Source organism: Ignavibacteriota bacterium, assembly GCA_016707525.1.
Lineage (GTDB): Bacteria > Bacteroidota > Ignavibacteria > UBA10030 > UBA6906 > JAGDMK01.
In genome coordinates this window covers 173,015-230,685 of sequence record JADJHP010000003.1, presented here as the reverse complement: position 1 = coordinate 230,685, position 57,671 = coordinate 173,015, and the positions used below count along the sequence as shown (strand labels likewise).

The 57,671-nt window shown below is 61.2% G+C and carries 42 protein-coding genes (1 of these 42 cut by a window edge); 27 read left to right on the top strand and 15 right to left on the bottom strand.

Annotated features, from left to right (window positions below):
• Positions 1-8 precede the first annotated feature (8 nt).
• Together IPI01_07105 and IPI01_07100 are read right to left on the bottom strand one after the other, a co-directional pair.
• Entirely contained in the window at positions 9-392 is a 384-nt protein-coding gene (locus tag IPI01_07105; protein MBK7257560.1) for a sensor histidine kinase, read from the bottom strand.
• Entirely contained in the window at positions 382-1,704 is a 1,323-nt protein-coding gene (locus tag IPI01_07100) for a PAS domain S-box protein (GenBank protein MBK7257559.1), read from the bottom strand. Before IPI01_07100 ends, IPI01_07105 begins: the two co-directional genes overlap by 11 nt.
• 205 nt (positions 1,705-1,909) lie before the next feature.
• On the opposite strand from IPI01_07100, the gene IPI01_07095 reads away from it, so the two are divergent.
• The 8 genes from IPI01_07095 to IPI01_07060 all read left to right on the top strand — a co-directional run bounded on the left by IPI01_07095 (position 1,910) and on the right by IPI01_07060 (position 12,420).
• Entirely contained in the window at positions 1,910-5,083 is a 3,174-nt protein-coding gene (locus IPI01_07095) for a DUF5107 domain-containing protein (protein MBK7257558.1), read from the top strand.
• A gap of 532 nt (positions 5,084-5,615) precedes the next feature.
• Positions 5,616-5,849: a hypothetical protein gene (locus IPI01_07090; protein MBK7257557.1), complete on the top strand. Its 234-nt coding sequence runs from the start codon at positions 5,616-5,618 to the stop codon at positions 5,847-5,849.
• A 95-nt stretch (positions 5,850-5,944) separates the two neighbouring features.
• Positions 5,945-6,835: a hypothetical protein gene (locus tag IPI01_07085; GenBank protein MBK7257556.1), complete on the top strand. Its 891-nt coding sequence runs from the start codon at positions 5,945-5,947 to the stop codon at positions 6,833-6,835.
• Positions 6,835-7,422: a cytochrome c3 family protein gene (locus IPI01_07080; protein ID MBK7257555.1), complete on the top strand. Its 588-nt coding sequence runs from the start codon at positions 6,835-6,837 to the stop codon at positions 7,420-7,422. The genes IPI01_07085 and IPI01_07080 overlap by 1 nt, the downstream gene beginning before the upstream one ends.
• Positions 7,423-7,434: 12 nt before the next feature.
• Positions 7,435-9,567 carry a molybdopterin-dependent oxidoreductase gene (locus IPI01_07075; protein MBK7257554.1) on the top strand — a complete coding sequence of 711 codons (2,133 nt, stop codon included), beginning with the start codon at positions 7,435-7,437 and terminating at the stop codon, positions 9,565-9,567.
• A gap of 1 nt (position 9,568) precedes the next feature.
• A complete protein-coding gene (locus tag IPI01_07070; protein MBK7257553.1) occupies positions 9,569-10,318 on the top strand; it encodes a 4Fe-4S dicluster domain-containing protein in 750 nt (249 codons plus the stop codon).
• Between the two features lie 23 nt (positions 10,319-10,341).
• Positions 10,342-11,583: a polysulfide reductase NrfD gene (nrfD, locus tag IPI01_07065; protein MBK7257552.1), complete on the top strand. Its 1,242-nt coding sequence runs from the start codon at positions 10,342-10,344 to the stop codon at positions 11,581-11,583.
• Positions 11,584-11,586: 3 nt separating this feature from the next.
• The gene (locus IPI01_07060; GenBank protein ID MBK7257551.1) at positions 11,587-12,420 is read left to right on the top strand and encodes a hypothetical protein; all 834 of its coding nucleotides are present in this window, start codon (positions 11,587-11,589) and stop codon (positions 12,418-12,420) included.
• A 56-nt stretch (positions 12,421-12,476) separates the two neighbouring features.
• Here the strand turns inward: IPI01_07060 and IPI01_07055 are convergent, their stop codons facing one another.
• The 6 genes from IPI01_07055 to IPI01_07030 all read right to left on the bottom strand — a co-directional run bounded on the left by IPI01_07055 (position 12,477) and on the right by IPI01_07030 (position 18,265).
• The gene (locus IPI01_07055; protein MBK7257550.1) at positions 12,477-13,841 is read right to left on the bottom strand and encodes a sigma-54-dependent Fis family transcriptional regulator; all 1,365 of its coding nucleotides are present in this window, start codon (positions 13,839-13,841) and stop codon (positions 12,477-12,479) included.
• A gap of 5 nt (positions 13,842-13,846) precedes the next feature.
• Complete coding sequence (locus IPI01_07050; GenBank protein MBK7257549.1) at positions 13,847-14,419, bottom strand: archaemetzincin family Zn-dependent metalloprotease; 573 nt, start codon at positions 14,417-14,419, stop codon at positions 13,847-13,849.
• On the bottom strand, positions 14,416-15,558 hold the full coding sequence (locus IPI01_07045) for a HAMP domain-containing protein (protein MBK7257548.1): 1,143 nt from the start codon (positions 15,556-15,558) through the stop codon (positions 14,416-14,418). The genes IPI01_07050 and IPI01_07045 overlap by 4 nt, the downstream gene beginning before the upstream one ends.
• On the bottom strand, positions 15,545-16,045 hold the full coding sequence (locus IPI01_07040) for a hypothetical protein (GenBank protein ID MBK7257547.1): 501 nt from the start codon (positions 16,043-16,045) through the stop codon (positions 15,545-15,547). The genes IPI01_07045 and IPI01_07040 overlap by 14 nt, the downstream gene beginning before the upstream one ends.
• 10 nt (positions 16,046-16,055) lie before the next feature.
• Positions 16,056-17,903, bottom strand: a complete 1,848-nt coding sequence (locus tag IPI01_07035; protein MBK7257546.1) for a PAS domain S-box protein — start codon at positions 17,901-17,903, stop codon at positions 16,056-16,058.
• Positions 17,904-18,064: 161 nt separating this feature from the next.
• A complete protein-coding gene (locus tag IPI01_07030) occupies positions 18,065-18,265 on the bottom strand; it encodes a cold-shock protein (GenBank protein ID MBK7257545.1) in 201 nt (66 codons plus the stop codon).
• A gap of 386 nt (positions 18,266-18,651) precedes the next feature.
• Here IPI01_07030 and IPI01_07025 point away from each other — a divergent pair, with 386 nt between their 5' ends.
• From IPI01_07025 to IPI01_06950, 16 genes are all read left to right on the top strand, one after another.
• Positions 18,652-20,106 carry a serine hydrolase gene (locus tag IPI01_07025; GenBank protein ID MBK7257544.1) on the top strand — a complete coding sequence of 485 codons (1,455 nt, stop codon included), beginning with the start codon at positions 18,652-18,654 and terminating at the stop codon, positions 20,104-20,106.
• A 151-nt stretch (positions 20,107-20,257) separates the two neighbouring features.
• A complete protein-coding gene (locus tag IPI01_07020) occupies positions 20,258-21,907 on the top strand; it encodes a C69 family dipeptidase (GenBank protein MBK7257543.1) in 1,650 nt (549 codons plus the stop codon).
• A 4-nt stretch (positions 21,908-21,911) separates the two neighbouring features.
• Positions 21,912-23,063, top strand: coding sequence for an N-acetylglucosamine-6-phosphate deacetylase (gene nagA, locus IPI01_07015; protein MBK7257542.1), 1,152 nt, complete (start codon positions 21,912-21,914; stop codon positions 23,061-23,063).
• 216 nt (positions 23,064-23,279) lie between these two features.
• Entirely contained in the window at positions 23,280-25,349 is a 2,070-nt protein-coding gene (locus IPI01_07010; protein MBK7257541.1) for a T9SS type A sorting domain-containing protein, read from the top strand.
• Positions 25,350-25,746: 397 nt separating this feature from the next.
• Positions 25,747-28,650, top strand: coding sequence for an MCP four helix bundle domain-containing protein (locus IPI01_07005; protein MBK7257540.1), 2,904 nt, complete (start codon positions 25,747-25,749; stop codon positions 28,648-28,650).
• A 53-nt stretch (positions 28,651-28,703) separates the two neighbouring features.
• Entirely contained in the window at positions 28,704-29,198 is a 495-nt protein-coding gene (locus IPI01_07000; GenBank protein ID MBK7257539.1) for a chemotaxis protein CheW, read from the top strand.
• A 184-nt stretch (positions 29,199-29,382) separates the two neighbouring features.
• Positions 29,383-30,522, top strand: a complete 1,140-nt coding sequence (locus tag IPI01_06995; protein MBK7257538.1) for a hypothetical protein — start codon at positions 29,383-29,385, stop codon at positions 30,520-30,522.
• Between the two features lie 21 nt (positions 30,523-30,543).
• Positions 30,544-30,960, top strand: coding sequence for a hypothetical protein (locus IPI01_06990; protein ID MBK7257537.1), 417 nt, complete (start codon positions 30,544-30,546; stop codon positions 30,958-30,960).
• A gap of 27 nt (positions 30,961-30,987) precedes the next feature.
• Positions 30,988-32,754, top strand: a complete 1,767-nt coding sequence (locus IPI01_06985) for a PAS domain-containing protein (protein ID MBK7257536.1) — start codon at positions 30,988-30,990, stop codon at positions 32,752-32,754.
• Positions 32,751-33,143 carry a response regulator gene (locus IPI01_06980; GenBank protein ID MBK7257535.1) on the top strand — a complete coding sequence of 131 codons (393 nt, stop codon included), beginning with the start codon at positions 32,751-32,753 and terminating at the stop codon, positions 33,141-33,143. Before IPI01_06985 ends, IPI01_06980 begins: the two co-directional genes overlap by 4 nt.
• A gap of 367 nt (positions 33,144-33,510) precedes the next feature.
• On the top strand, positions 33,511-35,271 hold the full coding sequence (locus tag IPI01_06975) for a hypothetical protein (protein ID MBK7257534.1): 1,761 nt from the start codon (positions 33,511-33,513) through the stop codon (positions 35,269-35,271).
• Between the two features lie 223 nt (positions 35,272-35,494).
• Positions 35,495-37,957, top strand: a complete 2,463-nt coding sequence (locus IPI01_06970) for a glycosyl hydrolase (protein ID MBK7257533.1) — start codon at positions 35,495-35,497, stop codon at positions 37,955-37,957.
• Between the two features lie 99 nt (positions 37,958-38,056).
• A complete protein-coding gene (locus IPI01_06965; GenBank protein ID MBK7257532.1) occupies positions 38,057-38,539 on the top strand; it encodes a hypothetical protein in 483 nt (160 codons plus the stop codon).
• A gap of 44 nt (positions 38,540-38,583) precedes the next feature.
• Positions 38,584-40,788 (top strand): family 20 glycosylhydrolase, encoded by a 2,205-nt coding sequence (locus IPI01_06960; protein ID MBK7257531.1) that lies wholly within the window; start codon positions 38,584-38,586, stop codon positions 40,786-40,788.
• A gap of 176 nt (positions 40,789-40,964) precedes the next feature.
• The gene (locus IPI01_06955) at positions 40,965-43,637 is read left to right on the top strand and encodes a sensor histidine kinase KdpD (protein MBK7257530.1); all 2,673 of its coding nucleotides are present in this window, start codon (positions 40,965-40,967) and stop codon (positions 43,635-43,637) included.
• Complete coding sequence (locus IPI01_06950) at positions 43,634-44,326, top strand: response regulator (GenBank protein ID MBK7257529.1); 693 nt, start codon at positions 43,634-43,636, stop codon at positions 44,324-44,326. Before IPI01_06955 ends, IPI01_06950 begins: the two co-directional genes overlap by 4 nt.
• Positions 44,327-44,398: 72 nt before the next feature.
• Here IPI01_06950 and kdpB read toward each other — a convergent pair whose 3' ends face one another.
• The 6 genes from kdpB to IPI01_06920 form a co-directional block, all read right to left on the bottom strand.
• Positions 44,399-46,495: a potassium-transporting ATPase subunit KdpB gene (kdpB, locus tag IPI01_06945; protein ID MBK7257528.1), complete on the bottom strand. Its 2,097-nt coding sequence runs from the start codon at positions 46,493-46,495 to the stop codon at positions 44,399-44,401.
• A 32-nt stretch (positions 46,496-46,527) separates the two neighbouring features.
• Entirely contained in the window at positions 46,528-48,264 is a 1,737-nt protein-coding gene (gene kdpA, locus IPI01_06940; GenBank protein MBK7257527.1) for a potassium-transporting ATPase subunit KdpA, read from the bottom strand.
• Positions 48,261-48,353: a K(+)-transporting ATPase subunit F gene (gene kdpF / locus IPI01_06935; GenBank protein ID MBK7257526.1), complete on the bottom strand. Its 93-nt coding sequence runs from the start codon at positions 48,351-48,353 to the stop codon at positions 48,261-48,263. The genes kdpA and kdpF overlap by 4 nt, the downstream gene beginning before the upstream one ends.
• Before the next feature lie 106 nt (positions 48,354-48,459).
• Positions 48,460-49,053 (bottom strand): potassium-transporting ATPase subunit KdpC, encoded by a 594-nt coding sequence (kdpC, locus tag IPI01_06930; protein MBK7257525.1) that lies wholly within the window; start codon positions 49,051-49,053, stop codon positions 48,460-48,462.
• A gap of 232 nt (positions 49,054-49,285) precedes the next feature.
• Positions 49,286-49,699: a zf-HC2 domain-containing protein gene (locus IPI01_06925; protein MBK7257524.1), complete on the bottom strand. Its 414-nt coding sequence runs from the start codon at positions 49,697-49,699 to the stop codon at positions 49,286-49,288.
• Positions 49,696-50,196, bottom strand: coding sequence for an RNA polymerase sigma factor (locus IPI01_06920; GenBank protein MBK7257523.1), 501 nt, complete (start codon positions 50,194-50,196; stop codon positions 49,696-49,698). Before IPI01_06920 ends, IPI01_06925 begins: the two co-directional genes overlap by 4 nt.
• Before the next feature lie 191 nt (positions 50,197-50,387).
• Here IPI01_06920 and IPI01_06915 point away from each other — a divergent pair, with 191 nt between their 5' ends.
• The gene (locus tag IPI01_06915; protein MBK7257522.1) at positions 50,388-51,257 is read left to right on the top strand and encodes an endonuclease/exonuclease/phosphatase family protein; all 870 of its coding nucleotides are present in this window, start codon (positions 50,388-50,390) and stop codon (positions 51,255-51,257) included.
• Here IPI01_06915 and IPI01_06910 read toward each other — a convergent pair.
• Positions 51,244-52,152, bottom strand: coding sequence for a cation transporter (locus tag IPI01_06910; protein MBK7257521.1), 909 nt, complete (start codon positions 52,150-52,152; stop codon positions 51,244-51,246). The genes IPI01_06915 and IPI01_06910 overlap by 14 nt on opposite strands.
• Before the next feature lie 314 nt (positions 52,153-52,466).
• Between IPI01_06910 and IPI01_06905 the strand changes: the two genes are divergently transcribed.
• Both IPI01_06905 and IPI01_06900 read left to right on the top strand, forming a co-directional pair.
• Positions 52,467-56,474 (top strand): chitobiase/beta-hexosaminidase C-terminal domain-containing protein, encoded by a 4,008-nt coding sequence (locus IPI01_06905; GenBank protein ID MBK7257520.1) that lies wholly within the window; start codon positions 52,467-52,469, stop codon positions 56,472-56,474.
• Between the two features lie 223 nt (positions 56,475-56,697).
• Positions 56,698-57,671 carry the 5' portion of a c-type cytochrome gene (locus IPI01_06900; GenBank protein MBK7257519.1) on the top strand. It continues 1 nt past the right edge of the window, so only the first 974 of its 975 coding nucleotides appear in the window; it begins with the start codon at positions 56,698-56,700; only part of the stop codon is in view: it crosses the right edge, with 2 bases visible at positions 57,670-57,671.

Below are 57,671 nucleotides of genomic sequence, written 5' to 3'. Positions count from 1 at the left end.
TCAGGGGTTCATTGCCCGGAAGGGAAGCGAAGCTGAACTCTGGTCCCGGGCCCAGGGAGGATGCTGATCGCGCCATCAAGCTGGACCGCCAGTCCGTGGATGACGGTCATGCCCATCGTCCGCATCTCCGCGAACTTCAGATTGGGCGGCATCCCGATGCCGTTGTCCTCCACGGTAAGCTCTACCCGTCCGGCGCTATCCCGTCGCACCGAGACCGTGATCCGGCCATCGCGTATGTGGGGGGGGAAGGCATGCTTCAGGGAATTGGTCAGAAGTTCGTTCACGATGAGCCCGGCAGGGATCGCCTTTTCGATATCCAGACGGATCGCATCACCGGTCACGTGCGTGGCGACCTTCCCATTGCCGGATGAACGGAGAAGCTCATGGGTCATGGTCGTGAGATAGTCCGGGAAATCGATGTCCGACACATGCGGGGGAGCGATACAGCTTTTCATGCACGAGTGCCATGGACCGGATGCGTTGCTGACTTTCCTTGAGGAGAGCCCGGGCCTGCGGGTCGTTGTACGAATCCGCCTGGAGGTTCAGGAGGCTGCTGATCACCTGCAGGTTGTTCTTCACGCGGTGGTGCACTTCGCGGAGGAGCACGTCCTTGTCGCGCAACGACATTTCGAGCTGCTCCCGGTATGCACGGCGGAGGGAGACATCGCGCGAAACCCCGAGGAGTCCGAGGGGTTGGCCGTGGTCACCGAAGATGACACGTGTCGTTACTTCGGTCCACACCGTGGACCCATCCTTGCGGGGTTGTTCGACCTCGAGATACACGGGTTCGGAATTCTTGCCCGCCAGCGCATCCCGTACCACTCCCCGGATCGCCCGGTGCACGATGGCATGGGATGCAGGAGTGATCGCGTCTTCGATCGAGGTCTGCAATCCTTCTTCCGGCGTGATCCCGCGCAGCTGGAGGATGGAGGGCGAGACGTACGTGAAGCGTCCTTGCAGGTCTGTTGTCCAGATGACATCAATGGCGTTGTCCGCGAGCAGCTTGTACCGCTGTTCACTTTCGTGTATCTGCCGTTGCGCGGCGTTGTACTCGGTCACGTCATGGATCACGCCGGTCACGAGCTGGGCGGACCTGTCATACATCGCCACGGAGTGGATATCGCGGATGCTTCCGTCACTCGGCCTGCGGATCTTGAATTGGATATCGTACGGTGCCTGCCCGGCGAGAAGATCGGCAAGAGCTTTGTCGAGGGCCGGCCTGTATTCCGGCAAGGGGACGCTCTGCACCAATGGAATGGACCAGGTGCTGTGCTCGAGGCCGTAGATCGCTGCTGCCCCCTGCGATCCGTGAAAACTCTTATCCCGCAGGTCCAATTCCCAACTGCCGAATGACGCGATGGACTCGGCTTTCTCCAATCGCACCCGGTCAGCTGCGAGGTGGGCGTTGGCGGACTCGAGAGAGTCCAGGTAGCGGCGGAGCCTGAACCGCATGACCGTCATCGAGATGATCCCGATGAGCCAGAGCCCGAAATATCCCGGGACCTCCGTTGCCAGGAACTCCCAATGAGGGTACGCAGACCTCGACGACCGGGCAAAGGCTTCGTAGTAATGAAGATAATCGACGTACACGGCGATCGAGACAGCGGTCGTCCATACGGCCATGCTGACCACGATCGAGATAAGAAAGTCGGGGGGGCGTTTCGGCGCGCGGCCGGAAGCGGTATTGTTGTCCGTCGCTGTCACTGCATCACTTGGGCAGGCTGGATCCACATGGTTCGGAGGACTGTTCCGGTCACGCAATGATACACAGAGTCCATTGGAAAAGCAATCACCCGGACGGACTGGAGAATACCCTGGAGAATGCCCTCCTTGAGTCTCTCGCCCTTTCTTCTATCTTATCTCCCAGCAGCCTTAACGGCAACGATCAACCCTTCCATGTGTGGGTACCATGACTCTCTCCCGAACCCTGAAAGTGTCCGTTGTGGCCATCCTGGCCACATTTCTCCCCCTCTCCGCCCAGGTGCAGCAAGCAACGGTCACGGAAACCGAACAGTCGTTCCGAACATATCCCTACTCCGATCCCGATCCCGTCGGGCATCCGGGCGCGATCTATCCGTACTTCCGCTTTCAGGGGTACACCGCGTCCCCGGTCACCCGTACCTGGAATGTTATCACGCTCGAGAATCAATACATACGCGTCCTTGTTGCTCCACAGATGGGCGGAAAGATCCTCGGCGCGTATGAAAAGGGGTCAGGGCTCCCCTTTCTCTACTTCAACAATGTGATCAAATTCAGAGAGATCGCGATGCGCGGCCCGTGGACCTCGGGCGGGGTGGAGTTCAATTTCGGCGACCTCGGTCATGCCCCCACGACGGCCTCACCCGTGGACTATCTGACCCGTTCGAATCCGGATGGAAGCGTGAGTTGTGTCGTCGGTACCATGGACCTCGCATCCCGGACGGAATGGCGGGTGGAGATACGTCTTCCTGCGGATCGTGCATATGTGGAGACCCGGTCGTTCTGGTACAACCCCACCGATCTTTCCACGAGCCGCTATCACTGGATGAATGGTGCAGCGGATGCCGGCGAGGATCTCGAGTTCATCTACCCGGGCAGTGCGTTCATCGGCCACGACGGAGAGGTGGGTGCCTGGCCTTTCGACCCGCAGGGCAGGGACATCACAAAGTACAGGAACAACAACTTCGGCTCGTACAAATCCTACCATGTGCTCGGAAAGAACACGGACTTCTTCGGCGCCAGGTGGGGTTCGAAGGATCTCGGGGTGCTGCACTGGTCGCACTACACGGACAAGCCGGGAAAGAAGATCTGGATCTGGGGTCTTTCGCGGGAAGGGGAGATCTGGCGCAACTTGCTGACGGACCCCGATCTTGGCAACGGCCAGTATGTGGAGATCCAGTCGGGCCTGCACTTCAATCAGCCGACCACGAAGAGCTATCTCACGCCGTTCAAACATATGGCGTTCCTCCCTTCAACGGCCGAGCAGTTCACCGAATGCTGGATGCCCTTCCGGGGGTTGCAGAATGTGGTCGCTGCGAATCAGGAAGGTGCCCTGGATGTGCGGCGCGCCGACGGCCGTCTCCAGATCGGATTCTGCCCGTTTGGCCCCGTCAACGATTCGCTGATGGTCCGTGCCGATGGCAAGGTCATCGGCGCCTACGCGCTGCACCTCCGCCCACTGCAGGCCGTCACGTATGATATTGCATTGTCCGGGGCAGTGCGCGCCTATGAGGTCAACGTCGGGACACGGATCGCGTATGCAAGCGACGGCGAACTGGCATACCCTCTGGAACGTCCATTGCAGCCCCCGGCCTTCGACTGGACGAGTGCCTACGGGCTTTCTGTGGACGCCCGGGAGCGCATGCGTGCGCGCGACTACGATGGAGCGTATGCATGCTTCGAACGGTCACTCAAGGCCGATCCCACGCATCTTCCATCGCTGAGTGGTGCCGCCGAGCTTGCGCTCCGACGCTTTGATACTGCTGCTGCATTGGGATACGCGCGCCGTGCGCTGGCGATCGATGCCTATGATGCGGAGGCGAATTATGCCTACGGACTCGTGCAACGGTTGCGTGGCAGGTATGCGGATGCGGAGGATGGATGTGGGTTCGCCGCCCGCTCGGCTGCTTTGCGCCCCGCGGCATCGGTACAGCTGGCGGAGATGGCCTTCATCCGCGGCATCATGAAAGAAGCAGAGGAGTATGCCCGGCAAGCGTTGACTGCGGACGCAACGTGCGTGCGTGCATTGCGTGTCCTTGCTGTGCTGTACCGCATAACGGGAGACACCATGGCTGCCGATCGGGCACGCGCTTCGATCGGGTCCCTGGATCCGCTGAACCATTTCGTTCGCTGGGAATCCTATCGGGCCTCTCCCGACGCCCGCCATCTCAGGGCATTCAAGGATGGGCTCCGGGGTGAGTTCCCTCATGAATCGTGTCAGGAGATCGCGGCCACATATATCGGCCTGGGAGCGCATGGCGAAGCGATCGCCGTCCTCAGGGAATCGCCGTCCCATCCTCTGGTGCAGCTCTGGACGGCATATCTCCTTGCGCAGACCGGCCGGCCGGACGATGCCCGCGTCATGCTCGATGCTGCTCTGAAGGAGAGCGCCGCCTTCGTGTTCCCATTCCGGTCCGAAAGCGAACCTGTGCTTGCATGGGCGGCTACGGTCACCCCGCATTGGAAGATCCGGTACTACCGTGCCCTGCTGTACTGGAGCCGGGGGCGGCGCGACCTTGCGCAGCAGGAGTTCGCTGCATGTGGGGCCCGGCCTGACCTCCCGGCGTTCTATCTTACACGTGCATCCTTCGCAGGGAAGGGCGTTGCGGATGCCGGGGCGGATCTTCGCCGGGCCGTGGAGCTTGGCGGGGGCGATTGGCGGACGCATCTGGCACTCACGGAGTTCTACGGGACGAACGGCAGGATCGCGGAAGCACGAAAGGTGGCCGGCGTGGGCGCCGCGTTGTTCCCTGCGAGTTATGCGCTTCAGTTGGCATCGGCACGGGCGATGATCATGACCGGCGAACACGCCGGCGCGAGGGCGATCCTCGATACACTTGCCATCCTGCCGTTCGAAGGAGCGCGATATGGACGGGAGGCCTATCGCTTCGTCTATGTGATGTCGGCCCTCGATGCCCTGAAACGTGGGAACCCCGGAGAAGCGCACATGCTTCTCGCGAAGGCCCGCGAGTGGCCGGAACGTCTGGGTGCAGGGAAGCCGTACGATACCGACGACCGCGTGGAAGATCTGATCGATGCTGTGGCCTGCGACCGCTCCGGCGACGTCCGGGGAGCACAGGAGTACCGGCGCAAGATCATCGCATACTCTCAGGAGCATGCCGGGATGGACCGGGTGCAGCACGTTATCGGGATCGTGACGATGCGAAAGGAAGGGAAGGAAGAAGCGGCCCGCGCCCTTCTTCGTTCCTGGCCGCCACCGGCTCCGCAGAACGCTGTTCAGGCGTGGGCCCGGTTCTTCCTCGATGGTAAAGGAAAAGAAGCACGTGCGCTTGAAGCGACCGCTCCGCCGGAGATGGACCGCTGGTCGGGCGATGCCGAGTACCGGCTCGTGCGCAGCACACTTGATGCACTCGGCATACCCTGAGGGAATATCCGGATCATGGTTTGCGGGGTTCGAGGATGATGAGACGGAAGAGGAGTACCTCTTTTTCGACGCCTTCCAAGCGGACTTCGATCGAGCCGGCGTAGCTGCCGGGAGTGATATCCGGCGGGACATCGACTCCGATCCACAACGGTCCGTCCGATGACCCCGATGGGCGTCACGCACGTCAGGCCGACGATCGTGAGGAATCGCAAAAAGAGCTGCATAGTGCCGTCTTCGTTCAGGAATGGCGTGAGGATTGCCTGGAGGGGACGCAATATAGGGGCTCCGGCAGAATATCGCAACGCTCGCGGCCGGACCCCTTGATTATTTCTCTCCGGTGTGGGAATTCCCGACAACGCGTGTGGGGATTGCCTACACTCTGATCTCTGTGCGCAGGGAGATGGAGAGTCGTTTGTTGCTAATCGATTGAAATCTGCTGACTTGCCCCGATTGTCCCGATCCGGCACGCTCCTTGCAACCTATGTCACCGAATTGAGGTAATTCCCATCTCCCATGCTGAAAGGAAACGTCCATGTTCGATTTCTCTGATCCCCGCGGGTGGCAGAACATCACCAACATGTTGCTGCTGGCAGTTGCAGTCGTAGCCGCCGTGTACGTTGCTATTGGCGCCTATAAGCAGGCACGGTCGAAGTCGGGCAAGGCCGCAGGCTCGTACGGTCATGAAGATCCCCACACGCTGGTGCTTCCGGACCTCGGCATCACGATGGCCGATGGCGGCGAGAAGATCGAAAAGAAGAACGGCTGAGCACAGGGACCTGAAAGCCAGAGGCCAACGCCATGCGCTGTCCATTCCTGCGTGAAGCCCAGGTACAATCCTGTCGGGCATCGAGTGTTCGTAAGATGATCGCTCAAGTGCCCGGCCAGTCCGCTCCCGAGCGGTGCACGTCGGAGGCATATCGCGACTGCTCCGCGGCCAAACCGTTGCTCGAGGATGATGCGCCGATCGGACACTGTCCGTTCCTTCATGATTCCCTGGTGCAGTACTGCGGTGCGGCATCCCTGACGAAGTATATCCCGTACAGTGAAGCGGTCCTTTCTCATTGCGGCACGGAGAGCCACAGATACTGTGAGCTCTTTCTCGCGTTCGCCCACCCCGGTCCGATGCCGGAAGTCCATGATCCGGCGGACACCACCGGAGAAGAGGTGGTGGAGGGCGTGCTGGTGAGGAAAGACCTGTTGTATGCTGCGAATCATATGTGGGCGGAGGTCAGCGAGGATGGCACGGTCCACATCGGTGTGGATGCGTTCCTGGCGGGCTTGTTGGGCTCGATCGACCGGATCACGTTCGTTACGGCGCAAGGGATCCAGCGTCCGACCGCGGTCTTCACCGTGAACGGTACCGATGTCCATCTTGTCTTTCCCGTGAAGATGCAGATCACAGGCGTCAATACCGCTCTGCGCACGTACCCATCGCGCCTCTTCAGTGATCCGTATACGCACGGATGGTTGTTCGAGGGGACGGATCTCGATGTGGCGAACGACACTGCAGCAGCCGATGCAGCCTCGCGGCTGATCACCGGAAGGGATGCGGTGCGGTGGATGACAGAAGAAGTGAGGCGTGTCGCGGAGTTCGTGCATCGCCTTTCGCGTGCAAGCGCGCCGGTGGGGATGGTCCTGATGGCTGATGGCGGAAACGCACAGCCCGGGGTCGCCCGCTTATTCTCGCGCGATCAACTGCTCCAATTGTTCAACGAGTTCTTCTCGCCGCTGGCGGGATGGAGGAAGTCGTAGTGAAATATCGCGGTGTCATAGTGTTCCTGAGTGGGGCCATCGCAGCACTTGTCGTGGGCTGGTTCCTGTTCCCCCTTGCGCTCTACCGGAGCGAGGCGCAGCCCATGAACTTCAACCATGATATCCATACCCGGGAGGAGACGGGGATGTCGTGCGACATGTGCCACGAATTCGCGCCGGATGGCCGCTTCAAAGGCATACCGGTCATCGCCAAGTGCGCCGAGTGCCACTCGACGGCGATAGGCGCCTCGGCGAACGAGAAACGGCTGGTGGATGATTTCATCACCCCGAACCGTGAGATCCCGTGGAAGGTGTACTCGCGTCAGCCGGACAATGCGTACTTCTCCCACGCGACCCATGTGACCCAGGGGAAGATCGAATGTCCGGTGTGTCATGGCCCGCATGGCGTCGATTCGACGCTCCGTCCGTACCAGGTGAACCGCATCAGCGGCTACAGCCGCGATGTCTGGGGGCCGAATATCTCCGGGATCCCCTCGGAACCCTGGCAGGGGATGAAAATGGATCGCTGCGTCCGGTGTCATGCTGAACAGGACCGGGTGGACGGCTGTGTTGCATGTCATAAGTGAATGAGAGAAACAATGAAATTGACTCGCAGAGATATTCTCCGGTTCGCAGGCGGTTCGATCCTCGGCACCATGTGCACCCCGCTGCCGTGGAAGCTTCTTGATGACTCCTCGATCTGGACACAAAACTGGTCGCTGACGCCCACGCTGCCCCGCGGGGCGATGACGACGCGATCCACATTCTGCACCCTGTGCCCGGCCGGATGTGCCGTCGGGGCGCGGTGCGTCAACAGTGTACCGTTTGCCTTTGATGCGGTGCCCGGCCATCCCCTTGGCGGGGGCGCGTTGTGTCCTGTCGGATTGGCTGCGCATCATATGCCGTATCATTCGCTCCGTCTTGATGGCCCGCAACAGTTCTCAGGGAAGGGTGCGGACAGTCACCTGACCGCGATCGCACTGCAGGACGCGATCGCGCAAATTCGGGCAGCCCTTGCTTCTGCTTCGGCATCGGGTGCGACCGTTGCCGTGCTCGACCAGCGCCCGGGCAGGGCGATCTCGGCATTGTACCAGAGATTCCTCGCCGCGTATCCTTCGCATGCATACATCACCGCGCCCGCAGGCACGGATGAGACCATCACGTCGCTTGCGGCGCTCAGCAATGGGACGATGCCGGATGCGGGCTTCGACCTCGAGCACACGCGGACGGTCCTGAGCTTTGGTGCCCCGGTGCTGGACGGTTGGGGACAGCCCGGCCGCACACAGGCCGTGTTCGTCGACCGTGCCGCGAAGGGCGTGAAGCTGATCCAGATCGAGAGTCATCGCTCCCGCACAGCGGCGGGTGCAGACCTGTGGCTGCCGATCCGCCCCGGCACAGAAGCCGCCGTCGCGCTGAGCATCGCGAATGTGATCGTGAGAGAGTCCCTCTACGCTCCCGGCGCTGAGCGTTCCTTCGCAGACTTCGCAGCGTATCGCGAGCTCGTCATGCGCTATCATCCGCACCCGGTGTCCGCTCTTGCGGGCGTTGCACCCGATGCGATCGTGCAGGCCGCGCGTGCGTTCGCCCATGGCCCATCCATCGCCCTCTCCGGCGGCGAAGCCGCTGCCGGCTCTCTCCCGCAGGCGGCACGGTCGATCATCGCAGGCCTGAACCTGCTGTGCGGCACTGTGGGCCGCGAAGGTGGGATCGTGTACCGCGACGAAGCCGCAACTCCGGTTGTTCCGGCAACGCGGCTCCAGGATGTTCCCGACCGATCCATCCGCGTGCTGATCATGGACGCAGCTGAGTCCGGTGAGGCATTCCCGGCGGGGCTGCTCGAGAAGAAACTTGTTCCGGATACCTCTGTGGTGGTGCTCCTCGGGCCGACGCTCACGGTCCGGTCGTCCATGGCCGACTATCTCATTCCCGCATCGGGTGCACTGGAAGGGTGGGAAGAACTGCCATCGGTTCCCGGAGCTCCAGTCACGTCGTATGCGGTGGTCTCGCCGCTTCTTCCGGGGCGGACCAACGTGACCGATCCGGTTGCGTTCCTCACCGCTGTGTCCGGTTCGTTCGATGCAGGGGTCAAGGATACACAGGAACTTCTCCGCCGCAGGGCGGACGAACTCCACGCAGCGAAGCGCGGCACCATCGTGAGTGCGGATGGCGCGGTGCGGACAGCGGTGGCATCTATGGCCAGCGGCGGCGAGGTCTGGGACGCGCTGGTCGCAGGCGGCTGCTGGCTCGGAGAATCTCCTGCCGTGAAGCCCGGCGCAGTACGCTTTGCATTGCTTCCCGCGGATGCCGAAGCAGGTGTCGCGGAATCCACGCGGCCGATCACATCGGACAGCAGGAATGTCGTCCTCGAACCGTTCGGGATGCGCGGTGCCCTGAGTACCGGCGCCATCTCGCCGATCATGAGCAAGATCTTCCAGGAGTCGAACCTCCGGGCCGCAGGCGGGTCGTTGCTGCTCAACCCCGCGACGGCGTCTGCGATCGGGGTGGCGGACCGGAGCATGGTGACGGTGAAGACGGCCCGGGGAAGTGCGAAGGCCCGGGTGTACGTGGATGCTTCGGTGATGCCGGGCGTGGCCCGCGCCGCAGTGGGGCCGCTTCCGAATCAGACCCCGGTATCGGAGGAACTCGGCATGACGGCAGTGCTCGAGCTCTGCACGCTCCGGCCGGATGGCACGTGGCGCTATACTGACGCAACGATCGAAAAGGTGTCGTAACATGGAACACGCATCAATGTTGAAATCGCGGTATGGTATGGTTATCGACCTCGATCGGTGCAACGGATGTGGCAACTGCATGATCGCCTGCGCTGTCGAGAACAATGTGGCACCCGCCGAACAGAAAGCGAATGAGCGTACCGGCGTCACCTGGCTCCGCGTGGCGACGATGGTCAATGATGCATCGTTCCCGGAGACCGATCAGGTGTTCGTCCCCGTGATGTGTCAGCAGTGCGAACACGAGACCCCGTGTGTCAGCGTCTGTCCGCAGAATGCCGTGGACCTTGACCCGGAGACGGGCATCGTGGGGCAGGTGCCACAGCGCTGCCTCGGCTGCCGCTACTGCATGACGGCCTGTCCGTACCATGCACGATACTTCAACTGGTGGGATCCGAGCTGGCCGGCCGGTATGGAACGGTCGATGAATCCGGATGTGGCCCCCCGGATGCGCGGTATCGTGGAGAAGTGCAACTTCTGCCACGGCCGGCTGCATCAGGCGCGGACCAAGGCGGCTGCCGAGGGACGGCGGGAGATCGACCCAGCAGAGTACATCCCCGCGTGCGTTGCGGCATGTCCGGCAAAGGCGATCACGTTCGGCGATCTTGAAGACAAGACCAGCGAGGTGGCGAAGCTCTCCGAACACCCGCACAGCTTCCGGTTCCTCGCCCGGCTGGGCACGGGATCGAAGGTCTCCTATCACTCCTCGAAGGAGTGGGTGCGGAACCGGGCCGCATCGTTGAAATCCGTCTGACCACGAAACAAGGAACACGTAGCATGGATCAGCAACTCATACCGCGCGGATTGCAGCGGACAAGCTTCGGACACTTCCTGGCATGGCTCGCCCCCTGGGTGCTGCTGTTCGGCGTCGGTGTCTATGCCATCTATCTCTGTCTGGCCCAGGGGCTGTTTCATACGAACATGGACAACCGGTTCGCGTTCGGCCTCTGGATCTATCTCGACCTCACCGTCATCGCGCTCGGTGCCGGCGCGTTCTTCACAGGGTTCCTGCTCTACATCCTGCGTCGCGAGGAACTCCGTGCGGTGATCAACAGCGCCGTGGTGCTCGGACTCATCTGTTATAGTGGTGCGGTGTTCGTTCTGATGGTGGACGTCGGACAACCGATGCGTGCATGGTTCACGTTCTGGCATCCGAATACGCATTCCATGCTGGCCGAGGTCACGTTCTGTCTCACCTGCTACCTCACCGTTCTCCTCATCGAGTACGTGCCGGTCGTTCTGAAGAACAGGAAACTCCGTCAGATCCCCCGGTTCCTGGTGTTTGAATTCCAGTTGCACAAGGTCATGCCGGTACTCGCAGGGATCGGGACGTTCCTGTCCTTCTTCCATCAGGGGTCGCTCGGCGGATTGTATGGCGTGTTGCACGGGCGGCCGTTCGCCTTCCGTGAGACATTGGGTCTGTGGCCGTCAACCTTCTATCTGTTCGTCATCTCGGCGGCGGCCGCAGGCCCGAGCTTCGTGCTCGTGACCACATGGCTGGTCCAGCGGATCAGCGGCAAGACCGTGGTCAAACCGGAGGTCTTCCGGCTGCTGGGCAAGATCTCGGGCATCATGCTGATCATCTATATCCTGCTCAAGGCCATCGATACCTACGTGTGGATGAACTTCACCTCGCCGGCGGTCGGTTTCAGCGCATTCTCGTTCTACAATGCCGGCTCGTTCGGTTCATGGATCCTCTTCGCCGAGATCGTGGTCTTCGGACTGGTCCCCGCGATCCTCCTGCTGAACGGAAACCTGCGCAAACGCCCGGCGGTCCTGGTGACCGCGGCCTTCATGGTCTGCACCGGGATCATGCTCAACCGGTTCGTGATGACGATCCAGACCCTTGCACTGCCGACGTTGCCGTTCGATGCGGTGTTGTCGTACATGCCCAGCTGGCAGGAAGTGGCAACGTTCCTCGCTGTGGTCGCCTATGGAATGCTTCTGTATTCGATATCGTTCCGGTATATGACGTTATTCCCCCAGGAAAAAGACATCAGCCAATCATCGTGGAGGTGAAGCGTGTTCCCGTGGATCTATGGTTTTCATTGGACGCCGATGCATATCGCGTTCCTCACCATCTTCGGCTGCGTCATCGTGGTCGTGGCAGCGACAGTGATCATCGCCATACGCCGCACCCGGCGCACGCTGAGCGGTACTTCCCTTGAGAAGATGCAGTGGATGTCCGAGTTCGAGGACCTGCCGTTGTTCGCGCGTGCGTGCAGGCACCAGATGACCGGTGAGACTCCCAGCCGCACATGCCATCAGGAATTCGATTGTCGCACGTGCTCGGCCCATTCCCAGTTCCTCGCGAAGACGGCACCGGAACTCGCTCCGGCAACGGCAGATCAGGCGGTGTACGGCCTCGCCATGCCGCTCGACCGGTACTATCACCGCGGGCATACGTGGGTGCAGCCGGCAGAGAACGGCTGCTACACGGTGGGCCTCGATGATCTGGCACTGCGCATGATCGGGAAACCGGAGCAGGTGGAATTGCCCGCTGTCGGCACCGTGATCTCCGCACAGGGGACCGGCTGGTTGATGAAGAAAGGGAAGGCCTCGCTACGCGTCCTTGCGCCGATGGATGGCGTGGTGGTGGAGCAGGGGACGGGAGATGCCGGCTGGTATCTCAAGATCCGGCCGAAGGACGAGAAGGCGAACCTCACGCATCTGCTGCGCGGGTCGGAGGTCCGGCCCTGGATCGTCCGCGAGATCGAACGGTTGGAACTTGCCCTTTCACCGAACGGCGTTGGATTCAGCCTCGCCGACGGCGGGGAGCTCGTGGATGAAATGTCGGAGCAAGCCCCCGAGATCGATTGGGACGGTGTGGGGGGAACGATCCTTCTTCAAGCCTGACGCGAAGGCGAAATTATCCATTATCCATGGATCATGGATAATGGATAATTTGTTTTTCACGGGCGCGGGATGTTGTACTTCTTCAGCCGGTCATACAACGTGGAGCGGTCGATCCCGAGGATGCCTGCCGTCTCGGTGATGTTCCCCCGGGTCCGCTGCAATGTCGCACTGATGATCCGGTTCTCGGCCTCTTCCAGCGTCATATTCGGCGGGATCGTCCATTCGTCCACGGACACCGTGGGCCTGGCCCCGATGAACGCACAATCCTCTTCGGTCAGCAGCTTCGATTTCGCGGTCACCATTGCCCGCTCGATGGCATTCTCGAGCTCCCGCACATTGCCGGGCCACTCATAATTCATCAGGATGCGCAAGGCCCCATCGGTGACACCGGTGATCTCCTTTCCGAGTTCATGCGAGAGGCGCTCGATGAATGTCTCTGCCAGGAGCGGGATGTCCTCCCGGCGGTCCCGCAGGGGAGGCAGGTTGATGCTGATGACGTTCAGGCGGTAGTAGAGATCATCCCGGAACTTCCCTTCGCGCACCGCCCGTTCCAGATCGACGTGTGTCGCGGCGATGACGCGGACATCCACTTCGATCTCTTCCGTTCCGCCCACACGGTAGAACCGACGTTCCTGCAGCACCCGCAGGAGGTCCATCTGCAGCTTGGGTGAGATGTCGCCGATCTCATCCAGGAAGATCGTCCCCCCGTGTGCCATCTCGAACTTCCCCTTCCGCTGGGCTGCGGCCCCGGTGAACGAGCCCTTCTCATGTCCGAAGAGTTCCGATTCCAGGAGTGTCTCTGCCAGGGCGGCGCAGGAGACCCCAACGAACGGCTTTCCTGTGCGTTCGCCGGAGAAATGGACCGCGCGGGCGATCATCTCCTTGCCCGTGCCGCTTTCGCCGCGGATCAGAACAGTGCTGCGCAGGCTGGCCACGTCGCGGACCAGGTCGAAGATCCCGAGCATCGCCGGGCTCCTGCTCACCACGTCGTGGAAACTGTACTGTTTCGTGAGTTTCTTCCGCAGGATCGAGTTCTCCCGCTGGAGGTTCTTCACCTTGATGATGCGGCCGACGAGCAGAGAGATCTCCTCGGGGTTGCACGGCTTCACGATGTATTCCTGTGCCCCCTCTTTCATCGCCGTGATCGCCGTATCCACCGTGGCATAGGCCGTGACGATGATGATGGACGCCTCCGGATGGACCTTCCGGATCTCCATCATGGTCTCGATGCCGTCGATCCCCCCGGGCATCTTCATATCGATGAAGTAGATCGCGTAGTCGCGTTGCCGGGCCATGTCGATGGCGATGGTGCCCGACATGGCGGTGTCCACCGTGTACCCATCCTCGCGCAGCCATGCGGCCAGCGATTCGCGCATCACTTCTTCATCATCCACCACGAGTATGTGCCAGTGTGTCGTCATATGCGTTATCCTGCCGCGCCCGGAGGGTCATCTCCGGCGCGCAAATGATCGAGATGTTCGTTGAAGACCGCTGCACACGCTGTGCAGAGGACGTGCCCTTTGGTATCGACGTGGTGCACGTTGTTGGATAAAGACATCGGACACCGGACATCGGTGCAGTGCGTGAGTCCGAAGGTGTGTCCGATCTCGTGGACCGCTTCCTTGATGGCCCGCGCCTGCAGCAGCTCCGGATCAGGCGGAAAGCCATAGAATTGCTGTTGCAGCCGTGCAAGGGAGATCACGGCGACCCGCCCGTTCAATTGTGCCTGCCCGAGAACGAAGCTGAGCATGGGGATGAACAGGTCCTTTGCTGTCACTCCCAGGATCCTGATCATCGAAGGCTGGACCCGGTCCAGCAGAGACCGGAGTACCAGGACCGAACTGTATTGTCCCCGCCGCTCATCGAAGGCGAAGGCGGGCTCTGGTGCGGGTGGCAGCATGGACACCGGATGGCGGAAGGTGCGGCGCACTTCATCCGCGATCGCAGTCAGGAGCGGCGGATCGACCGTACCGATCGCGATCATCCCGATGGCATTCATCCGGCAGCGGTCTGCTTGTTCGGGACCTCTTCGGACCCGATGGGAAGAACGACCCGGAACGTGGTCCCGACGTCGGGTTTCGATTCGACATCGATGTCGCCATTGTGGTCCTTCACGATGCCGTACACCACGGCGAGCCCCAACCCCACACCTTTCCCTTCTCCCTTGGTCGTGAAGAACGGCGTGAACAATTTCTCGATGTGCTCCGGCCGGATCCCCTCGCCTGTGTCATGGATCTCGAGGACAAGGTCCGTGCCCGACGGCGCAACCGCACTGGAAACGGTGACCTTTGCTGCGGGACGCCCCTGCGTCGCTTCGGCACCGTTCATGATCAGGTTGATCAGGACCTGCTGCATCTGGGATGCGTCGCAATGGATGAGGGGAAGGGCCTCGTCGAGCCGGAGGTCCATCTCCACGTTCATGAGCTTCAGCTTGTGTCCGATCAGGTTCACGGTGGTACTGACGATCGCATTGAAGTTCACGTTCGTCCGCTGGTGCGGCTTGGATCGACGCGAGAATGCCAGCAGGTCCTGGACGATACGGCCGACCCGCGCCGTCTCGGTGACCACCTGTCCGAGATACTTCCGGAATTCCGGCACGCGCTCGGCGGGGATGCCGTTCTCTCCGACGATGCGCTGCATGAGCATCGACAGATTCAGCACCCCCGACAGGGGGTTGTTGATCTCATGCGCCACGCTCGCGGAGAGCTGTCCGAGCGAGGCCAGCCGGTCGGAGTGCAACAGCTTCTGATGCGCCACTTTAAGCTGTTCGGTGCGCTGCCCGACCTTGGTCTCCAGGTTCTGCGCGAACTGGTTCTGCTGGTCGATGGATTCTTTCAGCCGGAGCCGCATCACATCGAAGGCATTCGCGAGTTCCCCGAGCTCCTCGCTGGAATTGATCTGCACCGGACGGTCCAACTGCATCTTGCTCACTGCACGCGTTCCTTCGATCAGGCGGTGGATCGGGGCATGGACGAACCGGCGCGTGAAGACGATGATGAAGGTGGAGAGCAGAATGGAGAGGGCAACGGAAATGAGGATCACCCTCGATCTCGTGCCGGCGATCTCCTCATCCACGGTGGTGAGATCCAGGGAGACGTCGATGACGCCGAGGACGCTCATCCCCTCAGGGATGAGCATGGCAGTCTGCGTTACTGCAGGCGGGTTCATTGTAGACGGGGGTGACGATACCCAGGGTGCGCTTCCCGTCCGTCGTGTGGAATTCCCGCGCCCGCGAAGGGACATCGACCTTCACCAGCGGGCGGTTCGTAGCGTGACACATGAAACAGGCTTCGGCGAATTTGTCGACGCTGCCGGTATCCCCGGCCACCGTCGAGAACATCACCCGCCCTTCCTTATTATAGATGCGGATCCGCTTGATGCCCTGTTTGAGGGCGATCGTCTGCATGATCTCGTACGCCGACTCCCGCTGATCAGCGAGCATGGCGTGCCAGGTGGCACTGGCGATGCTGCCGGAGAGCTGGTCCGCCCCGGTGATCATCGTGGCGAGGAGCTGGTTCTCCTGCGTCTTCATATGGACGTATCCCGACGCCAGTCCTGCGAGCAGGACGAATGCGACGAGGGGGATCATCAACTGGAGGGCGAGTTTACGGGGGAAGGGGAGCATGGGACGGCCCTCAGGCTGCCGGTATCGTGATCACGTACCGCGTGCCGTTGTTCGTCGAGATCTCAATATCGCCGTGGAGCTGCTGGGTAAGACTGGCGATCAGATTCATGCCCAGCGTCCGCGTCGCGTGGATATCGAACCCCGGCGGCAGACCGATCCCGTTGTCCGAGAATGTCAGTGCGTAGGTGCCGTGGTCCCCGGGGAACATGGTCAGGGTGATCTCGCCCGAACGGTCACCCGGGAAAGCGTGCTTCAGCGTGTTCGAAAGAAGTTCGTTCACGATCAGGCCGCAGACGATCGATGCATCGGCAGAGAGGACGACGTCGCGGACATCCACCTGGAGGGTGATGTTCCGGTTGACGGCGTAGGAGCGGAACAGGGAGTTCGCCAGGCCCTGGAGGTACTCGCGCATGTCGATGCGTGCGAGCGAGCTCGACCGATAGAGCCGCTCATGGATCATGGTCATCGACCGGATCCGGTGCTGGTTCTCCAGGAAAAGTTCACGTGTCGCCTGGTCCGCGATCGATTCGCTCTGCAGCGACAGGAGGCTGGAAATGGTCTGCAGGTTGTTCTTGACGCGATGGTAGACCTCGCGGACGAGAAGTTCCTTCTCTTTCAGGGAGGCGGAGAGTTTCTCTTCTGCCCGCTTGCGCTCGGTGATATCCTCGCCCAGACTGGCGATGCCGGTGACGGTGCCTTCAGCGTTGTGGACGACGGTCGAGTTCCATGCGACGAGCCTGCGGCCGCCCGCTTTCGTGATCAGTTCACCTTCGAAGTGGGCGGGGACGCCTCCGGTGCGCACCGCCTCACGGTATGCCTGGCGCGTCATGCCGGCCGGAGGCACCACGACGTCGAGAAGGTCCATGGCCAGCAGTTCATCGATGGCCCAGCCGGTGAGACCCATGGTGTAGTCATTGGCGAACGTGATCCGCGCGTCGTGGTTGACGGTCAGGGCGACCAGCTGGACATTTTCCAGGAGGTTGCGGAACCGCTGTTCGGATTCGCGGAGTTCGCGTGTGCGCTTCGCCACCTCCCGCCGGGTGGAGAACACCCAGGCAAGGGTGATGACCACGAGGGCGGCGCTGATGATCAGCGCGTACAGATAGTCGGTGGTCCTGGTCCGGCGCTCCCGGATATCTTCCGGATACCGTGGGTAGATCTCATATCCCGTGTTCAATGCGCCGCCCCGCACATACTGTCCGAGTACCCCGGTGACGGAGACCACGTCGCGCTCGCCGATCCGGGCGAGATCGATCCCGGGCTTGTGACGGATGGCGAGAAAGACCACGATGCTATCCGCATCGTTGGTCTGCTCACGGACCGTGAGGTACGATCCGTAGTCGTCGCTCCAGGAACGCGTCACGACGCCATGGACGCGCACAAGCATGCCTTCGTACTTCTCTGCAGGGGCCTCCGGGATGGGGAGTTCAACGGGGCGGGCCATGGGGCGATGGACTTTGAGCACGCGGTAGGTCGCCCGGACGATCCGCGTCACGCCTTCGTACACAGCGATCTCGCCCGTGACGATCAGGCTGTCGCCTTCTTCGATCGGCGGCCCGGGGTCGTTGTTGTAGAGTTCGATCCCACCGGTGTTGTCCTGCAGGAAGATCGAAAGGCGGCTGGTGTGCATCACATCGCTGTTCGAGTTCGCCCGCCCCCCGATCGTGACACGCTGGCCGAGCCGGTCCGGAGTGAAATCCCCGTTCGCATCGATCCGTGCTTCACCAATGGAGAGGACCACCTGGGTCGTGTCCTGACAACGGGAGGTACCGGGAAAGAGCCAGACGGCGAGGAGGATGAGGGCGAGGCGGAGGGAATGGGGACCGTTCATAGTATGGTGGAGCTGGCACAGTGTCATACGACGGTCGTTCCTTCACTCATGCGCATGTATCGATTCCGGATATCAATGTACCAAACGGCGTGTGGACATTCAACCCCCGGCGTGGGAAGGGGAGGGGGAGAAAAAGAAAACGCCGGCTGAAGATCAGCCGGCGTTCGCTACGGACAGAGTCGCACGAATTACAGCTTCGTGACGCCCTTGGCCTGGAGGCCCTTCGGACCCTGCGTAACTTCGAAGCCCACCTTATCGCCTTCGTTCAGGGTCTTGTACCCCTCACCGACGATTTCGCGGAAATGGACGAAAACGTCTTCGCCAGTTTCACGAGTGATGAACCCGAAGCCTTTGGCTCCGTTGAACCATTTCACTGTTCCCTTTTCCATGGAACAGATCCTTTCTGTTGCTGAACGTCCGCAACCGGCGGACTCGGTCATGCACGTCCCGATGTGTGCTTTAAACGTGAAATCGCAACCATTCACACCACCATGGTTGCGATCTCTCTTGTTCTGCAACGGGTTCGGATTGCGAACGCCAGCGAACCGTGCCCCGCGATACCTGCGGGACAGCTAAAAGCCCGACAACGGTGTACGTTGATTGGTGACATAGGATATATATTTCAGAAGTAAAAAGCAAGTGCTTTTTCGCTAAGAAGTATGTTTTCCCTTTTTTCGGCGCAACCCTGGCCTGGAATCGGCCGTATAATCCTTGGGGCACGTGCCGCCCCTACCTGAAAATCCCCGAAATCCGCCACATTGCGTTGGATCCCCTTATGAAACGCCTGCTCTTTCTGATGTGTCTGCTGTCCGCGTCAACCCTGTTCGCGCAAGACCTGACGACACGCCTTGATGAATTCCTCGGCCAGTATGTCACCAACCGCGGGTTCCAGGGAACGGTCGTCGTCGCTGAAAATGGTACACTGCTGTACGCCCGCGGGTTCGGCCTCGCCGACCCCGCGCGCGGATTGCAGAACGGTCCGCAGGTTCAGTACCACATTGCCTCCGTCACCAAGACCTTCACCGCCGCAATGATCATGAAGCTCGTTGAGCAGGGGAAGATCGGTGTGCATGATCCCATCACGAAATACCTCCCTGCGTACCGCCGCGACACGGGCGACCGGGTCACGATCCATCACTTGCTCACGCACACTTCCGGGATCCCGGAATTTGCGACGACAGAGGCCCGCCGCGCGCACGGGTTGGAGCCCGTGCCGCCGATGGACCAGTTGATCGAGAAGTACTGCAGCGAGCCGCTTGCATTCGAACCGGGATCGAAGTTCGCCTATTCGAACACCGGGTTCGTCCTTCTGGGAGCCATCATTCAGAAAGTGACAAGCCAGACCTTTGACCAGGCACTCCACACGCTCATCCTCGATCCTGCGGGCATGAAGAATTCCGGACTCGACTGCAGCGGGCTGTCCCTCCCCGCGCGCGCAGCAGGTTTTGACGCCGGCTTCGGGGATACGCTTCCACCGTGCGAGGTGTTCAATATCGATTGGATCGGAGCTGCCGGCGGCATGTACGCTACCGCCGAGGACATGGTCGCGTGGGATCATGCGCTTTCTGATCCCGCCGTCCTCTCGCGCAATGCCCTGCGCCTGATGCAGACCCCCTACGTCAAGATGAAGGCCGATGGTCCTTCCTATGGGTATGGCGCCGTCCTGGATCGCCGCGTGAGGAACAGAAAAGGGGACAGCCTCCTGGTGGTCTATCATCAGGGCGGCATGCCCGGGGTCTCTTCGCTGTTCGGTCGCGTCCCCGCTACGAAGCAGATGGTCTTCGTCGTGAGCAATGTCTCCGGCGCACCGGTCGTCGCCATGAGTGACGGCCTGTTCGCACTGGTCAATGGTTCTCCGGCTCCATCGATCAAGCCATCGCTGGCGCGTGGACTCTTCAAAGCGATCAGCACGAAGGGCTCGTTGGAAGGTGTGCGCGACATTGAGAGCGAGCACCGCGCCTCCCCCGGCCGGTACGATGTCTTTGAAAATGAACTGAGCATCCTCGGACATCAGTATCTGCGCGAGAAAAAGCACGACGAGGCAGCTGCCGTCTTCGGGTACGCTCTGCGCCTGTTCCCGAAGAGCGCCGGGGCGTTCAATAATATGGGCGAGTGTGCCGTTGCGCTGGACCAGAAGGAAAAAGCCATCGGCTTCTATAAGAAGTCCCTCGAACTCAACCCGGTGGGCACTACCGCTCGCGAAGCGCTTCAAAAGCTCGGCGTGAACTAGGACCCTCCGTTACGGTCCGCTCTCCATGATGCCCCGCCCCGCCAACCGATGCGCGGGGCGGGGCATCGCGTTCCATGGCTCTCCCTCCTCCGGGCGCCTTGTAACTTCCGCCACCTCCTCCTATATTGAGGATATGTCCATCCCACGTTCCATGAAGGAAACTGCTATGTCCACCGCACTGCGCCGCGTTGCGCTCCTCCTGACCGCTGTCACCATGTCCGTCCCCCTGATGTCCCTTGCGTGCACCAACATCCTGGTGACGCGCGGTGCGTCGAAGGACGGATCGACGTTGATCACGTATGCGGCGGATTCTCACACCCGCTACGGGCAGCTGTATTTCCATGCCGCCACCGACCATCCCGAGGGGACGATGGTGGATGTCCATGATTACGGCTCGGGGGCATGGCTCGGCAAGGTGCGTCAGGCCCGCCACACCTATTCGGTGGTCGGATTCACGAATGAGCACCAGGTCTCGATCGGTGAGACCACGTTCGGTGGCAGGCCGGAGCTCGTGGATACGTTGGGCATCATCGACTACGGGACCCTCATGTTCATGGCGATGCAACGTTCCCGCACGGCGCGCGAGGCGATCCATACGATCGGCCAATTGGTCGCGGAGTACGGCTACCGCAGCTCCGGAGAATCCTTCTCGATCGCCGATCCGAATGAAGTCTGGATCATGGAGTTGATCGGCAAGGGGCCGGGGAACAAGGGGGCGGTGTGGGTTGCCATGCGGATCCCCGACGGCTCCATCTCCGGCCATGCGAACCACCCGCGCATCATGGCGTTCCCCCTGAGGGATACCGTGAATTGCTACTATGCCCCCGACGTGATCTCATTCGCACGGGGCAAGGGCTACTTCACCGGTAAGGACAGTGAGTTCAGTTTTTCGGATACCTATGCTCCTCTTGATTTCTCCGCGGCGCGGTTCTGCGAGGCCCGTATCTGGTCCGTGTTCAACCGCGTCAATGCGTCGATGGGTGCATACCTGAACTACGCCAAAGGCGAGGACCTGTCGAAGCGTATGCCGCTCTGGATCACCCCCGACAGGAAACTCGACGTTCATGACCTGATGGAACTCATGCGTGACTATTACGGCGGCACGGACCTCGACATGACGAAGGATGTGGGGGCCGGTCCGTTCGGTTGTCCGTACCGCTGGCGGCCGATGACGTGGAGTGTGGATTCGATGAACTATCTGAATGAGCGCGCGATCTCCACACAGCATACCGGATTCTCCTTCGTGGCCCAGGCACGTTCGTGGCTTCCGGATCACATCGGAGGCATCCTCTGGTTCGGCGTGGATGATACGTACCACACCGTGTACACGCCCATGTATTGCAGCATCACCTCGACCCCTCCAGCATTCCGGGAAGGGAATGGCTCGATGATGGAATGGTCCGACGATGCGGCATTCTGGATCTTCAATCAGGTCTCGAACTTCTCCTATACACGCTTCAACGTGATCAGTCCCGAGGTCCGTGCGCGGCAGGCAGAACTTGAGAACGGGTATCTCGTGCAGGTCCCCGGCGTTGACCGGGCTGCGTTGGAGCTTTCGAAGACCAGCAAGGAGGTGGCCATCGCGTATCTGACGGAATACTCGACGAACGCGGGACAGGCGACCTTTGGCGCGTGGAAGAAGTTGTACCGGGATCTGTTCGTCAAGTTCATGGATGGCAATATCAAGACGAAGGTCCCGGGGAGGCAGAACCCCGCGGTGTCGCAACCGGGTTACAGCGACGCATGGAAGAGGATGGTCGTGCGTGAAGCCGGGGAGAAACTGAAGATGCCGAAGCACTAGCTCCATGGCACGCTCCCTGTACATCCACGATTGCCGGCTTGCATCGGCCCCCGGGCGACCGACTGCCGTGCTCATTGAAGGTGCGAAGATCACCGCGGTCGGGATCCAGGATGTGCCCGGAGCAGATCGGCTCGATGCAGGCGGACGCTTGCTGTCGCCGGGATTCATCGATGTGCATATCCAGGGCGCAGGCGGGGCGGATGTCCTTGACGGCACCCCGGAAGCGCTTGCGACCATGTCCGCGACACTGGCCCGGCTTGGCACCACCGGCTTTCTTGCGACGACGGTTGCGCGGCCGGGTACCGGCCATGATCATTTGCGCATTGCGCGGGAGTACATGAAGACCGGCCCGCGGGGCGCAGAGTTGCTCGGCGTGCATCTGGAAGGGCCATTCATCAATATCACAAAGAAGGGTGGGATCTCACCGGAAGGGATCTACGCGTACTCTCAGGATGCCCTTGCCGATCTCCTTGCGGCGGCCGGGGAGAGCCTGCGGATGATGACGATCGCTCCGGAGCTCCCTGGAGCGATCGAGTGCATCCATCGGCTCGTGGACCGTGGCATCATCGCGGCGTTCGCGCACTCGCAGGCAGGCTATGATGACCTCCGCCGCGGCTGCGAAGCGGGCATCACGCATGTCACACATATCTTCAATGCGATGATCGGCCTTCATCACCGTGAACCGGGCCCCATCGCGGCGATCTTTGAACACCCATCGATCACCGCGCAGATCATCAGCGACGGTCATCATGTGCATCCGGCCATCGTACGCCTTTTGAGGTCGGCCATCGGGACTGCCCGTTGCGTGTGCATCACGGACGGGGTCCAGGGGATGGGCCTGCCCGACGGCAGATACAGGTACTGTGGCCGTGAGTACGAGTCGCGTGAGGGTGTGGCGCGCTATCTCGATGGCACCCTTATCGGGACGACGATGGGACTCGGGGAGATCGCACGCCGATTCCGCGCATTCACGGGGTGCTCCACCGCAGAAGCATTGGATACCGTGACCATTGTCCCCGCCCGGCTTCTCGGAATCGATGCTGCCAAAGGGTCCATCGCGCCGGGAAAGGATGCCGATCTGGTTCTCCTGAACCAGGACCTGTCGGTCCATGCGACCCTGGTGTCCGGTCGTGTTGTGCATACGGAAGCCGTGTAGGACCCGGCAGAGGGGATCCTGAGAGGCACCATCCGGAATTGCCTCTTCAACAGCGATTGCGTATCATTCGAAAGCATCGTTCACCCGGCGCCGGATGTGAGTTGGTCACGCAGGGGAGAAGCACGCCATTGTACCATGCCACGCAAGCCGTTGGTGCGTCCGGCCCGCCGCTGTTCTCACTCCAGTTCTCATTTTGATCCCCGAGGAGGAATCCCCATGCAACAGCGTTTCCGCGTGCTTGTCACTGTCCTCATCCTGGTCACCCAGCCCCTGTTCGCCGAGTGGACACAAACCCTTGGTCCGGAGGGTGGATCCGTGTATGGAGTGGTGACCGATGGCTCGAGACTCTTCGCCTACCTGGAGGGTGGAGGGATCCAGCGCTCGACGAATGATGGAGTGCGATGGTATGCTGCGAATAGCGGACTCCCAACGCCGAACATCTTCAGTATGGAGGCCGAAGGCTCGACGGTCTTCGCAGGAACATCGACATATGGGTTGTACGTCTCTACCGACGGGGGCGATTCATGGGTTGCCCGGAACACGGGGATGGGAAATGTCAGCGTCACCGACATCCTCATCCGTGGTGGACGGATGTACGCTGCCACCTCGAGTGGTTTCTTCATTTCAACGAATGGAGGTGGAGCCTGGACCGCCTCCAATGCAGGTATCACCAACCTTGCCCTCCGCACCCTGGCGTCGAAGGATGGGCTTCTGTTCGCCGGTGGCGGTGGCGGCAACGTGTACGTCTCTGCCGACAGCGGTGGGTCCTGGACACCGGCGGTTTCCGGGATCACAACGACACTCGCTATTCAGACACTCTACGTTGATGATGTGCGGCTCTTCGCAGGCGCGGGCAATGCGATGTATGTGTCAACGAACAACGGCACGTCATGGTCACCGGTCTCGACCTCTGCCATCGGTACAAATGTGAACACATTCTTACGGGATGGTGCGTTGCTCTTCATGGGAACCACCGCGGGGCTCGGACGCTCCACGGACAATGGGGCCACGTGGGTTGCGGCTTCCACGGGCCTTGTCAACAAAGCCGTCTATGGTATCCTGAAGAAAGGTACCGTACTCTACGTTGCAACGTTCGGCCATGGCGTCTCCATGAGCACGGACGCCGGCGGCACGTGGGTCAGCATGGTGGTTGGCATGATCAACTCCCGTGTCATGACACTGTTCGCGAATGGTGCCACGCTCCTTGCATGCAGCGATGGGGCGGGGATCCAGATGTCAACGAACGCAGGACGGGATTGGACGCTGTCGAATACCGGGCTGACCTATGCGTTCTCCCGCGGGATGACGAAGGTGGGGTCCATGATGTTTGCCGGTTCGACGGATGGGATCTATCGGCTCCCCTTGCTCGCCTCCTCCTGGTCACGGGTCAAGCCGAACGTGAACGTGAAGGCTATGGAGAGCAGTGCCGGGAAGATCTGGGTGGGGACGGCCACGGGGATGTTCTTCTCCGCCGACACGGGGACCTCATGGTCGGGACCGCTCTCGGCGACCAATGGCAAGCAGATACAGTGCATTCGCGTGACCGGCACCCATATCTTTGGCGGCAGCTCTGCGTCGGGGATCTATCGGGCAGCTCTCGGTGATACCGCCTGGGTGCAGGTCAACACGGGACTCACGGATCTGAATATCCGCGGACTTGCGCTCATCGGAACGACCCTTTTTGCAGGGACGTCCGATCATGGCGTCTTTGCCTCGACGGACAACGGTGAAACCTGGACAGCGAGAAGTACGGGCTTGTCAAGTCTGTACATCCGTGCGCTGTACGCGCACGGGTCTGCCCTGTTCGCTGGAACGGCGACGGGAGGCGTCTTCGTCACGACCGATGACGGTGGCCAATGGACGGGAGTGAATCAGGGGCTGGCGCCGAAGGAGATCCCCGCGCTCTCGGTCGCGGATGGGATCCTGTATGCTGCAGGCTACAACTCTGGTGTCTGGAAGCGACCGGTCAGCGAGATCATCACCGGCGTGCCCGGATCGGAGCAGGACGCTGTTCCGGTGCATGCATCGCTTCTTCAGAACTATCCCAATCCGTTCAACCCGTCCACGACGATCACATTCCGTGTCCTTGCATCGCAGCCGGTGGACCTCCGGTTGACGGTGATCGATCCCCTGGGCCGGGAGGTTGCGGAGTTGGCGAGAGGAGTACATCGATCCGGAACTCATCATGTCGAGTTCACGCCGATGGGGTTGGCGACCGGGGTGTATTTCTGCCGGCTGGTTTTTGGCGGGCAGACCTCGACCCAGGCCATGCTATATGTGAAGTGAGTTCCTGATCGGCCTGTGGCGGTCGTCGGCCTCGCGGCCGCCGGTGCCCCTGAATCAGCCATGAGCCTCTCACGCGGATCGCGCCGGGAGGCTCGTGTGTTTTCAACACGCCGCTCTCTTTTTGTTGCTTTCTCACACCGATTCTGACGATCCGACCGAAATTCCTCGCCGTGGCGCTCCTATTAGCCATTCATGCCCAGTATTACGCATGATTTTTTGCGAATCGGGCAGAATGAGTATCCATCAGCCCAATTCACAGGTTTTTGTGCATCATCCTGTCTGTCACAGGTGGCACGCACATTGTATTACTCCAGGCGAAGAAGAGCAGACCAGAGGCAACGAAGGGGGTGCGTTTCCGGAAATCTGCAGATATCCATCCCACATCCGGAGGAGACCCATGAACTGGTTCCTCAATCTCAAAGTCGGTACCAAACTTCTTTCCGCATTCCTCCTGGTTGCGCTGATCGCCGGGTTCGTCGGGTATCAAGGCATCGTCAGTCTTCGTGCTGCAGATGACAGTGATACCTTGCTCTACGAACGCAACACCGTACCCATGGATCACATCGCAAAGATCGGAGTGTCCTTTCAACGACTGCGCGTGAATGCGTTGACGATGCTCGCCGCAAAGACCCCGGCTGAACGTGCGGACCAGGCAAGGCGCATCGATGAACGGAGAGCCGAGATCGTGGCGACGGTGGCCACATTGGACAAGGCGATCGCATCGGATGATGTGCGCAAAGCATTTGATGAGTTCGGCGCCACACGAAAAGAATTCGTGCCATTGCTCAACGAGTTCATGGATCTCGCCCGGTCGGGACGAACGGACCAGGCATTTGCGCTTTGGAAGGGAAACATGGACAAGGCCCGTGCCCGTGAGCAGGCGGCGATCGAGGCCTTAAGTACACTCCTCGTGCAACGGGCCAAAGCCCGGTCCGATCAGAACACGGTCGAAGCAAATGCCGCGGTCACGATGATGCTTATCGTCGTAGGCATCGCCATGGTCGTTGCCATCGGCCTCGGCATCTTCATCGCGCGGATCATCACCAGGCCCCTCAATCGTGGCGTGGAAATGATGCAGGAGATGGGGAAGGGACATCTGGGAACCCGCCTCACGATGGAGACGAAGGACGAAGTCGGTGTCCTTGCCAGAGCCATGGATGCGTTCGCGGACGACCTCCAGTCCAATGTGATCGCGACGATGCAGAAGATCGCGAAAGGCGATCTGAGTACGAATGTAAATGCCAAGGATGACCGCGACGAGATCTCCCCTGCGTTGAAGCAGATGACCGAGGCTCTGCGCGGCCTGGTCGCCGAGGCAGGGATGTTGTCGAAGGCGGCGGTCGAGGGCAAGCTCGCCACCCGCGGCAATGCGGAGAAGTTCCAGGGAAGCTATCGCGAGATCGTGCAGGGTGTGAACGCTACGCTCGATTCGGTCATCGGCCCGCTGAACGTGGCCGCGGAGTACGTGGACCGCATCTCGAAGGGCGACATCCCGGCGAAGATCACGGACACGTACAACGGTGATTTCAACGAGATCAAGAACAACCTGAACCAGGCCATCGGTGCGGTGAACGCCCTTGTGGCCGATGCGGTCATGCTGTCCAGGGCCGCGGTCGAAGGCAAGCTCGCCACCCGCGCCGACGCATCGAAGCACGGCGGCGATTTCCGGAAGATCGTCCAGGGCGTGAACGACACGCTCGACTCCGTCATCGGTCCGTTGAATGTGGCCGCGGAGTACGTGGACCGGATCTCCAAGGGCGACATCCCGGCGAAGATCACGGACAACTACAACGGCGACTTCAACGAGATCAAGAACAACCTGAATCAGGCGATCAACGCCGTGAGCATGCTGGTCACGGATGCGCATATGCTGTCGCGTGCCGCGGTGGAGGGCAAACTCGCCACGCGCGCCGATGCCACGAAGCATCAGGGCGACTTCCGGAAGATCGTGCAGGGCGTGAACGAGACACTGGACTCCGTCATCGGGCCTCTCAACGTCGCAGCAGAGTATGTGGACCGGATCTCCAAGGGCGACATCCCGGCGAAGATCACGGACAGCTACAACGGCGATTTCAACGAGATCAAGAACAACCTGAACCAGGCGATCGGCGCGGTGAACGCGCTGGTGGCTGATGCGATGCTGCTGTCGCAGGCAGCGGTGGAAGGGCGCCTTGCCACGCGCGCGGATGCTGCGAAGCATCAGGGCGATTTCCGGAAGATCGTCCAGGGTGTGAACGACACGCTGGATGCGGTGATCAAGCCGGTGCAGGAAGGGTCGAACACGCTGGCGGTGATGGCGACGGGCGACATGACGGCGCGGATGAACGGGGACTACCGCGGCGATCTGCAGCTCATCAAGGAGAGCATCAACAAGGTGGGCGGTTCCCTGCAGGATGCCCTGCGGAAGGTGAGCGAGGCAGTGAGCGCGACGGCGAGCGCGTCGAGCCAGATCAGCTCAAGCACCGAGGAGATGGCCGCCGGGGCGCAGGAACAGACGAGTCAGGCAGCCGAGGTGGCGAGTGCGGTGGAAGAGATGACGAAGACCATCATGGAGAACTCCAAGAACGCGAGCGTGGCGGCCGAGACGGCGAAGCTCGCGCGTGTGAGTGCGGAGCAGGGCGGGAAGGTGGTCGACGATACGGTCGAGGGCATGAAGCGCATCGCCGGCGTGGTGAACAAGAGCGCCGAGACGGTGAAGGAACTCGGGAAATCGAGCGATCAGATCGGTGAGATCATCGGCGTCATCGACGACATTGCGGATCAGACGAACCTGCTTGCGCTCAACGCTGCCATCGAGGCGGCCCGGGCGGGAGAGCAGGGGCGCGGGTTTGCGGTCGTGGCGGACGAGGTCAGGAAGCTGGCCGAGCGGACGACGAAGGCGACGAAAGAGATCGCCGGGATGATCAAGAAGATCCAGTCGGATACCACGGGTGCCGTCCGGTCGATGGAAGAAGGGACGAACGAGGTGGAACGCGGGATCGAGCTGGCCGACAAGGCAGGCGCGAGCCTGAAGGAGATCGTGGGGGTGAGCCAGAAGGTGACGGACATGGTCACGCAGATCGCGGCCGCGAGCGAGGAGCAGTCGAGTGCCAGCGAGCAGATCTCGAAGAACGTGGAAGGGATCTCGAAGGTGACGGGTGAAACGGCGCAGGGGACGCAGCAGATCGCGCGTGCGGCGGAGGATCTCAACCGGCTCACGGAGAACCTGCAGAAGCTCATCAGCGACTTCAAGCTCGGCCGCAATGACGGTATGCGGAGCGGGGTCGCGGTGCGGGAGAACGGCGTGCTGGTAGCGGGCTAAAATTCAGATATCAGATATCTGATATCAGATATCCGAATTATACAGGAGGAACTATGGCGGAAACGGTCTCAGTACATCAGGCAACAGAAGCGAAGCATGGGTCCGGCGACGAACTGCTGCAGCTGGTGAGTTTCAACATCGGCGACGAGGAGTTCGGTGTGGATATCCTGCAGGTGCAGGAGATCAACAGGATGCTTGAAGTGACGAAGGTGCCGAATGCACCGGAGTATGTGGACGGGGTCATCAATCTCCGCGGCAAAGTGATCCCGATCATCGATCTCCGCCGGCGTTTCGGCATGGCCAGAAAGGAACACGACAAGCATACCCGGATCGTGGTCGTGGAGTTGAACGGCAAAGTGGTCGGATTCGTGGTCGACGCCGTGCGTGAGGTCTTGCGGATCCCGCGCAGCGTCACGGAACCGCCACCGTCGATCGCGGGGAGCACGAACGAGGAGTATATTACCGGAGTGGGAAAGCTCGAGGACCGGCTGCTGATCCTCCTGGATATCGGGAAGATCGTCTACGATAGTCAGGTATCCCAGAACTAGGTCTCTTCGTGCTCCTCTGGATCCTCCGCGCGGGTTGGTTGGCCCGCCGGAGGATCGTGTTCTGTGCGGCGGGGTCCCTTGCCTCCGCGAATTGCTTTCCGTATACTCCATACGTGTAACTGCAGGCGTTTGCCATGCCAGGCACGTCCAATCTCGAATGTCTTGGTGTCGATCTGGAGGGACCATGCCGGTTCGCGTCACCATCGTCCTCTGCTTCCTCGCTTTCCTCCCGGGTATCACGCGTGGACAGTCCACGACGGATGCCCTCGACGTTTTTGGTTATTTCCAGTCTGTGTTCGATCATTCCAGTGAACAAACGTCGATCAGGGGACGGTCCACAACCTCCGGGACGCGCAATACGTTCATTCTCCAGCAGGCGAACATCTTTTTCCGGAAGCAGTTCAACTCCCGTTTCGCAGCATTTGTTGATCTGGAGTTCACGAACACGTATGCGAGCACCCGGAAATGGGGGACGTTCCGGCTTGAAGAAGCATGGTTGCGGTACCAGACCTCGGAGGAGTTCAGCATCAAAGCCGGACTCCTTGTGCCGGTGTTCAACAACCTGAATGAGATCAAGAACAGGACTCCGATCCTTCCCTACATCACGCGGCCTTTCGTGTACGAGGCTGCGGCGGAAGGGGTGGGGAGTATCGATGATTACATCCCGGGCTCGGCATTCCTCCAGATCGAGGGAGCGCTCCATCTTGATGAACTCCGGTTGGACTATGCGGTGTATGCCGGCAACGGGGATCCGAACTTTGTCAGCAGCGGACAGGACGGGCAACAGTACAGCATTGGTGGGACGGATACGACGACGTTCAAGTTGGTGGGCGGACGAGTGGGTGTGCGCACGGGCCGGCTGAAGGCCGGATTCTCCATGACCTCCGACAAAGCGGACAGGCAGAGTATCGGCGTCGGTCCTGTCCATAGGCTGCGCATCGGTGGCGACCTTTCCTATCTGCTCGGGCCGCTCTCACTGGAGTCCGAGTTCATCTCGACCAAAGAGTACCTGGACGATCATCAAGCGCAGGTGTATGCCGCCGTCTCGAGGATGGACCCCCGCCTCGGACGGGAGCCGTCGAATCTGTTCGTGTACGGGGTCCTGGCGTATGATATTTCCGAGAGTTTCTACGTGTATGGTGGGATGGAATACCTCGAGTCGCACAAGGCGTCCGTCACCCGCGGTACGATGGCCGGAGGGGGATATCGACCGATCGACAACGTCGTCCTGAAACTCCAATATCTTCACATCAGTAACGAGTTCCAGGGTTTGAGTTCTTACCTCTCCGACCGGATCCAGGCCGGAGTCAGCGTGATGTTCTAACGCGCGCAAGGAACCCGACCCATGAAACCCATCAGCATCGCATTCGTCCTTGTCCTGCTCTCCGCCGCGCTCGCGGATGCGCAGGTTGCCGTGATCGCCAACCGGTCGGTCCCGGAAATGTCCCTGACCGCTGCCCAGGTGCTCGATCTCTACATGCTGAATGTCCGTGCATGGAGTGATGGACAGGCCGTGGCGTTGATGTGTCTCCGGGAGCACCCTGCTGAGGAGAAAAAATTCTTCGACCTCCTCCGCAGGAGTCCGCTGGAAATGCGGAAGGCCTGGCTGAGGGCTCAACTTTCCGGGCACGCCCGCCCGCCGGAGATGATCGCCGCACAGGAGGACATGGCCCGGCGGGTTGCAGCCACTCCGGGGGCCGTGGGGTTCGTTGCGCGGGACAAGGTCCAGGGGAACGTCAAGATCCTTCTCGTCATAGAGTGAAGTCGTGACCCTTCCGGGATATCATCGATGAGTGTTCGCATCTCGTATCGAACACGCGTGATCCTGACGTTCGTGATCCCCTGGATCGTGGCCACGCTCTTTTCGTTCTGGTATCTCTCCTATATCCAGCGGGTCGCAGGGGAACGCAACGCCCGTCGCCATCTGGGGATCGTGAGCGATATGTTCGCCACGTCGGTGGGGTCGGGGTTGAACGATGGGGATTTTACGCTCGTGCAGAAGGCCTTCGACTGGTCCACGCTCGACCGGAATGTGGCATACATCTGCATCCTGGATGAGAAAAATGATGTGCTCTACCAGAGTTCGGCCTCCCCTGAGCTGTCGATCGAGGAATTGAAGAAACTCTCACCCGGGATGATGCGCACGAAGTCCGGCCTTGTGAACGTCACCGAGGTGATCCCCGCCGGCAAACGGCTTGGCTCCGTGATCCTCCTGTATTCCCTCGAAAGTGTGGAACAGGAGATCAAATCCGCGCAGATGACATCGATCGTGGTGAGCCTCGTTGTCCTCTTGGTCGGCCTGCTCGGAACGCGGTTGCTGATCCGGCAGGCAGGTGAGCTCGATCGTTCCCGGGTGGAGGCCGAGCGACAGGCGGCGACGGTGCGGATGCAGGCCGTCGATCTGGCATTGATGAATGCGTCGCTCGGGAAGAGCAATGCCACACTCCTTGATACCCAGCGGGAGCTCCAGAGCGCTCACGATGAATTGGAACGGCGGGTGGAAGAGCGGACCAACGAGTTGGCCGCCGCGAACGCCGAACTGCACGTCAATCAGGGGCACCTGCAACTGGCAATGACCGCCGCCAGAATGTTCCCCTGGAGGATGGATGTTGCCACCGGCGCGATCGTCGTCTCCGAGGAGCACCTGCATGCTCTGGGGCTTGCCACCGCGGAGCGGGATTTCCTGGTCGCTCATCTGCACCCCGACGACCGCGTACGGGTCGTCGGGACCTTCCGCGATGCGGCACGGACAGGCACGCCCATCAACATCGAGTTTCGTGCCCGGCTCGGGGCCGACCAGATCGTGTGGTTCGCAGCCTATGGCCGGGCCATGTTCGGTGCCGACGGCCATCCGTCCACCATTGTCGGGATCAATCTGGATATCACGGATCGTAAACGGGGGGAAGACACCCTGCGTACCTCGCTCCGGGAAAAGGATATCCTGCTGAAGGAAGTGCATCACCGCGTGAAGAACAACATGCAGATCATCTCGAGCCTGCTGTTCCTGCAGAGTTCCTACGTGCGCGATGCGTATGACGTCGATCTGTTCCGCGAAAGCCAGCTCCGCGTCAAGTCCATGGCGATGGTCCACGAACGGCTCTACCGCTCGGAAGACCTGTCATCCATCGAGTTCTCGGACTATGTGCAGACGATCGCCGACGAACTACTGGCATCGTACAGCCGGCCGGGTATCGAGTTGCGGACCAGGGTCGACGATATCCGGTTCGGCGTGGATATCGCGATCCCGTGCGGACTTCTCATCACAGAGCTCGTTACCAACGCCATCAAGCATGCATTCCCTGATGGACGCGGAGGCCACATTGATATCGAGGGAACAAGCGAGGACGGGATCATGCATCTTACCGTGAAGGATGACGGGGTCGGCTATCCGGCCCATGTGGATTTCAGCGGGGGTGAGACGCTGGGTGTCATGTTGATCAAGGGCCTGACCGAACAGCTCGAAGGGACGATCACCGTGGACCGTAGCCACGGATCGCAGGTTGCGATCACGTTCCCGTTGTCCCGCGTGGCAGGCGAAGGGGAGGCCACCTCGTGAGCTCTGACAACCCCATACTGCCGGCGCAGATCATCCTTGTGGAGGATGAAACGATCATCGCTTATGAACTCCGGGTCCGCCTTTCCATGCTCGGTCACAGGGTGCTGGGTGTCTTCCGCAAGGGGGAGGAGGCGTGCGAGGCAGCACGCGCTACGATGCCCGACCTGATGCTGATCGATATCATTCTGGCAGGGAAGATCGACGGGATCGAGACGGCGAAACGTGTGCGGGCGCTCGGCCCCACCCGCATCATCTTCCTCACCGCGAACACCGATGAGTCGACCCGCCAGCGCGCCCTGACGGTTGCGCCGGAGGGCTTCCTGCTCAAGCCCTTCACCGAGGATGAATTGCGCGAGACACTTGCCGCGGCGCTGGCCGCGCGTCCCTGAGACACCCTCCCGACCCCTGAAAACAGGACCGGCGGCCCATGGGCCGCCGGTCGCATTTCCACGTCAAGGCGGGGGCTGCCGGCCTTCCTCGAGCAGCGACAACCTACTTCGAGGATCCGTTCTCTGTGCTGATGAACTGAGCCGCTCACGATCGCACGTCATGGACGGGTGGGAGGATGATGGAGATCATCCTCCCACGTGGTACAAAGCCCATCGCCTGTAGCAAGCGGGGAACTTGCTTGTTCGTTTTCTTCGGCGTTAATTGTCTCGGACGCGGGCCCCGATCAGCGGGCCCGGGAAGACCTTCGTATCACGACTGCCAACCCGCATGAATCCATCGCGATGTGTACGCCTTCTCTGTGGGGCCATCCTTCTGGCCCTCCCGGGGCTCCATGCCCAGGTCACGCAGGATCCCTTTGAGATCCGCGGTGTCCTTCCGTGGCACAATTTCCTCTCAGGCCCCACGTCGTGGAACCTTGAAGATTACACCCGATATCTGGATCAGTGTGTGGCCGGAAAAATCAATTTCATCGGGTTCCACAATTATACCGGTGGGTCCCAGCGCTATGCGACGTATGTCGAGCCGATGATACGGATCGCCTACAAGACTGTCCTTCCGGAGGCGTTCTTTGACAATTCGCTCACCGCGCGGTGGGGGTATGCTCCACGGCGTGTCCGGGATTTCGCCTACGGGACGTCGAGGTTCTTTCCGGGCGACACCGGTGCGTTCGGGGCGGACTGCGCGGTGCAGGCCTCTACGAATGAGGACCGTTACCGCCGGGCGCAGGACCTCATGCGTCAGGTGATGGCGATGGCGCATGCCCGCGGCATGCAGACCGCGATGGGATTCGAGTTCGGGGTCCACCCCCCTGAATATTTCTCCATCATGGAGGAAGGGTCCTTCTGGGAGGGGACGGGATCCATGATCCCGAACCCCGCACACTATCAATCCGTCGAGATCCTGTTCGCCACGATCGATGATATCATCGCAGCATATCCCGACGTCGACTATGTCTGGCTCTGGCTGAACGAACACTCGTTCTTCGGGCTCGATCCGGAGAAGGCCCTGCGTGATCCGGCATTCAAGGCGCTCTTTGACCGCGATGCCGCACTCTTTTCCGGCCCCGGCGTCGATGCCAGACAACAGGTCACCGGCATCTGGACTCTCGAGTATCTCCGCCGCGCGTATGAACACCTCCGCCGTGTAGCACCCGGCAAGCGCATGATCATCGGTGGCTGGGGAGGAAGCAATCAGTTGCCGGTCATTCTCCGTGGATTGGATCGCGCGCTCCCTACCGATGTGATCTTCTCCTGCCTCAACCCCGGCATGGGGGATTATCCCCAGCCTGCATTCATCACCGCGATCGCCGCGCACCGGAAATTCTGGAGCATTCCCTGGCTGGAAGGGGATCATCAGTTGTGGCACGCGCAGCCCCGCGTGAGCATCATGCGCGATCAGGTGAAACAGGCGCGAACCCAGCACCATGACGGCGTGATCGCGATCCATTGGCGGACGGAAGAGACACGGGCCACCTTCGAAGCGTTCGCGCGTTATGCGAGCGACCCTGCCGATACCGCTTCGGTGGCGGACGTGTACAGGGAGTATCTCCTCAGGAATTGCGGACCCCTCGCATCGAAGGAACTCTCCGGGATCTTCACTGCGGCCGATGAAGACGGATGGTTCCGCACGGCTTCTTCGCCGGAGTACTATGCCTATACGCCGATGTGGGGACGCCTGGATAGCATGGGCCGCGGGCGGCTCCACACGCTCATCGACAAGCTACGGGATGTCGCCCGGAGAACCCCGGATCCGCAGCATCGCAGTACGCTGGAGTGGTACATCGCCGATTGCCGCTTCATGCTCCTCCTCGACGACGTGGGCAGAAAGCTCGAGCCCGCCTATCGGCTACGGAAGCGGCTGCGTTCGAACGACGGGCACCTGACAGCGCCATTGGCCGGTGATGTTCGCACGGCGCGCGAAGGTCTGGACCAGTCCCCTGTGCGCGAACTCTTTTCGGTCTACGCTTCCCGTGTCAGGTCCCGGGGTGAACTCGGCGTGCTGAGCTCTCTCAACCAGAAGTTGTACAACGAATACACCGATCTCCTCCGGTTCCTTGCCACTCTGTGAGGTCGTCCATGATATGCAGGATGCTCTTCTGGTGCGCGGCCATGATGGCGGCGCTCGGCCTGCAGGCGTGCGGACCCTCTGAACGCACTGTTCGGGCGGATCGCACAGGGACCTGTGCATCGTACTCACCATGCTCGACTCGTGATGGGTCTGCAAGATCGCGCGGGATGTTCCCGTGCAGGGAGAGGCCCTGTCCCTCTCAGCGTACCCGCTCGCCGGTTGGATGCCTGCCACTGTTCCCGGAACGGTGCTGACCACGTTGCTGAAGAACGGACTCGTTCCTGATCCCTTCTATGGGATGAACAATGCCAGCATTCCGGATATCTATCATGCCGGACGCGAGACCTATACCTACTGGTTCGTGAAGGATCTCCGGAGTACGCCCCCGCAGGGGAACAGGCAGGCATGGCTGCGCCTGCGCGGTGTCAACTACGGATGCGATATCTTCCTGAATGGCCACCGGCTCACCGCGCGTACCCATACCGGCATGTTCCTCCGCCAGTCGTACAATGTCACGACTCTGCTCTCCGCCGACGGCAACAACCGGTTGGCCGTGATCGTGTACCCGGCCGGTACCCCGGGCGATCCCAACGGTGGGCAGGGGGGTGACGGAACGATCGGAAGGAATGTTGCCAGTCAGTATACCGCAGGCTGGGATTGGATCCAGCCGATACGCGATAGGAATACCGGGATCTGGGACATCGTCACCTTTGAAGAGACCGGCGCCATTCTGCTCAAGGATCCACATATTCTGACCGTCGTGCCGGGTGTACGATTCCCCGAGGGGCCGCAGGCGCCGGCGACGCTGCGTACCACGGTGGACGTCGAGAACCCCACCCCGGAGACGGTCAGCGGGACCGTCCGGTGCACTGTGGCGGGAAAGACCGTCAGCACGGAAGTCGCCATTCCAGCGAAAACGTCGCGGACGGTCCGTCTTCCTGATGTCACGGTGCAGGAGCCCGGGCTCTGGTGGCCGAGCGGTTACGGCCCGCAGACGCTCACACCCGTTGATATTGCATTCTCCCGTGATGGGGGTGAGATCCTTGATGCGATGACGGTCACCACCGGCATTCGCGAGGTCACCGCGATATGGAACACGGAGACGCGGAGCCGCGAGGTACGAGTGAACGGGCAGCGGATCTTCGCGAGGGGAGGGAACTGGATCGTCTCCGATGCCATGCTGCGCCTGTCCGTCACGCGCTATGATGCCGAGATCAGATTCCATCGCGACATGAACCTCAACCTGATACGGATCTGGGGCGGAGGACTCACCGAACGGCCGGAGTTCTACGAAGCATGTGACCGCTACGGGATCCTGGTCATGCAGGATCTCTGGATGTCGGGAGACTGCAACGGCAAATGGCTCGATCCCATGAAGAAAGAGGACCAGTGGACGCGCCGTGGCTATCCGGATGATCACGCGCTCTTCATCCGCTCGGTGGCAGATCAGGTCCGCATGCTGAGGAACCATCCATCGCTTGCCTTCTACTGTGGTGGCAATGAGATCCCGCCCCCGCAGGATATCCTCGCCGCAGTGCAGGACACGATCCTGCCGTCACTCGATGGTACGCGATATTTCTTCACCTATTCCAACGCTGACAGCATGTCGTTGAATGCGCTCGGCGGGAACGGCGACGGCCCCTACTCCGTCCAGTCGAACAAGCACTTCTGGGATTTTCGTTCATTCCCCTTCAATTCCGAAACGGGCTCGGTCGGCCTCAATGACATGGCCTCACTCGAGCGGTTCATCCCGCCGGGGAACCTGGTGATGCCCGACGAAGCCACGCGTCGCGTCGACTCGGTGTGGCGGTATCACAAGTTCCAGGGGTACGGCAGGAATCTCGACGCATACGGGAAACCCGCTGACCTGAAAGGGTATCTGGACAGGGCACAGCTCGTGAACTACGACCAGTACCGCGCGCTGATGGAAGGGCACCAGGCGCACATGTGGGATTGGTACACAGGGGTCATCATCTGGAAGACGCAGAACCCCTGGAGTGCCATGCGCGGACAGATGTATGATCCGTGGCTGGACCCGAATGCGGGATTGTACGGTTTGCACCACGCGAACCGGCCTGTTCACATCATGTGCGATCCCGCGGACGGCATGTTGATGGTGGTGAACAACACCTTCCGCCCGCTGCACGATCTGATGGTGCAGGCGTGGACCATCACACCTGCGGGGAAACGTGACCTCGCGTTCCAGTGGTTCGTGGAGGTCGGGCCGTCGATGGTGCAGAGGATCGACACCATCCGCCGTGTCTTCAAACAGAGCTTCGGCGCCGAAGGGGGATTCCTTGAACTTGTGCTGCTCGACCTGCACAAGCAGAGGGTGGACCGGAATCTCTGCTGGTTCCCCGATTCCAATGGCGTCTTCACAGGGCTTCAGCGGATGTCTCCGGCACCCGCCAGGATCTCTGCGCGGAGGATCGCGGACAACCGGATCGAAGTGTCCATCCAGAATCCGGAGGGCAACCCGCTCGCCTTCTTCCTGCGTGTAGCACTCATCGACGCGGTAACGGGCAAACGGATACTGCCGGTCTTCTACAGCGACAATTATGTGTCGGTCGTGCCGGGCACGACGGAGAGCGTGATCCTTGAGGCCGGCACGGGCCGAATACCGCGCGACGCCCGGATCACGGTCAGCGGCTGGAATGTGCCGGAACAGACGGTGAGTATCGACTAACAGGGTGATGTCCGCGGTCTCGCTGCCACGGTGTGGCCGCTGCACCGCGATCATTTCGGCGATCACTCTCGACCAATGACCTTTCATAAGGGAACGGCTATGCCATCAGTCAGAAACATCGTGTTGATGTTGAGCTTCGCCGCCGCGGCGGTCGTGTGTGGTCAGAGCATCCCTGCGCATGCGCAACCGCGCGGGGAGTACGCCCCGGCAGGACCGTACCCACTGATCCCTACACCCCGGAGTATTGACAGGCAGGATGGGTCCTTCACCTTCACGAAGGACGTTGTTCTCGTGCCCGGCCGCGCCGGGGATGCGGAAGATTCCTTCGCGGCATCGATGCTGAGAAATGAACTCCGGGCGTCCATGGGGGTCATGCTGTCCGGCACGCGCAAAGCGTCTTCGAGATCGATCCTCATAGGCAGGATCGGGCGCGACGCAGCGGTCCGCAAGGCGCTTCCGGCGACGATCCTTTCCGTGGTGGACAGTCTGGGGGACGAGGGATACGTTGTGCAGATCACCCTGCCAGGATCATCATCGCGGGGAACACCGGGACAGGCGTTTTCTATGGCGTCCAGACTCTGAAGCAGCTCATCAGAGTCAATGCCTCGGGACACGAGGTGCCCTGCATGACGATCATGGACTGGCCGGGACTGCGGTACCGCGGGGTCATGCTGGACATCAGCCGTGGGCCGATACCGACGATGGCCTATCTCAAGGAGATCATTGCAACGCTTGCGGAGTACAAACAGAATTCCCTTACCCTCTATACGGAGCATGTGTTCCGGCTCCGGTCCCATCCGGATGTTGCGCCGGCGGACGGGATCACACCGGAGCAGGTGGCGGAACTTGCCGCTGTTGCCCGCTTGCACCACATCGAGCTCATCGGGAATGCGCAGCCGTTCGGCCACATGGAACACACTCTGGCGATCCCCTTCTACCGCCCCATGGCGGAGAATGCGTGGGTCGTGAGTCCGGCCGTGGAGAAGACCTACGACTATCTGAAGGATGTCTTCGCCGAGATCGTTCCGTCGTACGAGAGCCGCCTCTTCCATATCAACAGCGATGAGGTATCCGGGCTCGGCGAAGGCCCCGCGCGGAGAATGGTGGATTCGATGGGCGCCGGAGGGGTCTACGCCTATCACATCGGGAGGGTCGATGCCCTTGTGAAACCCTATGGCAAACGCCTGATGATGTGGGGTGATATCGCGGTGAACAATCCGCAGATCATCGACCGGCTGCCGAAGGATCTCATCATTGTGTCGTGGGGGTATCATCTCGCGGACAGCTTTGACGATGCCATTTTGCCGTTCAAGAAGACAGGGTTCGACTTCATGGTCGCGCCCGGCGTGAACTGCTGGGGGAATGTGTGGCCGAACATGTCCGTCGCAAGCGTGAATATCTCGAACTATGTCCGCGACGGTGCTGCGCTGGGGACCATGGGCATGATGAACACCGTATGGGTCGACGACGGCGAGAACCTCGGTGCGTACAACTGGCACGGCCTCCTCTGGGGGGCCGAGTGTTCATGGTCCCCTGCGCGGCCGCTGAAAGGTGAGGCGGCGAAGGAAGATCTCCGGGTGCGAAGCAGGGCCTTCGATCGATCGTTTGACGCATTGTTTTTCGGGGCACCGGATGTCGCCGCGACCTTGTACCGGTTTGATTCCCTCCGCTCGATGCCGATCAGGGGCATCGTGACCGACGGAGCGGTCTGGACCAGTATGCTGGAGATCTATCCGGGAGAGGTTGACGCCGCGGCGGTGGCGCTGAATGAACGGGTTGTCCGTGAGGCGGCCGCGCTTCGCTCCGCCCTGGAGACTCTCCGTGCGAAGGCCCTCCTCCACAAGGAGGTGCTCGATGCGGCGGTGTTCGCTGCGGACAGGGTGGCGTTCACCGGGAAGAAGAACATCGTGCGCGCCGAGCTGGCGAAGACCATGCGGTCACCGACGGGGAGCAACATCATCCGGACGAAGGAGCTGATGCGGGGGCTCTTTGAAGAGCTGCATGGCCTGAAGAACACGTACGCGGTGCTCTGGGATCGCGAGAACCGGGGCTGGTGGCGCGACCGGGTGCTGGCGAAGTATGACCGTCTCGGCGCACAATTGCTGGACCTCGACAAGCTTGTGCTCATCGAGAAAGACACCACAGGTGTCGACGGCGTTCTCAGGGTGAGGTGCACGACACCTTTCGGCGACCGGGAGATCCGCTATACCACCGATGGCTCCGAACCCACCATGCGGTCCGCGGTCTCTGCCGGACCGTTTGTACTCGATCGATCATCGATGATCAAGGCACGTGTCTTCACGGGAAAGAAGGCATGGCCTGTTGCAGAGAAGCACTTCCTTGTCCACCGTGCGATCGGCCGTCTCACCGCGCTGCATGCGACGTACAGCACGTACGATCCTGCGTATGCGGCCGGCGGACCGCTGGCGCTGACGGACGGCCTCCGCGGATCGGATGACTTCAAGGATGGTCGCTGGCAGGGATATCAGGGGCAGGATGTGGAAGCCATCATGGATCTGAGTGAGCAGACGGAGATCCATCGCATCAGCATGGGATTCTTGCAGGCAAGCTACTCATGGATCCTCATGCCATCCCGTGTGCAGTTCTGGATCTCGGCCGATGGGCGGGAGTATGCCCTGGCGGGTGAGGCCGTGACGACCGTGGATCAGAAGGAGGATGGGACGGTGGTCCGCGACTTCACGGCCGCCTTCTCCGGGGTGAAGGGCCGTTTCGTGAAAGTGATCGCGAAGAATCCGGGGCCGCTTCCTGCATGGCATCAGGCAGCCGGAGGCGAGTCGTTCCTGTTCGCGGATGAGATCGTGGTAGAATAGTCCTCCGCGGCCCGTGCCCGGATCCGGCCTCTTTCCGTCCTCAGGAAAAGCCCTTTTTTAAGTTTCTTACGCCCGCCTGCGAAGTTAACTTCTGACGGGGCGCTTTCGTATGTTCCGTTGCCTGCCCCGATGGTGCAGGCGTGATGGCATCATTGACCGATCTCATGTGAGCGATTGTGACATCTGGCGATCCACATCGGCCCGATCCGGACCATCTGCTGGATTCTCTCCGGCGTGACGAGGAGCGCGGCAAGCACGGCCGGCTGAAGGTCTTCCTCGGCATGTGCGCGGGGGTGGGCAAAACCTACGACATGCTGATGGCTGCACGTGAAGCGCAGTCGAAGGGGGGCTCCGTGCTCGTAGGCTATGTCGAGACCCACGGCCGGAAGGAGACGGAGGCGCTTCTTGACGGCCTGGAAATTCTCCCCCGGAAGTCGATCGAGTACCGTGGACGGTTGATCGGGGAGATGGATGTGGATGAGATCCTGCGCCGACGGCCCGGACTCGTCCTCGTCGATGAGCTCGCCCACACCAATGCCCCGGAAAGCCGCCATCTTCGCCGCCACCAGGATGTGACCGAACTCCTCGACGCCGGCATCGATGTCTACACCACCCTGAATATCCAACACCTCGAAAGCCGGGCGGACACCGTTGCACAGATCACGGGCATCGTGATCCGCGAGACCATCCCTGATTCGATCCTTGAACGGGCCGATGCCGTCGAGATCGTCGACCTCCCTCCGGAAGAGCTTCTCAAGCGACTTGCCGAAGGGAAGGTCTATGCGCCCGAGCGCTCACGCGAGGCGGTCCGCCATTTCTTCAGGACAAGCAACCTCACGGCTCTCCGCGAAATGGCACTCCGCCTCGTGGCGGAGCGGGTGGATCATCAGCTTCAGGATATGATGAAGGGGCGGCAGAGCGAAGGTGCCGTGAAGTCCGGACAGCGGATCCTTGTCGGCATCAGTGCCAGCCCGAACACCGTGAAGCTCATACGCTGGGCGCGCCGCACCGCCTATGCGATGGACGCCCCGTGGATCGCGGTCTATGTGGAGCGCTCCCGCACGCTCTCGCCCGCCGAACGTGAGCGGCTGGACGCCAATATCAAACTTGCACGCGAGCTTGGTGCCGAGATCGTTACGACCGCTGACGACAATGTGGTGGAGGGCCTGCTCCGCGTAGCGCGGGACAGGCGCGTGACCCAGCTCCTCGTCGGCAAGCCGACCGGGAAAGCACATATCGGGCAGAGCTTGCTCGACAAGCTTATCGAGCGTAGCGGTGATCTCGACATTTACGTGGTCGGCGGGACGGGATCCGTGCGGGCATTTCCTGGACGTGATTGGCTGCCGGAGATACGGTCGGGGCTCAAGCAGTATCTGATCGCCGCCACGGTGACGATCGCTGTGGCGGTCGCGCTCTACCCCCTGCAGGACATGCTCGGATACCAGTCCGTCTCGTTATTCCTGCTTTTTGCCGTGGTGCTCCTCCCGCTCAAGCTGGATGCCGGCCCGGTCCTCCTCGCCGCCGCCCTCAGCGCGGTCCTGTGGAACTTCTTCTTCATCCCGCCGACATTCACCTTCGCGATCGGGTTGCTGCAGGATGTCCTGATGTTCGGGCTCTACTTCTGCGTCGCCGCCGTGACGGGGGTGCTCACCGCAAAGATCAGGGCGAGAGAAAAGAACCTCCGCCTGCGTGAACAGCATGCGACCGCACTGTTCGCACTGACGAAGGAACTCTCGCGCGCACGGACGCAGGATGACGTGGCCAGGGCTGCGGTGGAGAGCATCCGGCAGACATTCTCCGCGGACACTGCCGTGTTGCTCAGCCAATCGGACGGCGACATATTCACCGAGGCCCACGCCGCCAGCAGTTTTGCCGTGGACCAGAAGGAGTTCGGCGTCGCGGCATGGGTCTACTGGAACGAGCACAAGGCCGGACGGTTCACCGACACGCTGCCCTCAGCGCTCGCCACGTATCACCCCCTGTCCGGCCCGCGCTACCCCCTCGGTGTCATAGGCGTCCACGTGCAGTCCGGGGAGCCGTTCACGATCGACCAGGATGCATTATTCCAGGCGTTCCTCGGTCAGATCTCGTCGGCATTTGAACGGGAACAGCTGCACGACCTGACGAGGAAGACCCTGGTCGTTGCGGAATCAGAACGGCTGTATCGTACACTGTTCGATACGCTGTCGCATGAGTTCCGGACGCCCGTAGCAGCGATCATGGGTGCGACGGACCAGTTGGACAACCATGCCGATGAGGAGGGCGGGAGGGTCCGCGAGATCGTCCGTGAGATCCGCGAGGGGGCGGATCGCCTCAACACGCTGGTCCAGAATTTGCTGGATATGACGCGCCTGGAGTCCGGCCTGCTGAAACTCCGGAAGTCGTGGTGCGATGTCGCTGATCTCGTCGGCACTGCTGTGCGCAAACTCGAGGAGGTGCTCCACAATCACGAGGTGCGTATCTCCGTTGCGGAATCCCTCCCCCTGATCCAGGCGGATCAAGGACTCCTGGAACAGGCACTGGTGAATATCATCAGGAATGCCGTGATCCACGCCGAGGGGGCGACACGGATCATCGTTGACGCCCGCGTGGAGGGGAATGAGTGCGTGCTCTCCGTGGCCGACAACGGGAAAGGGATCCCCGCCGGCGAGGTCGACCGGGTCTTTCAGAAGTTCTTCCGGGGGAAAGACACCCGGGCCGGTGGGACGGGCCTGGGCCTCTCGATCTCGCAGGGGATCGTCCTTGCCCACGGTGGGGCGATCAGTTGCGCCAACCGCGCCGAAGGAGGGGTACAGTTCACCATCCGTTTGCCCCTTGGTTCTCCACCACCAACGGTACAACTGACATGAGCACCGCCATCCATCCTGCCACCATCCTGGTCATCGACGACGAGGTTCAGATCCGCCGACTGCTCAAACGTGCACTCGAAGAGGAAGGGTACAAGGTGATGCCGGCGGAGACCGGGGCCGATGGCCTGGCGCAGGCATCCACGCATCATCCGGACATCGTCATTCTTGACCTCGGGTTGCCCGATATGGACGGAACGACGGTGCTCCAGCAACTGCGGACATGGTCGTCGGTGCCCGTCCTCATCCTCTCGGTCCGCGAAGCAGAAGAGACGATCGTCGGTGCTCTCGACGGGGGGGCGGATGACTATCTCACGAAGCCCTTCCGTACGGGGGAACTTCTCGCGCGCGTCCGCGCGCTGCTCCGCCACCGCCTCTCGGGAAAAGAGGAGCGCATGTTCGAAGCGGGGGATCTCTCTGTCGATATCGCAGCCCGTACCGTCAGCGTCCGCGGACAGCAGATCAAACTGACCCCCACAGAGTACTCTCTGCTGGAACTCTTCGTGCGCAATCCCGGGAAAGTGCTCACCCACTCGTATCTGCTGCGGGAGATCTGGGGTCCGACGTATGCCGAAGAGACCCAGTACCTTCGTGTCTTTGTCGGTCAGTTGAGAAAGAAGATCGAGAACGATCCCGCCATGCCCCGGCTTCTTGTGACGGAGGCGGGAGTGGGATACAGGCTCGTTGAGTGATCAGCCAGGAGGTCGTGCTGCGGCGGGTGGTGCCCCCGGGGAGGGAACCATCCGCCGTTCGTATTGTGGAGGTCACGTCAACCCGAGAACCGTGAGGAGCATGTCGATGGCCTTGATCCCGGCGAATGGCACGAGCAATCCGCCGACACCGTAGATGAGGAGATGTCGCCGCAGGAGTGAAGCAGCGCTCATCGGCACATACCTCACACCTGTGAGCGCCAGCGGGATCAGCGCGATGATGATCAGGGCATTGAAGATGACCGCCGACAGGATCGCACTTTCGGGCGAACGCAGTCCCATGATATTCAGCGTCCCGAGGACGGGGTACGTCGTCGCGAACGCCGCCGGGATGATCGCGAAGTACTTTGCCACGTCGTTCGCGATGCTGAATGTCGTCAGCGCCCCGCGCGTCATGAGCAACTGCTTCCCGATCTCCACGATCTCCATCAGTTTGGTCGGATTGCTGTCGAGGTCGATCATGTTCGAAGCTTCACGCGCGGACTGCGTCCCGGTGTTCATGGCCACAGCCACGTCGGCCTGGGCGAGGGCCGGGGCGTCGTTGGTGCCGTCGCCCGTCATCGCCACAAGCCGTCCCCCACGCTGATGTTCCCGGATCAGCTCGAGCTTGTCCTCGGGCCGGGCTTCCGCCAGGAAGTCGTCCACCCCCGCCTCGGCGGCGATGGCTGCCGCGGTGAGCGGGTTGTCGCCCGTGATCATGATCGTCCTGATCCCCATCTTCCGGAGGTGAGCGAAACGCTCTTTGATACCACCTTTGACGATATCCTTGAGATGGATCACGCCGAGGACCTCGCTGTTCTCCGCGACCACCAGAGGCGTTGCACCCTGCCGGCTGATCTCCTGGATCGCCTTGTCGACCGTTGCCGGCATCATGCCTCCGGCGGATTCGACGAACCCGCGCACCGCATCCGCAGCGCCCTTCCGTATGCGGCGGTGCTGCTTTCCCTCTCCGACGATGTCGACGCCGCTCATGCGCGTCTGGGCCGTGAAGGGGATGAAGTGGACCGACGTATCATGAAGCCCCCGGCCACGGAGGCCGTACCGTTCCTTGGCGAGGATCGCGATCGACCGCCCCTCCGGCGTCTCGTCCGCCATCGATGAGAGCTGCGCTGCATCGGCCAGCCGTTCCGCAGTGATCCCGGGTGCCGGCGTGAACTCCGTTGCCATGCGGTTCCCGAGCGTGATCGTGCCGGTCTTGTCGAGCAGCAACACGTCCACATCGCCTGCAGCCTCAATGGCACGGCCGGACGTGGCGATCACATTGTGCCGGATCATTCTGTCCATACCGGCGATGCCGATCGCCGAGAGCAGCCCACCGATCGTGGTCGGGATAAGGCAGACCAGCAGGGCGACAAGCACGGTGACCGTGATCGGCGTTCCCTGTCCCGCGGCATGGACACTGAACACCGAGAAGGGGAGCAGCGTCACACACACGCCCAGAAAGATGATCGTGAACGCCGCGAGCAGGATGTTCAGCGCGATCTCGTTCGGTGTCTTCTGACGCCTGGCCCCTTCGATGAGGGAGATCATCCGGTCAAGGAATCCTCCACCCGGCTCGCTCGTAATGCGGACGACCAGCCAGTCGGAGAGGACGCGGGTGCCGCCCGTGACGGCGCTCCGGTCGCCTCCGGACTCGCGAATGACCGGCGCACTTTCACCGGTGATCGCGCTCTCGTCAACCGATGCGATCCCTTCGATCACTTCGCCATCGGCGGCGATCACATCGCCTGTCTCGGCAAGGATCGCGTCACCGGCATGGAGATCTCCTGCGAGAACGGTCTCGTACTGATCGCCAAACCTCCCATCGCGAAGCTTCTTGGCTTTGGTGGATTGCCGGGAACGCCTCAGGGCCTCTGCCTGGGCCTTGCCGCGCCCTTCGGCGACCGCCTCTGAGAAATTGGCGAACAGGACCGTGAACCAGAGCCAGAGTGCGATCGCCCCGGTGAACCCGGCCGGTGCTTCACCGATCCCGAAGAGCGCCTGGATCCACAGCGCGGTCGTGACGACGCTGCCGATCTCGACCACGAACATGACAGGATTGCGGACCATATGACGGGGGCTCATCTTCAGTACGGACCCGTACACGGCCGTCAAGTAACGGGGACCATTGCCGCCGCGCGTGAACGTGGGTGCCTCTGGTGCCGGATGCATCTCTGCCCCTCTGTGTTGTGCTTCCATGGTTGTCATAGCAACAGGTGCTCCACAATGGGACCGAGTGCAAGAGCCGGGAGGAAGTTGAGCGCGCCCACGAGGAGGACGATCGCTACCACCCAGACGACAAAGAGAGGCGTATGGGTCGGCAGTGTTCCGTCGGAGGCAGGAACACGCTTCTTCTTCGCCAGTGCGCCAGCGAGAGCGAGCGTCGGCACCGCCAGCCAATACCTGCTTACCAGCATCGCGATCCCTCCGGTCAGATTGTAGAAGACGGTATTGGCCCCCAGACCACCGAATGCGCTTCCGTTGTTGTTGCCTGTGGATGTGAAAGCATACAGGATCTGACTGAATCCGTGCGCGCCCGGGTTGCTGATCGAGATCCTGCCGGCATCAACGATGACCCCCAGGGCAGTGGCTCCAAGGACAAGAAGTGGCATGATGAGGATGAGGAGCGAGGCCATCTTTATCTCATAGGGCTCGATCTTGTGACCGAGGTACTCCGGTGTCCGTCCAACAAGCAGACCGGCCACAAAGACCGCGACGATCACGAAAATGAGCATGCCGTACAGGCCGGAACCCACGCCACCGAACACGACCTCTCCCAATTGCATCATCACCAATGTCACGAGTCCGCCCATGGGCGTGAAGGAGTCATGCATCGCATTCACCGAACCATTCGAGGCCGCCGTCGTTGCGGTCGCCCACAGCGCCGACTGCGTGATGCCGAAGCGGACCTCCTTGCCCTCCATGTTGCCACCCGGTTGACCGGCGGAGGCGTGGGTGTCGACCCCGAGCGCTTGGATCGTCGGGTTGCCGTTCTGTTCTGCGCCGACCGCCAGGAACACAAAGGGGATGAAGATCAACACCATCACCGCAAGGATCGCCCACCCCTGCCGCGTATCCTCTACAAGCATGCCGTAGGTGTAACACAGTGCAGCCGGGATCAGGAGGATCGACAGCAGCTCCAACAGGTTCGAGAACGGCGTCGGGTTCTCGAACGGATGCGCCGAGTTCACGTTGAAGAATCCGCCTCCGTTCGTGCCGAGCTGCTTGATCGCGATCTGCGATGCTGCAGGACCCACAGCGATCACCTGTTCCGCTACCCGTTGTCCCTGCGCATCTGTGACCTGGTCGACGAACGGTATGGTCGCGTATCCTGAGAAGCTCTGCACGACACCCTGCGACACGAGGGCAAGGGCGAGTACGAACGACAGCGGCAGGAGGATATAGACAACGCTGCGGATCAGATCGACCCAGAAGCTGCCAAGCGTCTGTGCTGTGTGCCGGACGAGTCCGCGGATGAACAGCACAAGAACGGCCATCCCCGTTGCCGCGGAGACGAAGTTCTGGACGGTCAGGCCGATCATTTGTGTCAGATAGCTCATTGTTGTCTCTCCGCCATAGCCCTGCCAGTTGGTGTTGGTGGCGAAGCTGACGGCGGTGTTGAACGACGAGTCGGGTGACACGGCGCTCAGGCCCTGGGGGTTCAGCGGGAGAACACCCTGCACGCGCTGGAGAGCATAGATGAAGAGGAATCCGAGGCCATTGAAGAGCAGCATGGCGACGACATTCTCTTTCCAATCCATCTCATCATCCGGACGGATGCCCGCGATCCGGTAGATCAGGCGCTCGAGGGGACCGAGCACCGTGTGCAGCAGGGTGCGTTCGCCCCGGTACACGCGGCCCATGTACAGCCCGAGGGGCTTCACGGTGGCAAGCAGGATGATCAGGAAAGCGAGAAGCTGGATCATGCTTGAGAGTGTCATTCGAATCGCTCCGGCCACAAGAGGGCCACAACAAGGTAGATGAACAGTCCGGCAGCAAGAAGACCGGTCAGAACGTAGAGGAGACTCATGACCGTCCTCCCGGCCTGTCACCGGAGAGCGCGGCACAGAGCTTCACGAGCAGTCCGGTCAGGCCAAAGAATGCCATGGCGACACCGATATAGAGCAGGTCCTGCATCACTCCCTCCCATTCGTGGTTGTTGCAGCATCGAGATCAAGGTTCAACACAAGGACATTCACGCGCGGCTCTCCGAATATCCCGAGAAAGCGGCCTTCCGTGTGGCGCGCCACGAGGTCTGATACCCGGGCCTCTGCCATTCCCCGTGCACGCGCGACACGCGGGATCTGCACCTGTGCAGCGTCGGGGCTGATATGCGGATCCAGCCCGCTTCCCGAGGTCGTGACTAGATCGACGGGGATCGGCCCACTCAGCGAGCTGTCCGCTGACTTCAGCCGATCAACGTCCTGTTTCACACGGTTGGGCAAGGCCGGATTCAGCACGCCGAGGTTCGAGCCGCTCGATGCTCCTGCGTTGTACGGGAACGGCCCGGTGGCGGAAGGCCGTGACCAGAAATATCCGGGGGATGTGAATGGCTGTCCGATGAGTGCTGATCCTATCGTGTGGCCGTTCTTGACGATGAAGCTCCCGCTTGCCTGTCCTGGAAAGGCGGCCTGCGCGATCACCGTTATCAGAAGGGGATACGCCACTCCGGTAATGACCGTGAATGCACCGAGGACGATGACTGCGATACGTATGTGCTTTGAGAGCATGATGAACCGGGTCCCTCACGTATGTGATGGGGACCAATATGGCCACGACGCTGCTGTCCATCAATGCCAGGAGGATAAAGAGGCAGGGAGGGAGTGTATGGAAGTGATAAAGAAGGTCGAAATCGAGGTCCGTTCCCGCTATCGGGGAGCCAGAAGCGCCCCCGTGGTGGGACCTGCGGCACACATTGCGCTCATGTGCCGCCCTCGATCTCCCGCGAGGCCGAAGGGCCGCTCACCAGGAGTGCCGGAGCTTTCTGCGTGTAACGAAGTACGCAACCCACAGCACGGCTCCGATCGCTTCGTATACTGCGACATGTCCCGGTGATTCCGCGAGCAGCCAGCGGAAGGTGCCGTTGGAAACGATGAAGGAGAAGGGCAGCAACATAAAGAAGCCCGCCAGGGCCATGAACCAGGATCGCAGCCTGAGCAGCCGCTGCGTGCGGGCCAGTGCCCGGCGCTCTTCGGTATCGCCCGCGCCCACAGGGAGCGGGTTGCGCAGCACCGATCGCATCGCAACCGCCATCCCGGCAGCGAGCTCTGGGTGGGCCTTGAGATGCTCTTCCACGAGCCGCCGTGAATCTGCGCTGCACTCGTTCGCGGCATACAACGGCAGCAGATCGTTGATCACATCCACGGATACGGTCATGTTGAACTCCCTGATGATGAAAGAAGTGATGATAGCTTCGCACGTGCACGGAAGATGCGTACCTTCACCGATGCGATCGATAGACCTGTTGCCGCCGCGATCTCTCCGTGCGTGAGCTCCTCGGCTGCGCGCATGACCAGGATCGCCCTGTCCTGCTCAGGCAGCTCCGCCATCGCCCGGAGAACATGCTCAAGTTCAGACCTGTCCTCGAGTGACCGCTCGGTATCGTGCGAACTGCCGGCGTTCTCGTCGGTAAGGGGAGCGCTGCGGGTGGTCCGCCTCCGGTGCTGGAGGTAGAGCCGCCGGGCTATGGTGAAGAGATATGCTTTGACCGAGAGATCACGGATCGGCTGCTCCGATGTCCACACTCGGACGAACGTCTCCGCAGTGATGTCCCTGGCGTCATCCGCATCGCCGCTCAGCCAGAAAGCGAACCGGAAAACGTCCTGCGCGTAGCGCTCGTACAATTCTGTGAATGAGACCGGATCGTGTGCCATACGGATACAATATCCATGAACAGGACCAAGGTTACAAGAAGGGCGACAATGGGATGTGCTGAAACTACACTCGTATCGTCAATTCCGGGGCCGTATGGTTCATATTTAGCCTGGCTCTCGACACCTTGACTGTCGCGTGGAGATTGGATAGTTTATTCCTTGACCCGTTGACCCTTCCATGGAGGAATGTCTTGCGATCCCGGCCACTGCTGTTGTCTTTCCTGGTTCTTGCCTCTCTCTCCACGCCCCTGGCGCAACATACTGCCGCGCCGTTGCGGGTGATGACGTGGAACATCCGGTACGATAACCCCGCTGATGGCGTCCACGCCTGGCCCCTGCGCAGAGAGGAACTCCTCTCCGCTGTCATATCTCAACGCCTCGATGTGCTGTGCATCCAGGAGGGACTCAAGCATCAGGTCGGTTACCTGAGGGACGGCCTGACCGGATTCGATGTCCGGGGTGTCGGGAGGGATGACGGCAAGGAGCAGGGAGAATATGCGGCGATCTACTTCCGGACGTCCCGATTCACATGCGGAGATGCCGGCACGTTCTGGTTGTCGCCCACGCCGGAGGTGCCATCCAAAGGATGGGATGCCGCACTGCCGCGGATCGTTACCTGGGTCAGACTGTACGATTCACTCGCGCGGGCCGACGTCTTCGTCTTCAACACCCACTTCGACCATCAGGGCGTGGTGGCGCGGGAACAGAGTGCCGGGCTGATCCGTGAGAAGGTCCGGGCCATTGCCGGCACATCAGCGTTCGTGCTGACCGGGGATTTCAATGCCGGGGAGAAGGACTCGTGCTACCGGATCCTCGTCTCGCGGCTGGGGCTCCCGCCATTCTTCAATGATGCGATGCACCATGCACTTGTTCCGCATGCCGGCCACCGGGTGAGCTACACGGGTTTTCCGTTCGTTTCGGACATTCCGCGGGAACGTATCGATTTCATCTTCGTGAATGATGCTGCGCAGGTCCGCCGGCATGCAATCCTCGATGCACGGCGGGAACCGGGCTACATTTCTGATCATCTGCCGGTCGTGGCGGATCTCATCCTGCACTAGGCCGGGTGACTGTCGGCTGTGGCCCGGGTTCCATGTGCACGATCACAGTGGCTTTCGGAAGCGCCCGGCAGAGGTCACGTTCGATCTCGACCACCAGGTCGTGGCCCCGGGTGACCGTCCAGTCGCCCGGCAGGCGCACATTGAACGCGATGAATTGTTCGGCGCCGGACTGTCTGGTGCGGAGCGCACTATACACGGCCCCGCGCGGCGCGTAGGAATCCAGGACCGCGCGGAGCGCAGCCTGGTCCTCCGGGCCGATCGCAGAATCCATCAGTCCCACCACCGAAGCACGAACGATCTTCACGCCAGTCCAAACGATGTTGGCGGCCACGATCAGAGCGATGATCGGATCCAGGATGTTCCATCCTGTCAGGACCACGGCGGAAACCCCTACCAGAACACCTCCCGAGGTCCAGACGTCGGTCATCAAGTGATGGGCATCCGCTTCGAGGGTGATGGAGTGGAAGCGCTTTGACGCCTGAAGGAGCGACCGCGAAACAACGAGGTTCACCACCGACGCGACAACGGACACGGCGAGCCCGATCCAGACCTGCTCGATGGGTTGCGGCGCGAGGAGACGGGGGATGGCTGTTGCTGCAATGCTCGCCGCTGCGACCAGTATCAGTACGCCCTCGGCGCCACTCGAAAAATATTCCGCCTTGCTATGACCGAAGGCGTGGTCCGCATCGGCGGGGCGCGATGCTACGGTCAGCATCGCAAGAGCGATCACCGCACCGGCAAGATTGACGAACGATTCCAGCGTATCCGACAAAAGGCCGACCGAGCCTGTAAGCAGGTAGGCGATCGATTTGAGCGTGATCGTCGTGATGGCTGCGCCGATGGACAACCATGCGAAACGCACAGGCGAACCTGTTGCTGGCCGGGTTGATGTCATCCGTTCGCTGTCCCTGCGGTTTGTGGAAAATTTCTGCTTCGGTCCGGGATATCGGCAGGCCGATCGTTCTATGATCGCGTCCCGGCCGCCACCTGCTTACCCTGAACGCTGGACCGTCACCCTTCCAAGATACGCCACAATCGTGAGAATGTCGAATGCGCGCGTCTTTCCTGAATGAAACGCCAGCCATTGAATCATACTCTCCACATTGGTACATTGAACGTCCGGAACGGTCCGTCCCCCTCCCGTCGCGTCTCCCTGAAACGACAGAGACCGATCCCGGCAAGCCGGATCCACCATATCAAGCGAGACCTATGAACCATCTGCACCTGCTCCCGCGCCTTCTCCTGCTCCTGTTGATGAGCTGCACATCCCTGCTTGCCCAGTCTTCCGGCGCGGCCGGATCGATCGGCGCTGCCCCGGGTGACCTGACCAGGGACACCACTCTCTATACGATGGGCTACAGCCATCTCGATACCCAATGGCGTTGGGATTACGAGACGACCATCCGGAAGTACATCCTTTCGACGATGGTGGACAACTTCCGGCTGCTGGACAAGTATCCCGGCTACACCTTCAATTTCACCGGCGCGAACCGGTACATCATGATGAAGGAATACTATCCGGCCGAATATGCACGGGTGAAAGCCTACGTCGCGGCCGGGAGGTGGTTCCCCGCCGGGTCATCCCTCGAGGAAGCCGATGCGTTGGTCCCGTCAGCAGAGTCGCTCATCAGGAATATCCTCTACGGTAACAGGTTCTTCCGCCAGGAATTCGGCAAGGTGAGCAACGAATACATGGTGCCCGACTGTTTCGGGTTCCCGGCTTCGATGCCTTCCATCTTCACCCACGCCGGATTGAAAGGCTTCTCGACCCAGAAACTCACCTGGGGCTCCGCCGTGGGTGTCCCTTTCAACTTCGGTCTGTGGGAAGGAACGGATGGATCGACGGTCATCACGTCATTGAATCCGGGAGAATATGTCGGCACGGTGAAGGAAAATCTGAGCACGAGCCCGACGTGGCGCACGCGGCTGCGTGAGAACGGTGTCAGGTCCGGGATCGTGGCGGACTATATGTATTTCGGCACCGGTGACATCGGCGGGGCACCGGGAGAAGAGACGGTGCAGTGGGTGGAGAAGAGCATCGCGGGTCCGGGCCCGGTCCGCGTCCTCTCCGCCCCCGCATCACGCTTCTTCGATGACGTCGGTGCGACGACGAAGGCCCACCTGCCGCGATACAAGGGCGAGCTCCTTCTGACGAACCACTCCGCTGGATCGCTCACGTCGCAGTCGTACCTGAAGCGGTGGAACCGGAAGAATGAACTGCTGGCGAGTGCTGCTGAGGCATCCTCGGTGGTGGCCGACTGGCTGGGTGGTGTGGCGTATCCCGCGGAGCAATTCCGGGAAGCGTGGCGGCTTGTGGTTGGTGCGCAATTCCACGACGTGCTCGCCGGCACCTGCACGCCCCGCGCATATGAATTCTCATGGAACGATGAGGTCCTCGCGCTCAAGCATTTCGCCGCAGGGACGATCGATGCCGTCGGCGCAGTATCCCGTGGCATGGATACACAGACGACCGGCATCCCGGTGGTGGTGTTCAACGCGCTTTCGATCCCGCGCGAAGATATCGTCGAGGCGACCATTGCTGTTCCGGCAGGTTCACCGGCGCACGTGCGTGTGTACGGCCCCGATGCCAAAGAGGTGCCATCGCAGACTCTCGCAACCACCGGCGCGAACCGCACGATCGTCTTCGCTGCCCGCATCCCCTCCATCGGATTCAGTGTGTATGAAGTGCGTCCTTCGGCCACTCCCTGCGCGATGCAAACGGGGTTGAGCGTGAAGGTGGGCTCGGTCGAGAACCGCCGCTACAAGGTCACCCTGAATGCCGCCGGCGATGTTGCATCGATCTACGACAAGAAACTCGGCAAGGAGTTGCTCGCTGCCCCGCACCGGTTGGAGTTCCGGTATGAACGCCCGCAGGAATGGCCGGCGTGGAATATGGATTGGGAAGACCGGCAGAAACCTGCCGTGGGGTATGTCGACGGCACGCCTACGGTACGCATCGTTGAGGACGGTCCGGTCCGTGTGGGCCTTGAGGTCGCGCGAGAATCGCGCGGGTCACGGTTCACCCAGCAGATCCGCCTGACCACCGGTGGCAGCGGCGACCGGGTGGAGTTCAAGACCCGCATCCACTGGTTCACACCTACGAGTTCGTTGAAGGCGGCGTTCCCGCTGACCGCTTCGAACCCGCTTGCCACATACAACACCGGTGTGGGTGCGATCCAGCGTGGGAACAACGACCCGAAGAAATTCGAAGTACCGTCGCACCAATGGTTCGATCTCACGGACAAGAGCGGTGACTACGGGGTCTCCATCCTGGAAGATTCGAAGTTCGGTTCGGACAAGCCATCGGACACTACCGTGCGGCTGACCCTCCTTTTTACGCCGGGAGTCCGCGGTGGATACCGGGACCAGGCGACACAGGACTTCGGCATCCACGACATGGTGTATGCCGTTGCCGGCCATCAGGGCGATTGGCGTACGGGGGCAACCCAATGGCAGGCGGCCCGGTTGAATCAGCCGTTGCTTCCATTCCAGGCGCCGCGGCACAAGGGGCCGCTGGGCAAAACGATGGCGTTCCTCAGCACGAATGATCCCGCCGTCGCGGTTGTTGCCCTGAAGAAAGCAGAAGACGAGGAGGCGATCATCGTCCGCCTGCTCGAGACCACGGGCAAGCCTGCGAAGAATGTGCGCGTCACATTCCCGTCGGGGGTCGCGAGTGCCCGCGAAGTGAACGGACAGGAGCAGCCACTCGGCGAGGCGCGGGTGGAACGCGGGGCGCTCGTGTGCGATCTGGGGGCGGATCAACTGCGGGCGTTTGCGGTGTCGCTCAAGCAGCCCAAAGCCGGACTCTCGCTGCCCGTGTCGCGTTCTCTTGCGTTGCCGTACAATGCGGATGTCATGAGCGTGAAGGGGAAGAAGGATGATGGTCAGGTCGGACGATCGGGCGCATCGTTCCCCGCGGAGCTGATGCCCGGCAAGGTCATCAGCGGCGGGATCGCGTTCACGCTCGGGTCCAACAAACCGGACGTGCCGAACGCCGTTGTGTGCCGTGGACAGTCACTCGATATTCCTGCAGGCGAGTTCAACAGATTGTATCTCCTTGCAGCGTCGTCGAAAGGCGGAGAGGCAGCGTCGTTCCTCGTGGACGGCAAGCCTGTCCGGGTGAACGTTGGTGGCTGGAGTGGCTTCATCGGCCAGTGGGACAATCGTATCTGGGATGGTTTCGTCAAGAAGGAAACGGACTACACGTGGGATGGCATCGTGTACGAGGGGCTGAATCCCGGGTACATCACGCCGGGCACGGTTGCCTTGCACACCACGCACCGCCATCTCGCCGGCGGCGAGGACGACCCGTACGCCTTCACGTATCTGTACAGGGTATCGATCGATCTTCCGCGCGGTGCCCGCACAGTGACGTTACCCGGCAGCGAGAGCATCATGGTGCTTGCGGCCACGGTGGCACAGAACGAGAATGACGCGACCGTTCCCGCGGCGGCGCTCCATGACACGTTGAACATCCCGGCAGAGGAGTATGCCCGGTTCCAGATGACGCCAAAGCCACACTTCTCTCCGGAAGGTTGCATCGTGGATGCGGGTGCGCAGATCAGCATCGCTGCGCGCGATGCGAACACGGATATCTATTATACGGTCGATGGCACGGTCCCGACAGAGCGGTCCACAATGTACACCGCCCCGGTACGCATCGAGCGGACGACCACGGTGAGTGCGATCGCTGTTGCACGAGGGAAGAACCCGAGTACCCCGGTGACGACGAAGTTCTACACTGCCTATCCCATCGTCAGTGCAGCATACCAGTCGCACTACTCGCCGAAGTACCGCGGGGCCGGGGATAGCACGTTCATCGATGGCATGCGGGGCAGTCCGGCGTATGCGAACGCGGCGTGGCAAGCCTTCGAAGGCGAAGACATTGCGGTCGTCCTCGACCTCGGCACCGTCCGGCCGGTCCACGCCGTCACCGTCGGCTGCCTGAGCGAGAACGGCAGTTGGATCTTCTATCCGGTGTCGATCTCCGTGGCTGTGTCGACGGACGGAACGACCTATGGCAAGGAAGTAACGCGTGAGCTTGGCGTGCCGGCCGCAGCGACCGACGGCGGTATCCAGGATATCCCCGTGCAGGTCGGCGGCGTGCAAGGACGATATGTCCGGATCACCGCAAAGAATATCGGTTCCTGTCCGCCGTGGCATCCCGGCGCAGGGGGCAAGGCCTGGATCTTTGCCGATGAGATCATCATAGAGTAGGACGGGATCCCTGCCGGGAGACCTTCTGCAGGAGTTTTGCGTTAACGGAGTGGGGGCGGTTCCGAGTCCGGAACCGCCCCCCCGTCTTTCCAGGTGCAACAAAATGGGCGTGTCGGTCGTAAGGTAGGACACGCGTGCAACGCGTCGATCGTTCTTTCACATCAGGCCGGGCTCTTCTCTGGGGGCGGCCTTCATACATACACTATCCCGGGAGGGCAGGCAGATGAAGCGTTGGAAATCGTACGTAAAGTGGACAGGGATAAGCGTTGGCTCGGTGGCCGCGTTGTTCGTGGTGGCCGTGTACGCGCTGCAATACCGCACCTATGAAGCGCCGTATCCGCAGATCGTGGCAAGCAACGATAGTGTGGTGATCGCCCGTGGCCGTCACCTTGTGTATGGACCTGCTCACTGCAATTTCTGTCATGGATCGTGGGACGAGCTCCCCAGGATCATGGCAGGTGAGACCATCGATCTGAAGGGTGGCAACGCGTTCACCCTGCCGTTCGGGATCATCCGCACGCCGAATATCACATCGGACCGGGAGACAGGCATCGGTGCATTCAGCGACGGAGAGATCGCCCGGTCACTCCGGTTCGGCGTGGATCGTGAGGGCCATGCGCTCTTTGATTTCATGCCATTCCATAACCTCAGCGATGAGGACCTGACAGCCATTGTGTCGTATCTGCGGACGCTCCCGCCGGTGAAGAACACTGTAGAACGGCGCGATATCAATTTCGCCGGCAAGGCGGTCAACGCGTTCCTCATCAGGCCGGTCGGCCCGGACGGCACGCCGCCGGCTACCGTACCTCCCGACTCCACTGCTGCCTACGGCAAATACCTCGCTCATTCTGTCGCCAACTGTGTCGGATGTCATACGGACCGTGATATGAAGACGGGCGCGTTCATCGGTAAGCCGTTCGCCGGAGGACTTGAGATGGGGTCGGACCTCGTTCCGGGCCTGATGTTCACCACCCCCAATATCACGCCTGACGAAGCGACGGGGAAGATGGCGCTATGGGATGAGGAGTCGTTCATTCTGCGGTTCCGGGCAGGATCTCTGGAGGAGGGGACGGTGATGCCCTGGGGTGCGTATGGAAACATGAGCGACCTCGAACTGAAGGCTCTCTACCGGTATCTCAAGACTGTGACGCCGGTGCGGAACGAGGTCAAGCAGATCGTATGGAGGAAGGAAGGATA

What these genes read in the sequence shown, in the direction of transcription:
- IPI01_07105 (MBK7257560.1), bottom strand. Translation starts at nt 392, where the DNA reads ATGACCCATGAGCTTCTCCGTTCATCCGGCAATGGGAAGGTCGCCACG.
- IPI01_07095 (MBK7257558.1), top strand. Translation starts at nt 1,910, where the DNA reads ATGACTCTCTCCCGAACCCTGAAAGTGTCCGTTGTGGCCATCCTGGCC.
- IPI01_07090 (MBK7257557.1), top strand. Translation starts at nt 5,616, where the DNA reads ATGTTCGATTTCTCTGATCCCCGCGGGTGGCAGAACATCACCAACATG.
- IPI01_07085 (MBK7257556.1), top strand. Translation starts at nt 5,945, where the DNA reads ATGATCGCTCAAGTGCCCGGCCAGTCCGCTCCCGAGCGGTGCACGTCG.
- IPI01_07075 (MBK7257554.1), top strand. Translation starts at nt 7,435, where the DNA reads ATGAAATTGACTCGCAGAGATATTCTCCGGTTCGCAGGCGGTTCGATC.
- IPI01_07070 (MBK7257553.1), top strand. Translation starts at nt 9,569, where the DNA reads ATGGAACACGCATCAATGTTGAAATCGCGGTATGGTATGGTTATCGAC.
- nrfD (MBK7257552.1), top strand. Translation starts at nt 10,342, where the DNA reads ATGGATCAGCAACTCATACCGCGCGGATTGCAGCGGACAAGCTTCGGA.
- IPI01_07055 (MBK7257550.1), bottom strand. Translation starts at nt 13,841, where the DNA reads ATGACGACACACTGGCACATACTCGTGGTGGATGATGAAGAAGTGATG.
- IPI01_07050 (MBK7257549.1), bottom strand. Translation starts at nt 14,419, where the DNA reads ATGAATGCCATCGGGATGATCGCGATCGGTACGGTCGATCCGCCGCTC.
- IPI01_07045 (MBK7257548.1), bottom strand. Translation starts at nt 15,558, where the DNA reads ATGCTCATCCCTGAGGGGATGAGCGTCCTCGGCGTCATCGACGTCTCC.
- IPI01_07040 (MBK7257547.1), bottom strand. Translation starts at nt 16,045, where the DNA reads ATGCTCCCCTTCCCCCGTAAACTCGCCCTCCAGTTGATGATCCCCCTC.
- IPI01_07035 (MBK7257546.1), bottom strand. Translation starts at nt 17,903, where the DNA reads ATGACACTGTGCCAGCTCCACCATACTATGAACGGTCCCCATTCCCTC.
- IPI01_07030 (MBK7257545.1), bottom strand. Translation starts at nt 18,265, where the DNA reads ATGGAAAAGGGAACAGTGAAATGGTTCAACGGAGCCAAAGGCTTCGGG.
- IPI01_07025 (MBK7257544.1), top strand. Translation starts at nt 18,652, where the DNA reads ATGAAACGCCTGCTCTTTCTGATGTGTCTGCTGTCCGCGTCAACCCTG.
- IPI01_07020 (MBK7257543.1), top strand. Translation starts at nt 20,258, where the DNA reads ATGAAGGAAACTGCTATGTCCACCGCACTGCGCCGCGTTGCGCTCCTC.
- nagA (MBK7257542.1), top strand. Translation starts at nt 21,912, where the DNA reads ATGGCACGCTCCCTGTACATCCACGATTGCCGGCTTGCATCGGCCCCC.
- IPI01_07010 (MBK7257541.1), top strand. Translation starts at nt 23,280, where the DNA reads ATGCAACAGCGTTTCCGCGTGCTTGTCACTGTCCTCATCCTGGTCACC.
- IPI01_07005 (MBK7257540.1), top strand. Translation starts at nt 25,747, where the DNA reads ATGAACTGGTTCCTCAATCTCAAAGTCGGTACCAAACTTCTTTCCGCA.
- IPI01_07000 (MBK7257539.1), top strand. Translation starts at nt 28,704, where the DNA reads ATGGCGGAAACGGTCTCAGTACATCAGGCAACAGAAGCGAAGCATGGG.
- IPI01_06995 (MBK7257538.1), top strand. Translation starts at nt 29,383, where the DNA reads ATGCCGGTTCGCGTCACCATCGTCCTCTGCTTCCTCGCTTTCCTCCCG.
- IPI01_06990 (MBK7257537.1), top strand. Translation starts at nt 30,544, where the DNA reads ATGAAACCCATCAGCATCGCATTCGTCCTTGTCCTGCTCTCCGCCGCG.
- IPI01_06985 (MBK7257536.1), top strand. Translation starts at nt 30,988, where the DNA reads ATGAGTGTTCGCATCTCGTATCGAACACGCGTGATCCTGACGTTCGTG.
- IPI01_06970 (MBK7257533.1), top strand. Translation starts at nt 35,495, where the DNA reads ATGCCTGCCACTGTTCCCGGAACGGTGCTGACCACGTTGCTGAAGAAC.
- IPI01_06965 (MBK7257532.1), top strand. Translation starts at nt 38,057, where the DNA reads ATGCCATCAGTCAGAAACATCGTGTTGATGTTGAGCTTCGCCGCCGCG.
- IPI01_06960 (MBK7257531.1), top strand. Translation starts at nt 38,584, where the DNA reads ATGACGATCATGGACTGGCCGGGACTGCGGTACCGCGGGGTCATGCTG.
- IPI01_06950 (MBK7257529.1), top strand. Translation starts at nt 43,634, where the DNA reads ATGAGCACCGCCATCCATCCTGCCACCATCCTGGTCATCGACGACGAG.
- kdpB (MBK7257528.1), bottom strand. Translation starts at nt 46,495, where the DNA reads ATGCATCCGGCACCAGAGGCACCCACGTTCACGCGCGGCGGCAATGGT.
- kdpA (MBK7257527.1), bottom strand. Translation starts at nt 48,264, where the DNA reads ATGACACTCTCAAGCATGATCCAGCTTCTCGCTTTCCTGATCATCCTG.
- kdpF (MBK7257526.1), bottom strand. Translation starts at nt 48,353, where the DNA reads ATGAGTCTCCTCTACGTTCTGACCGGTCTTCTTGCTGCCGGACTGTTC.
- kdpC (MBK7257525.1), bottom strand. Translation starts at nt 49,053, where the DNA reads ATGCTCTCAAAGCACATACGTATCGCAGTCATCGTCCTCGGTGCATTC.
- IPI01_06925 (MBK7257524.1), bottom strand. Translation starts at nt 49,699, where the DNA reads ATGACCGTATCCGTGGATGTGATCAACGATCTGCTGCCGTTGTATGCC.
- IPI01_06920 (MBK7257523.1), bottom strand. Translation starts at nt 50,196, where the DNA reads ATGGCACACGATCCGGTCTCATTCACAGAATTGTACGAGCGCTACGCG.
- IPI01_06910 (MBK7257521.1), bottom strand. Translation starts at nt 52,152, where the DNA reads ATGACATCAACCCGGCCAGCAACAGGTTCGCCTGTGCGTTTCGCATGG.
- IPI01_06905 (MBK7257520.1), top strand. Translation starts at nt 52,467, where the DNA reads ATGAACCATCTGCACCTGCTCCCGCGCCTTCTCCTGCTCCTGTTGATG.